The sequence below is a fragment of the Amycolatopsis coloradensis genome, assembly GCF_037997115.1.
GTDB lineage: Bacteria > Actinomycetota > Actinomycetes > Mycobacteriales > Pseudonocardiaceae > Amycolatopsis > Amycolatopsis coloradensis_A.
Map to the genome: position 1 here is coordinate 5,584,411 of NZ_CP150484.1, position 57,671 is coordinate 5,642,081.

Below are 57,671 nucleotides of genomic sequence, written 5' to 3' on the forward strand. Positions count from 1 at the left end.
GGGTTCCAACCCGAAACGCCACTCACGACCTCCCCGTAAAATCGCCTATCCGGGCACCAATCGGACATTGGGTCAGCGAAGAGTGTCCTTGGTGGACACTCAGGGGCACAGTCGGCTCCTGTCGGCCAGGGCAACCGAGCGCGTGACCTGCGGCAACCCTCACCGCTTACGATCACGACCCCTTCACAAAAGTCACATAAAGCTACCAAATCGGGCGCGCCAATCGCGGAAAGTGTCCCTTGTGGAGGACGCGCGTCGGGGCTTGGCAGAGCCGGTGCGCGAGTGGCGGTTTCGCGTGCTCGGATGGACGACACACGTGTTGGGATGGACGAAATGCGTGTGCGCGCGGACGACTCGCGAAGGAACGGCGCGCCGTCCCGTCAGTCACGCGAGGCGCCGGCCAGCGCGGCGCGAGGTCAGTGGTCGTCGTAGTGGTCACCGTGCGCGGCGTGGCGGTGGCCGTCGTGCAGGTAGTCGACGTGGTCGCCGTGCGGCACCGCGACGTGGCCACAGCCCTCGCCGTGAGCGTGGTCGTGACCCTTGTGCGGGATGTGGTCGCCGGTTTCACACTCGTCGAAGTGCCCGTCGTGAGCGCGGTGCAGGTGACCGTCGTGCACGTAGTCGACGTGGTCGCCGTGGGGTACGGCGACGTGGCCGCATCCTTCACCGTGAGTGTGCGTATGGCCGGCGTGTTCGGTGTGCGCGGCGGTCATCACCGGGTCCTTCCTGATCGGAAATGCCTGATCAGGCGGACCGTAGCACCGGACTACCGGCCCAGCAGCGCTCTCACCCGACCGGGTGCCCACGACCCGTTCGCCACGATCAGGCGATGCGGCGGCGGTGCCCGGCCCAGAACGGCTCCCGGAGCGCCCGCTTGTCGACCTTGCCGATCGCCGTCAGCGGCAGCGCGTCGGCGAAGTCCACATCGGACGGTACGAAATGCTCGCGCCCGAAGAACACCCTGGCCTGAATCCGGACCTCTTCGGCGGTCAACGCTCCTGAAACGGCGGGCACCACCACGGCGTGGACCCGCTCGCCCTCACCGCCGTCGCCAGGCACACCGAACACGGCCACGGAGCGGATCAGCGGATGCCGCGCGAGCGCGTTCTCGACCACGGTCGAATACACCTTGGTGCCGTGCTCGCCGGTGATGATGACGTCGTTCGCCCGGTCCAGCAGGTAGAGGTACCCCTCGTGATCGAACCGCCCGAGATCACCGGTCCGCAGCCAGCCGTCCCCGATCGGCGCCGCCCCGTGGTAACCGACCATCATGGACAGTCCACGCACCAGGACCTCCCCGTCGTCGATCCTGGCCTCCATGCCCGGCACGATCCGGCCCACGGACTCGAGCCGCTCCGGCCGCCCGGCGAGCTCCGCCGCGGAGATGCTCGCGATCATCGGCGCCTCGGTGAGCCCGTATCCCTGCCCGACCACGGGCCCGAACACTTCGAGCGCCTGAGCCAGCCGTCTCGGCGGAAGCGGGGCGGCACCCAGTGAAAGCTGCCGCACACAGCTGACATCGCTCGACGTCATGGCCGGATGGTCGAGCACCTCGGCCAGGCGCGCGGGAGTGAGGGACAACGCGGTGATCCGGTGTTCCACGATCGCGTCGAGCACCGTACCCGCGTCGAAGCCCCGCAGCAGGACGACACTCTCCCGCCGCAGGATCACCCCCAGCACGGTGGCGTTGCCGGTCATATGCGCCATCCCGTCGTAGATCCCGCTGTGCCGGATGAGTTTCGGCGCTCCGGTGGTACCCCCGGTCGGAAAGATGACGGTGACCGAACCCGGCAGCCCCGCCGGGTCGGTACCGTCGCGGTCCATCAGTTCGTCGAGCGTGATCACCCGCGCGACCTCGGCGGGCCAGTCCGCCGGCTGCTCGGTCACCAGGGTCGTGACACCGGCCGCCTCTACCGCGGCGAGGCGATCCGGCGAACTCGCCGACGCCGCCACGAGCAGCACCGTCGAACCCCGTAGCTGTGCGGCGATCTGCAGGAGGACGGTTTCCGGCCGGTTGCCGGCGTCGATGGCGACCACCCCGCCCTCCGGCAGTCCCGCGTACATCCGGCGCACCAGGTCGAGTGCCTGCCCGTAGCCGGTCTCCACGCCGTCCTGGACGAACAGCACCTCGTCGCCTCCCGAGCGCAGCGCGGCCAGCACACGGGTCAAGAACAGACTCTCCACCGGCCGGACCCTAACCCAGGGTCAAGACCCCGAGCAGCAGCCACCGGCCGGAGCGGCACCCTCGTAGGCGTCGTGCCAGTTCCACCACTCGTACGGCGGCGTCTGCGGATAGCCCTCCGGCGAATCCTCCCACTCCTCCTGCCGTCCCAGCGCGGTGATGTCGAGGTAGCTCCAGGTGCTCCCCATCGCCTCGTCGCCGCGATCGTTGACGAAGTACGTCCGGAACACCTGGTCGCCTTCACGGATGAAGGCGTTGGTGCCGTGCCATTCGCCGACCCCGAAGTCGACGTCGAAGTCGCCGGCGATCGTGTACCACGGCATCGTCCAGCCCATCCGCGCCTTCATCCGCGCGATATCCGGTTGCCCGCCCCGGGAAACGAAGGCCAGGCTGGTGTCACGGGCGTTCAGATGCGCGACGTGCGCGACCTGGTCGGCGACCAGCGAGCAGCCTTTGCAGGCGTGGTCGGGGAACCCTTCCACACCGGGATCGAAGAAGGCCCGGTAGACGATCAGCTGACGGCGTCCCTCGAACAGGTCGAGCAGGTTCACCGCGCCGGACGGCCCTTCGAACTCGTACGGCTTCTCGACCGCGAGCCACGGCATCCGGCGCCGCTCGGCCGCGAGCGCGTCGCGGGCTCGGGTCAGTTCCTTCTCCTTCACCAGCAACCGAAGGCGCGCTTCTTCCCATTCGGCCGCGGACACCGTGTTCATCGCACCGGCTCCGCGGGCAGGACGCTCTGCCGGTTCGGCTGTCCCTCGCCGGTGGTGATCAGGTCCCGCAGGCTCGTACCGACGCAGAAGGTCCGCGCCTTGTGGCAGATGTCGAAGGTGAACGTGGTGCCGACCCACTCGGTCTCGTCGCGGGTGAAGTCGAAGTGGTTCTCCAGGACCAGCCAGGAGACCTTGCGGCCGGGCACGGATTCGGTGATCCGGATCCGGCAGCGGTGGACCTCTTCGTAGTGGTACTCGAACTCGTCGCCGGAGTGCACGACCTCTTCCGACCACCACCCGCGGACGTCGTCGAACGCGTCGAAGACCTGCTGCGGCGTCTGGTCCACGGTGAAACTCGTCGTGAAGCTCATGATGTTCCCTCCAGATGGTCTTTGAGCGCCGCGAGCGGCCCGTCCCAATCACGGGCGAGCGCGGCGAGGAACTGCTGAGCGACCTGCATCGGCGCCGACTGCAGCCGGTAGCGGACGCGACGCCGCTCCCCCTGCTCCGGGATCACCAGCCCGGCGTCGGTGAGCAGGGTGAGGTGCTTGGCGATGGCCTGCCGCGTGATCGGCAGGCGGTCGGCAAGGTCGGTCGCCGTGGCCGGGCCGCCCGAGGCGAGGACGGCGAGAATGCTCCGCCTGCTCGGGTCGGCCAAGGCGACGAAGACCTGTTCGGCGATCGTTTCGATGTCAGGCGGCATCGAGGTATTCGATCAGTTCGCCCAGCTCGGCCGCCCACCCCGTCGTGTTCCCTTCGAAAGCGACACGGTGGACGTCGTCCGGAAGCTGGGAGAAACCGGACTCGACGACGGTGAGCCGGGTGCCTTCGCCGTTCGGCACCAGGGTGAACTCGACGTAGGTGCGGCGAGGGTCTTCGTCGGGGAGACCGTAGATGTTCCAGGTGAAGCCGAAGATCTCCGGTTCTTCGACGCGCTCGACGCGCATGTTCGCCTTGTGCCCCTCGTCCCATTTCATCTCGGCGTCGCCACCGGGGCGCAGGTCGATGCTGGCCTGGTTCCCGAACCAGGTGCCCAGCCCTTCGGCCGTGGTCAGCGCGGCCCAGACCTTCGCGGGCGGGTGGGCGATGTCGACGGTGCGTTCGATCCGGTCGGGGAATCCCACGACGGCCTCCTCAAGTAGCAATCAATCGGTTGCTATAACTTTGTATAGCAACCGACCGATTGCGTCAAGGGCTGGTTTCAGGAAGCCGTGTACAGCGAGCCGATGAATTCGAGCAACAGCCGTTCGCGCAACGGACCGGGTGCCGTGGCCAGCAGCGCGTTGATCTCCGCCATCCGGGTGGGCAATCCGGCCGCGCCGCCGAGACCCGCGGCCGCCAGCAGTCCGGCGAACTGCTCCGGCGTCAACGTCGCCGGGTCCAGCGCCGCGACGAACTCGGCCACTTGCGGGTCGACGACGACCGGCCCCGTTTCGCGGGCGGCCACGACCGACGCGGCGAGATCGGCTAGGAAGCCCTTCTCGCTCCCGCGGTTCGCGGCCGTCACGGTCAGGTGCAGGTTCGCGGGCGACGACTCGTGGGCGAACTGCGGCTGGACGTACCAGCCGCGCTCCCGCATCTCGTCCGCGACGGTGAACAAGTCGAAACCCGCGCCGTCCTCCACGGTGAAGGCCAGCAGGGTCGACACTGGATCGCCGAGGACCCGCAACCCGTCCAGTGCCTCGATCCCGGCCCGGATCTCGACGGCCGCCTCACGGGCCGCCGAAGCCAGCCTCGCGTAACCCTCGTCGCCGACGTGACGCACGACGGCCCAGGCCGCGGCGAGCGGGCCGCCGGATCGCGTGCTCTGCAGCGTGGTGTTCAGCATCGTGTAGCCGGGCCAGTCCGCGCTGGCGAAGTACTGCGGCCGGCGCAGGTCCGCGTTGGCGTGCAACAGAACCGACACGCCTTTCGGGCAGTAGGCGTACTTGTGCAGATCGACCGAGACGCTGGTGACACCGGGGACGTCGAAACCGAACGGGCCGAGCCCCAAGTACGGCAGCACCCAGCCACCGATGCAGGCGTCGACGTGGAAGCGGACGCCGTCGAGCAGCACGGCGATCTCGGGGATCGGGTCGAGGACGCCGTGGGCGTAGGACGGCGCGCTCGCGACGACGAGCACCGTGCTGTCGTCGACCGCGGCGGCCATCGCCTCCGGGACTGCGCGGAAGGTCACCGGATCGACCGGCACCGAAACCACGCGGACGCCGAAGAAATGCGCCGCCTTGTGGAACGCCGCGTGCGCGGTCGTGGGCAGCACGATATTCGGCGTGGACAGGTCGGGACGCGCGTCGCGGGCGGCCAGGACGGCGAGCATGCACGACTCCGTGCCGCCCGAGGTCACCGAACCGGCCGTCTCCGCCGTACCGCCCAGCAGCCGCGCCGCGGCGCCGACGAGGTCGTTCTCCATCCGCAGCAGACTCGGGAACGCCGTCGGGTCGAGGCCGTTCGCCGACGACGCCAGCGCGTGCGCGGCCGCGCCGAGTTCATCCACTTCGGACAGACCGCTGTCGTAGACATACGCGAGCGTCCGGCCTCCGTGCGTCGGCAAGTCCCCCGCGCGCAGCTCCCGCAGCTCCCGCAGGACGTCCTCGGCGGTCACGCGCGGCGCTCCAGCACCGACCTGCGCAGCAGCGGGATGCCCAGCACGATCAGCACGGCCGGAAGGATCGACGCGCCGAGCAGGATCGCCGTGAGCGCGCTGTCCGGCTGCGCGACCTTGGCGTCGAGGCTGGACTGGTAGCCGCCGAACTGCAGCACCAGTCCCCAGATCCCCGGGCCGAGCGCGAGTCCCAGCGTTTCGGACGCGGTCCAGACCCCGGCCGCCACCCCGGCCCTGGTCTCCCCGGTCCGCTCCTCTTCGTCGCTGATCAGGTCCGGCAGGATCGCCAGCGGGAATACCGAGATCCCCGCGTAGCCGACGCCGCAGAAAGCGACGAACACCATCGTGACAGGGAACGGGAACACCTTCGCGCCGAGAAGCCCGAACAGACCGACGCCGAACGCGGCGGTGGCGAGCCGGAACCCGACCAGTTTCCCGACACTCGCCCCGAGTTTGGGCCACAGCGGCATGGTCAGCAGCGCCGGGCCGACAAAACCGACGAACAGGACCGTGGAGTAGCCGGAGCTGCCGAGGATCCGTTCGGCGAAGAACGGGATCGCGGCCAGCACCGTGCCGATTCCGAGCGCCTGGACGAAGTAGACCCCGAGCAGCCAGCGGAACGGCCGCCACTGCGCGAGCGTCCGGAGCAGTTCACGCGGGCTCACCGTGTTCGGCCGCAGTGCGCCGACCGGCGCGTCCTTCAGCCCGAAGTACACGCCGAGGGTCGCCAGCAGGATGATCACGGCGATGAACACGCCCATGACGCGGTAACCGGTGACGCCGCCGACGAGTTCGGTGATCGCCGGGGCCCCGCCGCCGCAGATCAGGATGGCGACCGCGAGGAAGCCGATCCGGATGCTGGTCAGCTTCGTGCGTTCCTCGGCGTTGTCGGTCAGTTCGGCGGGCAACGCGTTGAACGGCACCTGGAAGAACGCGTACGCGGTGGCGCACAACAGGAACACGACGACGACGTAGATCGCGTCGGGCACGGGGCCGCCGAAGCCGGGGTGGGCGAACAGGGCTGCGAAGAGGATCGACACGCCGATACCGCCGAAGAGCAGGAACCGGCGGCGGCTGCCGGTGCGGACCATGTCCGCGTCCGACAGCCTTCCCGCGATCGGGTTGAAGAGCACGTCCCACGCCTTGGGAATGAACACGATCGCGCCGGCCACGCCCGCGGCGACGCCCATCGTGTCGGTGAGGTACTTCAGAAGGAGCAGGCCGGGAACCGTGCCGAAGGGGCCGGTGACGAACGAGCCGAGCGAGTAGCGGTACCTCGTCCGTGCTGGCAGGGCTGCCATGATCCTCCTCGAGGCGGTTCTCCCGATGAAGGCCTCAGTATTGGATCTTGGCCACCACCGGGTAGTGGTCGGAGGGAATCGTGCCACCGTCGTAATACACGAGCTGTACCGGGCCGACAGCGGCGAGTGGACGGCCGCCCGCGCGTACGGCTCCGACGTAGTCCAGCGAGTCGCGGTAGGTCGCCGGAACGGACTTCGCCGCGTTCGGGTTCGTCGCCGCGTCGAAGGTGTACGCGCCTTCGCCCGTCGTGCGGAGGATGCCGCCAAGGAAGGCTTCGCCCTGCTGGACCTGCGTGCGGCCGAGGGAATCCTTGCGCGCCTGTCCCGCCCAGTACTCGATGTTCAGGTCGCCCGCGATGACGACCGGCTCGTGGGCGGGGGCGTATTTCGTGACCAGGTCACGGATCTCGCCCAGCTGCGCCATCCGGATCTCGTGCGCCTTCGGCAGCGTCTCCGGTCCCTCATCCGCCTGCATGTGGGTGCCCGCGATCCACACCGGCTTCCCGTTGACGACCAGGCGGGCGAGCGCGGCCCCCTTGTTTGACAGGTAGTCCGCCGTGCCCGAGTAGGAATTGCGGAAGACCAGCTGGTGCTGCTCGGTCACCGGCGCCTTGCTGAGCACGGTGACCCCGCCGTTGACCACTACGGGGGAATTCGAGCAGTTCCCGTTCACCGTGGTCCAGCCGGGCGACGTGGAACAGTACTGGCCGACGAGCGGGGTCTGGTGCGGCCAGACGTCCTTCAGCCGGTTCCGCAGTTCCTCCGCCTGGGCGCTGAAAGCCTCGTCCAGGACGACGACGTCGGCGCCGTTCGCGCGGATGACGTCCTCCGCCGCGCGAGCCCTGGCCTGTTTGTCCGAAGTGTTCGGACTGGCGATCCAGGGCAGCTGCCAGATGTTGAACGCCATGACCTTCACCGAGACCGCCGCCCGGGCGGGCACGGCGGTTCCGGCGAACATCGCGGCGGCGATGGCGAGTACGGCGATTTTCCGCACGAAAGACCCTTCCGGTGTCAGGAGACGACGAACGTCCGCGAAGTCCCGCTGAACGCGGAGATCGCCCCGTTCCAGCCGTTCTTCCAATTGCCGAAGTGGACCACGCGATATTTGCCGATCGGGGCGTTCGCGGGGATCTTCCAGTGGACGACGGCTTTCGATTCGGCGACGAACGTCCGCGCCCAGTGGTACTTCGTGTCCCAGTCGCCGTCGTCGGCGTGTCGGACCCAGCTGCCGTCGACCAGCCGCTGGATCTCCAGGAACGTGCCGCCGCGCCGGAGGTCGTTCTTCGGATGCCCGGTGACGAACTCGACGACGACCTGTTCGCCGCGCGCGTAGGTGCTCTTCGCGTCGGTCAGGACGTCACCGAAGCTCTTGAACGCGGGCGGGCTGTCGAAGACGACGCCGGGCTGGAAGTTGATCAGCTTGCCGCGCAGATCCCGCGGCGTCGGGCCGTGCGCGACCGATGTCCCCGTCTTCATCGCCGCCGCGAGTTTCGCGAATTCCTGCTGGTACGCGGGAAGCGTGTAACGGCCGTAGAGGGTCGACGCGCCTTCGTACTGCTGCGAGTCGTACTCCTCGGGCGTGGTGACGTACTGGCTGTAGGCGTTGGCGTAGCCCTGGATGAGCACGTTCTCCAGCGGGACACCGAGTTCGGCGGCGACGGTCCGGCGCAGGCGCAGCCCGGCGACGATGGTCAGCTCGGCCGGTACCGCCACGAGGTGCAGCTGCCCGATCCGGACGAGTTGCAGCGGCAGGACCTCCGGCGTCCACGGATACGGCTTCATCGCGCCGAACGGCACCGCGATCACCTTCGGCGCGTGCGCGTCGGCCAGTGCCTGCGGGATCGGCGCGTCGATCCCGCCGAGCCAGTCGATGAACGGGTTCTTGACCCCTTCCGGGAGCGGCAGGCCGGGGCCGTCCTCGCGACTGCCCGCCAGCATCGACACCCCGATCGCGGCCGTACAGGTGCGCTGCGGCCGCCCGTTCGGGGTGTACTTCGCGTCGACGGCCACGTCGGACATGTCCACGTAGCACATCCGGTGGTCGACGCCGCCCGTCACGGCCTCGGCCGCGGCGTCGAAGGCGCTCTTCGCCGCGCGGAACTGGAGGTCGCCGATGGTGCGGGTGTTCTCGAACTCGGTTTCGGGGGTGCCGGGTTCGAGGTTCAGGTTCGGGCTCATGTCACCGGTGTTGGTCTGCGGGAAGGCGGCGACGAACCGCGGGTTCCCGTCGAGGTACCGCACGCCGGCGTGGTCGTGTTCCCATTCGTAGGCGGCGTACCCCTTGTTGTCGCCGCTGATCAGGTGGTTGCCGTTGCTCATCGACGTCCCGTGCGTGGCGAACCAGCTGATCGCGCCGACGTCGACGCCGTTCTGGCTGAAGCGCAGGACCGTGACGGCCGGGTCGATCGCCTGCGGGAAATGGTCCTTGTCCGCCTGCGGGTTCAGGTCGAAGGCCTTGCGCGAGCGGTTGACGCTGGCCTTGGTGAGCTCGGCCCGGCCGAGCCGGATCGACCCGGGCGCGAGGTTCGCGTGCGCCCGGCCGATCGCCTCGAAGATCCCGTCGACGTGCGCGTCGTACACCTGCTGCTGGAAGCCCAGGATCGCCAGATCGTAGGCGGCGTAATGGGAATCCCCGCCGCACGCGGAGTGGGTGTGCGTGGCGTTGAGGAGGACGTTCTGCTCGGTGTACAGGTCGCCGTACGCGGCCTGGAGTTTGCGCAGCACGCCCTGGTGGACGGACTGGAACAGCGCGCCGAGGTCGGCGGTGACGAAGGCGATCCGCTTGGCGCCGTCATCGACCACGAAGGCGCGCGCCCGGGTGCGGAGGTGGATACCGGCGGTCTGCTGCTGCGGCATCGAGTAGCCCATCATGCCGTTCTCGGCGGCCGGTCCGGTGACGTCGGAAAGGCCGACGCCGACACGGAAACCCTTCGCCGACGCCGCTTGCGCCTGCTGGGCGCCGAGCATGCTCGCCGCGATGGGCAACGCCGCCGCACCCGCGAGAACCCGCCTCCGGCTCACCGTCATGAGTCGCACCTCCCGGCCACGAACATGAACCGACTTCATGTTCGTGGCCGGGACGCTACGTGATGGGCCTCACTGTCGCAACCCCACGAAAGGCGTGGGGCCGAAGGGGCCCTTCCCCTCGCCTGATGCGGCGAAGGGCGCTTTCACCACGTCGCATGCGGGGAAAGCGCCCTTCAGCCGAACGGAGAGGGACACCAGATTCCTGGTGTCCGCCTGTCACACCGCGGGTATCGCGGTGAAGATGATCACCGGTGACCACGCCGCNGGACGGTTAGAACCGTCCTCACCACTCACGAGACAGAGCGGCTACGCGAGGGTTTCCGCGACCTTCGTGAGCGTCGCGGCATCCCCCCGCAGCAGCAGCGTGGTCACGACGGTCTCGTCCCACGCGGCGAGTTCGTCACGGATCTTTTCCGCCGGCCCGATCAGCGAGGTGTCCTCGACCAGCGACGTCGGGATCGCCGCGGTCGCCTCGTCCTTGCGGCCTGCCAGGTACAGCTCCTGCACCTTGTCGGCGACGTCCTCGTACCCCATCCGGGCGAAGACGTCGTGGTGGAAGTTGACCGATTTCGCACCCATGCCGCCGATGTACAGCGCGAGCGACGGCTTGATCCAGCTCGCGGCCTCCTCGACGTCGTCGTGGACGAGCACCGGAACGGACGCGGCGACCTCGAAGTCGTCGAAACCGTGCCGGGCACCGGGACGCGAGAAGCCCTCCTGCAGCGCTGCCCGATAGAAGGCGTCGCTCTTGGGCGAGAAGAACAACGGGAGCCAGCCGTCGCAGATCTCCGCCGACAGCGCCACGTTCTTCGGCCCCTCCGCGGCGAGGAAGATCGGGATCTCCTTGCGGAACGGGTGCACTGTGGACTTCAGCGGTTTGCCGAGCCCCGTGCCGCCCCGCAGCGGCAACTGGAAGTGCTGCCCGTCGTGGGTCACCGGCGCCTCGCGCGCGACGACCTTCCGCACGATGTCGACGTACTCGCGGGTGCGGGCGAGCGGCTTCGGATAGGGCTGCCCGTACCAGCCTTCGACCACCTGCGGCCCGGACGCGCCGAGCCCGAGCACGAACCGGCCGCCGGACAGGTGGTCCAACGTCAGCGCGTGCATGGCCGTCGCGGTCGGGGTACGCGCCGACATCTGGACGATGTTGGTGCCGAGCTTGATCCGGCTGGTCGACGCGCCCCACCAGGCGAGCGGGGTGAACGCGTCCGAGCCGTAGCCCTCGGCGGTCCACACGGAATCGAAGCCGAGTTCTTCGGCCCGCAAGACCGCGTCCAGCGCGCCCTCCGGCGGGCCGGACGACCAGTAACCGAGGTGGTAACCCAGCTTCATCGAGGCTCCTAGTCAGACGTTCGGTGAGTAGTGCTCGGGTTTGCCCCGCTCCGAAAGCGGCGGAAGGTTCCTCGCGGGAGTCTCGACCAACGGCGCGTCCGGGGCCAGTTCACCACGTTCCCGGCGCCAGCCCGCCCTGGCACGCGGGTGATAGCGGCGGTCTCGCGGAACCAGCTTGAACGCCGCGTTGATCAGCTTCCCCACCCGGCGATGGCGTCGCTCGTCGCGTTCGGTCCAGGTGTAGCCGAGCCGCTCGCGGATCGGCGGGTCGTACAGGCCGACCGTCAGCCAGACGAAGTTCCGCGCCACCTGCCCGCGGACGAGGTGCCAGGCGAAGTCCGGCAGCCACGGGAGAAAATTCGGCTTCGGGAGGTCCTTGATGTCGAGGACATCGCGCGTGGCCTTGTTGTCCTCCAGCACGTCCTCGCACATGCGCTTCCAGTACAGCTGGAAGTCCTCCCACGATTCCGGCACCGGGCGCATGCTCATGCCGTACATCTCGTACCACTGGACGTGCTCGTCGAACAGCTTCCGCTTCTCGGCCTCGCCGATCCCGCCGCAGAAGTTGTCGGCGATGAGGATCGCGCTCACGAAGAACGTCGAATGCGCCCAGTAGAACGTGTCCGGGTTGAGCGCGTGATAGCGCCGCCCGTGTTTGTCGACGCCCTTGATCCGATCGTGGTAGCCCCGCACCTCCAGCGCGGTCTGCCGGGCCCGTGGACCGTCGTAGATCACTCCCCCGATCGGGTACAGCGAGCGGAACAGACGCTGCCAGCGCTCCTCGAAGAACCGCGAGTGCTCCTCGACGCCCGCGCCCAGCTCGGGGTGCATGTTCTGCATGGATCCGGCCCACAGCGCGATGAGCAGCCCACGCCAGTCGCCGAAGTACTTCCAGGTCAGCGAATCCGGACCGAGCGGCCGCGGCTGTGTCATCCCCGGTCTCCTCACTGAGCTGGTTAAATTGACCACAACTGTTGTCAGGTTAAAGTTGACAACGGCCGTAGTCAACAAGAGGAGCCGATCATGGCCGGCCGCAGCTGGGCAGGCACGACCCTGGACGACCGCAAGGCCGCACGGCGAGGACAACTCGTCGACGCGGGCCTCGACCTGCTCGGTACCCAGGGCAGCGCCGGGGTGAGCGTCCGCGCGGTGTGCCGTCACGCCAAGCTGACGGAGCGGTATTTCTACGAGAGCTTCGCCGACCGCGAGGAACTCGTCGTCGCGGTCTATGAGCACATCGGCGAGCAGGCGCGGCAGGCCCTCGTCGACGCGGTCAGCGACACGGCCGAACCCGCCGAGCGGGCGAAGGCCGCGGTCCGCGCCTTCGTCGAATTGATGCTCGACGATCCGCGCAAAGGCCGCGTGCTCCTGCTCGCGCCGATCACCGATCCCGCGCTGACCACGCGCGGCATCGCGCTCCTCCCCTCGTTCGCCGAGCTGGTCAGCGGGCAGCTGTCCCACGGGGACGCGGCCGAACGGCAGATGACCTCGATCGGGCTGGTCGGCGCGCTGAGCAACGTGTTCATCGCCTACCTCGACGGCTCGCTCAAGGTGAGCCGCGAGCGCCTGATCGACCACTGCGTCCGCCTCGTGCTCGGGGCCGACCGTCAACCCTGACCGCGTTCGGCGACCAGCTGCAGGGCGATGTCGATGATCATGTCCTCCTGCCCGCCCACGTACTTCGCGGCGCCGACTCGGTAGAGGATTTCGTGCGCCGGGACGTCGTAGCGCTCGGCGGCGCGTTCGGCGTGCAGGAGGAAACTCGAGTACACCCCGGCGAAGCCCTGCACGATCGACGACCGGTCCATCACCGGCAACCGGGTGATGTAGGGCTTCACGACGTTCTCGGCCGCGTCCATCAGCACGTCCTTGTCGACGCCGGTGCGGATCCCGAGGCGCTCGAACGTCGCCGCGAGAACCTCGGTCGGCGAGTTGCCCGCGCCCGCGCCGAGCGCCACGAGCGAACCGTCGATCTGCCGGGCGCCGGCCCGGTAGGCGAGCACCGAGTTCGCGACACCGAAACTCAGGTTCTGGTGTCCGTGGTAACCGACCTGCGCCTCGTCGCCGAATTCCGCCACCAGCGCGGCGACACGTTCACCGGCGTCCTCCAGGATCAACGCCCCGGCGGAATCGACGACATAGACGCACTGACACCCGGCGTCGACCATGATCCGGCCCTGTTTCGCCAGCGCCTCGGGCGTGGACATATGGGACAGCATCAGGAAACCGACGGTCTCCAGCCCGAGTTCCCTTGCCGCGCCGAAATGCTGGACAGAGACGTCGGCCTCGGTGCAATGGGTCGCGATCCGGACCGCGCCCGCGCCGAGGTCGGCCGCCACCCGCAAGTCGCCGACGGTGCCGAGGCCCGGCAGAAGCAGAACGGCGATCTTCGCGTGCCGTGCCTCGTTGACCGCCGCGGCGATCAGCTTCCGTTCGTCCACAAGGGAAAAGCCGTAGTTGAACGTCGAGCCACCGAGCCCGTCGCCGTGGCTGACCTCGATCAGCGAGACCCCGGCGTCGTCCAGCGCCCGGACGGTGTCGCGCACGTTCTTCTCGGTGAACTGGTGCGCCATCGCGTGGCTGCCGTCGCGCAGGCTGGTGTCGACCAACCGGACCTCACGGTTCACGTCGTCCCAGCTCATGCCGCCACCTCCTGAGTGGCCAGAAGGTCACCGACACGGGCGGCCGCGGCCGTCATGATGTCGAGGTTCCCGGCGTATTTCGGCAGGAAGTCCCCGTTCCCGGCGACCTCCAGGAACACCGCGACCCGCGCCTGCCCGCTCCACCCCGGGCGGGGTGGGTCGTATTGGGGATCCGCCTTGAGCGTGTAACCGGGCACGTAACCCTGGACCGTCTCGACCATCCGGTGGATGGATTCGCTCACCGCGTCGAAGTCCGCGTCCGGGTCGATCGCGCAGAACACCGTGTCGCGCATGATCATCGGCGGTTCGACCGGATTGATGATGATGATCGCCTTGCCGCGGCTCGCTCCCCCGACGAGTTCGATCCCGCGCGCCGTCGTCGCGGTGAACTCGTCGATGTTCGCCCGGGTTCCCGGTCCGGCCGAGCGCGACGAGACGGACGCGACGATCTCGGCGTAGGGCACCGGTGTCACCCGGGACACCGCGTGCACGATCGGGATGGTGGCCTGGCCGCCGCAGGTGATGAGGTTGACATTCGGCACGTCCAGCCGTTCGGGCAAGCCCACGGCGGGGCAGGTGAACGGGCCGACCGCGGCCGGGGTCAGGTCGATCGCACGGATCCCGGCGGTGGCGTACCGCGGCGCGTTCGCCAGGTGCGCCTTCGCCGAGGTCGCTTCGAAGACCAGGTCCGGCAGCTCGTCGCGCGACAGCAACCAGTCGACGCCGCCGGCGGAGGTCTCCAGTCCCAATTCCGCGGCCTTGGCCAGCCCGTCCGACTCCGGGTCCACGCCGACCATGTACCGCACCTCGACGTGCTCGCTGCGCCTCAGCTTCGCGAGCAGGTCGGTGCCGATGTTCCCGGGACCGACGATCGCGGCCACCGCTTTCCGTTGCGCCATGCCAGGTGACGCTCCCCGAGCGGATAGGGCACACTCAACCCATGCGTGCCGCTGGGCGGAACGACGACCCGGAACGAACCGGAGCGGACGGCCTCGTCGCCGCCCGGATCTCCGCGCTGCTCTCGGCTTTCCGTCCCGGTGACGACGCGCTCGGCGTTTCCGAGCTGGCGCGGCGGACCGGCCTGGCGAAATCGACCGTCCACCGGCTCACCGGGCACCTGGTCGCGACCGGCCTCCTCGAACGCGAGGGCGCGACGTTGCGGCTCGGGCTGAAACTGTTCGAGATAGGCCAGCTGGCGGTACGGCGCCGGGGACTCGTCGAGGCGGCGCGTCCGTATCTGGCCGATCTCCGCGAAGCGACCCGCAACACCGTGCATCTGGCGGTCCTGGAAGGCACCGAGGTCGTCTATCTCGACATCCTGCGGGGGCCCGACGCGCCGTCACTGCCGTCCCGGATCGGCGGCCGTTTTCCCGCGCACGCCACCGGCGTCGGCAAGGCGATTCTCGCGTTCTCGCCGGAATCCGTGGTGACACAAGTGATCGACGCCGGATTGCCGCGCGTCAGCGTACGGACGATCACCGCCGCGGGCCTGCTGCGCCGTCAGCTCGCCAAGATCCACGGTGAGGGAATAGCGTTCGAACGGGAGGAATCCGGCGTCGGCGTCGTCTGCGCGGCGAGCCCGCTGCTCGACGCGCAAGGGGTGGCGGTGGCGGCGTTGTCGATCTCCGGCTGGGCGAACCGCATGCACACCAACCGGGTCGCACCCGCGGTGCGGACCGCCGCTTTGGCTCTTTCCCGGTCTCTGTAGAGGTTCTACGCGACGAGCCCTCGCCGGACCAGTTCCGGACGCACACCCTCACCGAACCAGTACGCCTCCTCCAGATGCGGGTAGCCGGAGAGGACGAACTCCTCGATGCCGTGCGCGTGGTACTCCTCGATGAGGTCGGCGACCTCCCCATGACTGCCGACGAGCGCGGTGCCCGCGCCACCGCGCACGAGGCCGATCCCGGCCCAGAGATTGGGGTACACCTCCAAACCGCGGACGCCGCCGCCGGTCTTCCCGCCGTGCAGCGCGGCCATCCGCTGCTGGCCCACGGATTCGCCGGCGGACAACTGTTCCTGGGTGTGGGCGATCCGCTCCGGGTCGATCGCCTCCAGCAGTTTGCCCGCCTCCGCCCAGGCTTCGGCCGACGTGTCACGGGAAAGGGTGTGCAGCCGGATACCGAAGCGGAGCTTCCGGCCCTGCTCCTCGGCGAACTCGCGGACCTTGGCGATCTTCTCGGCGACCTGCGCGGGCGGCTCGCCCCACGTGAGGTAGACGTCGGCGTGCCTCGCCGCGACCGGCAGCGCCGCCGCGGAGGATCCACCGAAATAGATCGGCGGAACCGGATCCGGCGCCGCGCGCGTGGTCGCGCCCTCGACCTTGAGGTGCTCGCCGTCGAAGTCGAACGGCTTGCCGCTCCACACACCGCGAACGATCTCGAGGAACTCACCGGTGCGGGCGTAACGCTGGTCGTGATCGTGCCAGTCACCGAAACGGCGCTGTTCGACCGTATCGCCGCCGGTGACGACGTTGAGCAGCACCCGTCCTTGCGAGATCCGCTGGAACGTCCCGGCCATCTGCGCGGCCAGTGTCGGGGAGATCGTCCCGGGCCGGAACGCGACGAGGAACTTGAGGCTTCTCGTCTCGCGGATCAGCGCGGCCGTCGTCAGCCACGCGTCCTCGCACCAGGTCCCGGTCGGTGTCAGCACGCCTTCGAAGCCGTTCGCCTCGGCGGCGCCGGCGACCTGCGCGAGGTAGCCGAGGCTCGGCTCGCGGGCGGCGGACGCCCCGGCGGCGCGGCTGGCGTGGAAGTGCTCCACGATCGTCCGGCCGTCACCGGTGGTGGGGAGGAACCAATGCAGCTTGAGCGTCACGGTTCCGAGCTTCGGCTTCCCGCACCGGCCTGGTCAATCCGCGAGCCTCGCGTCCCGCGATCTGGACACCTTCCGCATTTGTTCCTCTGAATGCGCCTCAGCCGCCGAACATCAGCCGCCATTCTTCCAGCGACTTCGGCCGGAACACGAAGTTCGTGTCCTTCACCCGCGACAGGTTCGCCGACGGCTCCGCCGAGTACTGGTGGCCCGGGTAGACGACCGGATCGCCGTCCAGCCCCGCCAGCCACTGGAGGCTCCGGTAGATCGCCTCCGCGTCGCCACCGGGGAAGTCGGTCCGGCCGCAGCCTTCGAGGAACAGTGTGTCGCCAGAGACGAGCTTTCCGTCGACCAGGAAACACTGGCTGCCCGGAGTGTGCCCCGGCGTGTGCAGCAGCCGGATCGGCACCGCACCGACCTCGAGGACGTCGTCGTGATCGTGCGAGCGAAGATCGGTTCCGGAGACGCCGGTGATCCGGCGGACCCACTCGGCCTCCGCACCGTTGACGTGGATCGGCACCTGGACTCGTTCCAGCAGTTCCGCGATCCCCGGCAGCGAGAAGCCCATCATCTCGCCGCCGACGTGGTCGGGGTGGTGATGTGTGGCGAGGACGCCGGTCAGCCGCATGCCGTCGGCTTCGAGCAGGTCCAGCAGATCTCCGACGGCGTACGCCGGGTCGACGATGACGGCGTCGTTCGTCTCCCGGTCGCCGATCAGATAGGCGAAGTTGACCATCTGCGTAGCGACGGGATCCCCCACCGCGAAGTCACGGCCCGCGAGCAATTGCCGGAAGTACAGCCTGTCAGCCATGCGGACACCTTACGGCGCTACTCCCCCGTGGTTCCGTCGGCCAGCTCCCGCAGGATGTCCAGCTGCCCGACGTGCCGGGCGGTCTCCTGGACGACGTGCGCGAGCACCCAGCGGACGGTGAACTTCCCCGACTTGCGCGCGCGATCGCCCGGCGAGAGCCCGGCCAGCGACGACTCCGCCAAGGCCCACTCGGCGCGGTACGCCTCGACGACCGACCGCGGGTCGTCGTCCTCGGTCAGCTCCCAGCTCGGATCCGGTGAGCCTTCCCACAGCGAAGGCAGGTCCGCTCCGCCCGCCTCGATCGAGAGCCACCAGCGCTCCACCGCGGTCAGATGCTTGAGCAGCCCCAGCGCGCTCATCCGCGGGGACGACGGCAGCGGTGTCGCGGCCGCCTGGTCCCTGGTCAGCCCGGCGACCTTGTTCACCGCCGTCGCGCGGAGGAAACGCAGGAAGTCCCACTGGATCCCGGCTTCGTCCTCGGCGATCCCCGCCGGCCAGGCGCGCTCCACCGGCTCGGCCGCGCTCGAACTCGTGTTCGACATGCCACTCACCCTACACATCCGGCGATCTCGCGTGCTTGAAGGCGGAACTCGCGTGCTTGGGCGGCGATCACGTGAGATCTCCGGGTGGGCGCCGCAGGGCTAGGCTCGTGGTTCATGTGGTGGGGTCTGGTTTGCGCGTTCTTCGCGGCCTGTGCGTACGGCGTCGCTTCGGTGATGCAGGCGATCGCCGCGAAAGCGACATCGGGCGCGGAAGATCGCGTCGATCCCCGCCTGCTCGTGCGGGTGCTGCGGCAGTGGAAGTTCGTCGCGGGTCTCGCGCTCGACGTCATCGGGTTCGTCGCCCAGGTCGCCGCGCTGCGGGTACTGCCGCTGTTCGTGGTCCAGGCGGCACTGGCCGGAAGTCTCGCCGTGACGGCGGTGGCCGCGCGGACGCTCGGGGTCCGGCTGGGGCGTCGCGAGTGGACGGCGGTCGCGGTCGTCTGCGCCGGGCTCGCGTTGCTCGGGATGTCGGCGGAAAGCGAGGGCTCGGCGTCGACCGGGCTGGGTTTCCGGCTCGTGCTGATCGGTGCGGTCGTGGTGCTCGGCACGGCCGGGATGTTCGCCGGTCGCGCGGCGCGCCGGATCCGGACACCGGCGCTCGGGTTGATCGCCGGCCTGTGCTTCGGCGTGGTCGCCCTTTCCGGGCGCGCGCTCACCAGCCTCGCCCCGCTGGATCTGCTGACCGACCCGGCGACGTACACGCTGGGTGTGGCGGGTGCGCTGGCGATGTTGTTCTACGCCACCGCGTTGCAGCGCGGCAGCGTCACGACGTCGACCGCGATGATGGTGATCGGCGAGACCGTCTTCCCGTCCCTGATCGGGGTGCTCGTACTGGGCGACACCACGCGACCGGGGTTCGCGGCCGTGGCGGCGGCCGGGTTCGTGCTCGCGGTTTCGGCGGCGCTCGCGCTGGCCCGCTTCGGCGAGCCCGCGCCGATCGAGCCGGTCAGCGCGCAGCTCGGCTGACCCCGCGCCGGGACACCAGCAGCCAGGCCAGGTACAGCCCGCCGATCGCCCCGGTGACGAGACCGACGGGCAGGCCCGCCAAGAACTGCTGGGTGATCAGATCACTGGTCACCAGCAGGAGCATGCCCATCAGCGCGGCCGCGGCGAGGCCCGGCCCCGAAGACCGCGTGAGCCGCTTCGCCAGCTGAGGCGCGGCGAGTGCCAGGAACGCGATCGGGCCGGCGGCCGCCGTCGCGATCGAACACAGCCCGACGCTGACCCCGAGGAGCACGACCCGGCTCCGCTGCACCGGCACGCCGAGCCCCTTGGCCGAGTCGTCCCCCATCTCCAGCAGAGAAAGCCTTCTGCCATAGACGAAAGCGGGCGGAAGCAGGACGGCGATGGCGATCGCGACCGGGCCGACATGCTCCCAGCCGCGCCCGTTGAGCCCGCCGACCAGCCACGCCTGCGCCGCCAGGCCGTCCTGCCAGGAGGCCCTCGTGATCAGGTAGGAGTTGAACGCGAGCAGCATCGCGTTCACACCGATACCGACGAGGATCAGGCGGAACGTGTGCACGCCGCCTTTCAGCGCGAGCAACGCGATCAGGCCCGCGGTCACGACGCCGCCGACCAGCGCACCCAGCGAAACCTGCAGCATGCCGCCGTGCACCACGATGATCGTCAGCAACGCGCCGGCGGCCGCGCCCTCGGTGAAGCCGATGAAGTCGGGGCTGCCCAAGGGATTCCCGGACAGGCTCTGCAGGATCGCGCCGCTGACCGCGAGCGCGCCGCCGACCAGCAGCGCGGTCAGCAACCGGGGCAGGCGCAGGGTGGTCACGATGAACTCGGTGCTCCGGTCGCCGAAGCCGAACAGCGTCTGGATGACCTCACCGACGGACAACGGGTAGTCGCCGGTGGTCATGCTGACAGCGCCGAGGAAGAACACCGCGATGGCCAGCAGCGCGACGACGATCGCGGCCCGCGGGGTGACGCGAAGGGAAAGTCCGCCGCCCGGGGTGCGCAGGACGCGGGTGCTCATCCGTGGGTGCTCCTTGATCGCGGTCACAGCCTGGCCAGCTTCCTGCGGCGGCAGAGCGCGATGAACACCGGCGCGCCGAGGAACGCGACGACGATGCCCGCCTGCAGTTCCTCCGGCGGGTTCAGCACGCGGCCGACGACGTCGGCGCCGATCAGCGCGATCGGCGCGAGCAGCATCGAATACGGCAGGACCCAGCGCTGGTCCGGGCCGACCAGCATGCGCGCGGCGTGCGGCACGGCGAGCCCGAGGAACAGTACGGGTCCGATCGCCGCGGTCCCCGCGCCGCAGAGCAGCATCACCACGACCGCGCCCAGCACCCGGGTGCGGCCCACGTGGGCGCCGAGCGCCTTGCCGGTCTGGTCGCCGAGCGCGAGGACGTTGAGCGGCCGGGCGAGCAGCAGCGCGATGATCACGCCGACCGCGACGAACGGCGAGATCTGCAGGAACACGTCCCATTTGCGGCCGCTGAGCGAGCCGACGTTCCAGAAGCGGAACTGGTTGAACGTCTCGGGCATCAGCAGCAGGATCCCGACGATGTAGGCCTGGAGTACCGCCATCACGGCCGAACCGGCGAGCACGAGCCGGTCCGGCGTGGCGCTGCGTCCTGCCGAGCCGAGGACGTAGACCACGACCGACGCGATCGCGGCGCCGGCGAAAGCGAACCAGATGTAGCCGAGCACGCTGGTGACCCCGACGAACGCGATCCCCGAGACGACCGCGGCCGAAGCACCGGTGTTGACGCCGAGCAGGCCGGGATCGGCCAGCGGGTTCCGGGTGAGCGCCTGCATCACCGCGCCCGCGAGGCCGAGCGCCGCACCGACGACCACGCCCAGCAGAGTCCGCGGGATACGGAGATCGTGGATGATCACCGCCTCGGTCGAGCCGTCGTTGTGCCACAGCACCGACCAGGTGGAGGTGAACGGGATGCTCTTCGACCCCACCCAGATACTGAGCAGGAACATCAGCGCCAGCAGGGCGAGCCCGACCACCAGGCCGCCGGCACGGAACGTCCGTGCCGCCGCGCTGGGCGGGGACGCCGCAGCGGGCGGGCGTTCGGTGACGACCACGGAACCTCCTTCGAGTGAGGCAAGGCTAACCGAACGCCGGAGTTCACCTCAACGAGCTACCTACTTAGACTAGCCTTACCTTCCCCACCACGAACGGAGGCGCCGGTGACCGCAACGGCCACCACCAGCCGGAGTGTCCTGCGGCAGGCGATTTCCGGGCAGCGACGGCGGGTCACTCTCGCCTCCGTGCTCGCCGCCGGGCACCAGGGCGGTGAAGCCCTCGTCCCGGTGATCATCGGCGTGGTGATCGATCAGGCGGTCGACGGCGGCTCGGTGGGCACGCTCGTGTTCTGGCTCGCCGTGCTCGGCGTGATCTTCGCGGGACTGTCCTACAGCTACCGGTTCGCCGCGCGCGCCGCCGAAGGCGCGTCCCTGCGCGCGGCGCACGACCTCCGCATCGCGATCAGCCGCCGGGTCCTGCATCCCGGTGGCGGCGCCGACAAGGGCAAGCTGGCGGGTGAACTGGTCAACATCGGCACCAGCGACGCGCAACGCGTCGGCGTGGTCAACGCGGCACTGCCGTTCGGGATCGCCGCGCTCGCCGGGGTGCTGGTCAGCGCCATCGCGCTGCTGCGGATCTCCCTTCCGCTGGGGCTCCTCGTGCTCTTGGGCACGCCGCCGCTGCTGTATCTCGCGCATCTCATCGGCAAGCCGCTGGAGCGCCGCAGCGAAGCCGAACAGGAACGGTCCGCGCACGCCTCGGGCGTCGCCACGGACCTGGTGTCCGGCCTGCGGGTGCTCAAAGGCATCGGCGCCGAACCCGCCGCGGTCGCCCGTTATCGCGACACGAGCCAGAACTCGCTCAAGGCGACCTTGCGCGCCGCACGGGCGAAGGCCTGGCACGACGGCGCGGTGCTCGCGCTGACCGGCGTCTTCATCGCGGTCGTCGCCCTCGTCGGCGGGCACCTCGCCTCGTCGGGATCGATCAGCGTCGGCGACCTCGTCGCCGCGGTGGGGCTCGCCCAGTTCCTGCTCACGCCGTTCCTGATCTTCTCGTGGGTCAACGGCGAACTGGCGCAGGGCCGCGCGTCGGCGGCCCGGGTCGCCGACCTGCTGACCACGCCGGTCGCGGTGGACTCGGGCGACGGCGAACTCCCGTCGCCCGCCACCGGGAACGTCCGGTTCACCGATGTCTCGTACGGCAGCCTTCGCGGCGTCGACCTCGACATCCCGGCCGGGCAGCTGATCGGCGTCGTCGCCGCGGATCCGGCCGCCGCGACCGATCTGCTCGACTGCCTCGGCCGCGCGGGAGATCCGGCCGAGGGCAAGGTCCACGTCGACGGCGTCGATCTGTCCACTGTGGACCCTGAACGAGTGCGGGAGGTCGTCTTGGTCGCCGCGCACGACGCGGACCTGTTCGAAGGAACGCTGGCGGAAAACGTCCACGCGGACGGCCGGTCCGCCGACGAGGCACTGGCCGCGTCGGCCGCGGACGAGGTCGCGGCGGCGCTGCCCGACGGCACCGCGACCGCGGTCACCGAACGCGGACGCTCCCTCTCCGGCGGCCAGCGGCAGCGTGTCGCGCTCGCCCGCGCGCTCGCCGCGGACGCGCCGGTGCTCGTCGTCCACGACCCAACGACGGCGGTCGACACGGTGACCGAAGCGAAGATCGCCACCGGGCTCGCCCGGCTACGACGAGGACGGACCACGATCCTGGTGACCACGAGTCCTGCCCTGCTCGCCGTGGCCGACCGCGTCGTCGTCCTGGACGGCGGCCGGATCACCGGCGAGGGCGGCCACGCCGAACTCGCCCGCGATCGCGCCGACTACCGCGCGGCGGTGCTGTCATGACCCGTGAACTCCTCCCCACCGCCGACGGCAAGCGGATCCGCGCCGTCCTCGGCGAACTGCTCCGCACCTCGAAGGCCCGCGCCGTCGGCGCGCTGGCGATGCTCGTCGGCGCGACCGCGATCGGGCTGCTCACCGCCCGGCTGCTCGGCCACATCGTCGACCTGGTCATCGAAAAACGGCCCGCGACCGAGCTGACCACCCCCGTGGTGGCACTGGTCCTGGTCGCCGTCGCACAGGCCATCGCGACGGCGTTGGGAGTCTCGCTCACCGCCAAGCTCGGCGAAACACTGCTCGCGGAACTCCGCGAACGGTTCGTCGACCGGGCGCTGGGGCTCCCGCTGGAACAGGTCGAACGCGCGGGCTCCGGCGACCTCACCGCCCGCGTCACCAACGACGTCACGGTGGTCGCGAGGGCGGTCCGCGAAGCCCTGCCCGAACTGGGCCGTTCGGTGCTGACGATCGTGCTGACCCTCGGCGCGCTCGCCGTCCTCGACTGGCGGTTCCTCCTGGCCGCGCTGCTCGCGACACCGATCCAGCTGCACACCGTGCGCTGGTACGTCCGCAACGCCGTCCCGTTGTACGCGAAACAGCGGATCGCGACGGGTTCGCAGCAGCAGCAACTACTCGACACGATCGGCGGCGCGAAGACCGTCCGCGCGTTCCGGCTCGCCGACGCCCACGTGGAGCGCGTCCGGCAGCGGTCCGAGGGCGCGATGGACCTGATGCTGCGCGGTGTCCGGCTGATGACGAAGTTCTTCGCCCGGCTCAACCTCGCCGAGTTCGTCGGTCTCTCGGCGGTGCTCGCGGCCGGTTTCCTGCTGGTGGGCGCCGACGCCGTGACCGTCGGCGCGGCGACCGCGGCGGCGTTGTACTTCCACAGCCTCTTCGGTCCGATCAACACCGCGCTGGCGCTCGTCGACGACGCGCAGGCGGCCGCCGCGAGCCTCGCCCGGCTGATCGGGGTCGCCGATCTGCCCGCGCCGCGCGAACCCGAACGGCCGGCGAAACCCGTCGACGCCTCGGTGAAGGCGGCGGGCATCTCCCATTCCTATGTGGACGGTCATCCGGTGTTGCGGGACGTCGATCTCAGCCTCTCCCCCGGTGAGCGGGTCGCGCTGGTCGGCGCGAGCGGGGCGGGCAAGACCACGCTGGCCAAGCTGATCGCCGGGATCCACACTCCGGCCTCGGGGACCATCTCCGTCGGCGGGGTCCCGCTCGACGAGCTCGGGCCGTCCGCCACGCGGCAGGCGGTCGCGCTGATCAGCCAGGAGGTGCACGTCTTCGCCGGTTCGCTGGCGGACGACCTCCGGCTCGCCCGTCCCGGCGCTTCCGACGCGGAGTTGCTGGCGGCGCTGGAAAAAGTCGGCGCGCGCGGCTGGGCGGAGGCGCTGAGCGAAGGCCTCGCGACCGTGGTCGGCGAGGGCGGGCATCAGCTGACCGTCACCCAGTCGCAGCAGCTGGCGCTGGCGAGGCTGGTGCTCGCCGATCCGCCGATCGCGATCCTCGACGAGGCGACCGCCGAAGCCGGGAGCGCGGGCGCGAAGACCCTCGAAGCCGCCGCGGCCGCCGCGCTGGAGGGCCGGACCGGACTGGTCGTCGCGCACCGGCTGACGCAGGCCGCGGCGTCGGACCGCGTCGTCGTGCTCGACGCGGGCGTGATCGTCGAAAGCGGGACGCACGACGAACTCGTGGCCTCCGGCGGTCAATACGCAACGCTTTGGGCGGCTTGGTCGGACAACCGTTCACGGACGTGACCCGGGACGCACCGTCACCGGTTGCAATCGGGCGGTCGGCGTCTTAGGTTAGCCAAACCTGATCCTCGATTAATCCGGCATTCCGCCGGACAGCCGATCACGAAGGACGGACGATGGCCCGAATCCCCACCCTCTCCGCCGTGCGCGGGCGCCTGAAGACCGCCGGCCTGCTGGCGTCCACCCTGGTGCTGGCCGCCTCGCTCACCGCGTGCGGAGGAGGCGGCGAGTCGGCCACCCCGGCCGCGCAGAACTCCGCCGGCTCCGCGGTCGACGCGAACGCGTTCCCGACCACGATCGAGCACAAGTACGGCAGCACCACCATCACGCAGGAGCCCAAGCGCGTCGTCACGGTCGGCCTGACCGAGCAGGACGCGCTGCTCGCGCTCGGCGTGGTCCCGGTCGGTGTCACCGAATGGCTCGGCAAGTTCCCCGGCACCATCGGCCCGTGGGCGACCGACAAGCTCGGCGGCGCCGCGCTGCCCGAGGTCCTCAAGGACGTGGACGGACCACAGTACGAGAAGATCGCCGCGCTCAAGCCGGATCTGATCATCGCGCTGTACTCCGGGCTCACCAAGGAGCAGTACGACAAGCTGAGCCAGATCGGCGTCCCGGTCGTCGCGCAGCCGAAGGAGTACAACGACTACGGCATCCCGTGGAACGAGGCGACCAAGAAGGTCGGCCAGGCCGTCGGCCGCGCCACCAAGGCGAACGAACTGGTCAAGGGTGTCGAGGACAAGTTCGCCCAGGCCCGCAAGGAGCACCCGGAGTTCGCGGGCAAGTCGGCGCTGATGGCCTCGACCTACGAGGGCTACTTCGTCTACGGCAGCCAGGACGGGCGTTCGCACATCCTCGAATCGCTCGGCTTCAAGCTGCCCGCCGACCTCGACGCCGTCATCGGTGACAAGTTCGGCAAGAGCCTCAGCGCCGAGCGGACCGACCTGCTCGACCGCGACGCGCTCGTGTGGCTCATCGACACCCCGGCCAAGGCGCAGGAGATCCTCGGCAAGGACGCGCTCTACACGGGCCTGAAGGTGGCGAAGGAGAAGCGCGAGGTCTTCATCGAGAACGAAGGCACCTATGGCAGCGCGGTCTCCTTCGTGACCGTGCTGAGCCTGCCGTACGTGATCGACAGGATCGTCCCGCAGCTCGCCGCCGCGGTCGACGGTGACCCGAAGACCGAGGTCAAGCCGGCCAACTGAGCCAGTGCGTCCGTGAAGGCCTCCTTCCCTACCCTCAAAGTAGGGAAGGAGGCCTTCGCTACCTTCAGGGCCGCCCACGGTCGCGAGCAGGCCGAGTCGGTCGTGAATGGCGTTTCGGGTCAGAGCGGACAGACATGTGCCTACCCATTGCTGTCGCGCCGCTGGCGCGAGACCCCCGTTCCCCAGCCGCACCCCGAATCGCCGCTCACGACCCGCAGCACCGGCGCCCACTCAGTGCGGGAACCCCCAGGAGTCGTGCAGCGGAACGGTGATCTGCTTCAGCCACGTCTTGGTGGTGAAGTCGCGAGCCTTGATGACCACCGAGAACGGCGAGACCTCCACCTGCAGCCCCTGGTTGAACGCGCCGCCGAGGGACACTTCCCCGCCCTTGCCGTCGTCCGTCCAGCCGGTCTGCACGGCGGCGGTGTTGACGACCGTGAACCCTTCCAGGTTGCCGGTACCAGGCACCACGCGGCGGACCACCCAGTCCGACAGGTTCAGATCCCAGTGCGTGTGCCCGGAGAAGAGGAACACGTCCCGGTGGCGGCCGAGGATCGACAGCAGCCTGTCGGGCTGGAGGTAATCGGACCGGTAGAGCTTGTTGTGCGTACCCGAAACGGTGTTGGGCAACGGATGATGCGTCAGCACCATCACCGGGCTGCGCCGGTTCGACCAGTACCGCAGGCGTTGTTCGAGCCAGGTGAACTGGCGGTCGCTCATCCAGACCTCGTCCCACAGCTTGGGGTCGTGGTACTTCGCGTACCGCTCGGTGCCGAGGCAGAGCACCGGAACGCCGCCGAACGACGTCTCGTTGTAGACGGTGTTGCGGCCCGCGAACCGGTAGAAACCGCGGAAGAGGGAATCCTCGGTCGTCCCGTTGGGCCAGGTCTCCTGGGCGAGCGTGTCGGGATCCCGCCACTTCGGGACGTAGAACTCGTGGTTGCCGATCGCCCACGCGACCTCGCGCGGATGCGGGTGCTTGTCGAACGTCGCGCGAAGCTGGGCGTACTCGAAGTCGTAACCGCGCGGGGTGAGGTCGCCCGCGATGCCGAGCCCGGCGCTGCCCGGGTTGATCGCGTGCAGGTCGTCGAGCGCCTTGCCGAAGTCGGTGAGGTCGCCCTGGATGTCGCTGAGGACGTTGAAGCGGACGACCGGCCCATGCGGGCCCCACTTCCCCTGTGTCCGCGGTTGCGCCTCCGCCTGACCCGGCAGCATCGCTGCCCCTGCCGCCGCACCACCGGCGGTCACCATGAACGCTCTTCGATCCATAACCCGAACGCTACTCACGTTTTATGGCCGGATTCTGAACAACGCAAGTCCGTGAAGACCTCCTTGAGCGACCAGGGAGGTCTTCACGAAACGGAGCGGGTCAGGACTCCATGGCCTTGACGAGCGAAGCGGGCCGCAGGTCCGTCCAGTTGGTCTCCACGTACTCCAGGCACTCTGGACGCGAAGCGGGGCCGAACTTCGTGGTCCAGCCCGCCGGGACCTCGACGAACTCGGGCCACAGGCTGTGCTGGCCTTCGTCGTTGACCAGCACCAGGTACGTGCCGTCGGGGTTCTCGAACGGGTTCGTCATTCCTTGTTCTCCTTCTTCGTGGCCGGTGAATCAGCCCGGCGGATGAGCGCGTCCAGCGCGAGGAACCAGCCTTCCGCGAGTTCCCGCACCGAGTCTTCGGTGAGCACGGCCTCCGGCCAGGACCAGTGTGCGCCCAGTTCGGGACCACCGGGGCGGTCCTCGGCCAGGACGTTGACCGTCAGCGCGTGCGAGACCGGCATCCCGTCGTCGGCGCCGAGTTCGGCCGCCTCGGCCTCCGCGGCGTACGACCAGTCGGTCGCCTCGGGGACACCGATCCGGCCCAGGTAGTTGAACTCGATCTGCGGCTTCGGGAACTTCGCGAGCTCAGGGCCGGTGCGCGGATCGAGGTATCGGAGCAGACCGTGCCCGATACCGCCGTCCGGCAGCCCGTCGAGGTGGGCCCGGACCCGTTCGAGCGCCTCGCCGGCGGCGGTTCCGCCGTCGAACGCGTCGTCCAGGTCGAGGTCGCCCAGGTCCAGGCACACGGGGACGACGCTGGTGAACCAGCCGACCGTCCGCGAAAGGTCCGCACCGGCGACCAGGTCCTCCTCGCGGCCGTGTCCCTCGACGTCGACCAGCACCGCCTGTCCCCCGTCCCGGCGCCACCTGGCGACGGCGAGGGCGAGACCGGTGAGCAGGACGTCGTTGATCGTCGCCCGGAACGCCGACGGAACCCGGGACAGCAGCGGGGCCGTCCGCTCGGCGGGCAACGTCAGCGACACCTTCTTCACGGTCGCCGCCACGTCCCGCGCGGGGTCGAGCGGCCGGTCCAGCGGGAAGGGATCCCCGCCGCCCAGTACCGACTTCCAGTAGTCCAGCTCGCCCGCACGGTCCTGTGTGGACAGCGCCCGCGACCATCGCCGGAACGAAGTGTCCACAGGGGACAGTTCCGGTGTCCCGCCGAGCGCGACCGCGTCCCAGGCGGAAGCGAGGTCCGGCAACAAGATCCGCCACGACACACCGTCGACGGCGAGGTGATGGATCATCAGCAGCAACCGTCCGGGCGCCGACGGCCCCGCGTCGAACCACGTCGCGCTCAGCATCACGCCGGCGTCCGGGTCCAGCCGGGCACGGGCCGGCTCCGCGTGCCGCTCGATCAGCGCGAACAGATCACCGTCCCCGACGTCGACGCGCTCGATGTGCACGTCGGCGGATTCGGCAACCCGGAGCGCCCAGCCGTCCACCGACCGGTCGAGCCGCGCGCGCAGCATGTCGTGCCGCGCGACGACCGCGCCGAGCACGGTCTTCAGCTGGTCACCGGTCATCCCGGACGGCGTCCACAGCAACGCCGCCTGGTGGTAACCGTCGATCGGACCGCCGAGTTCGCGGAGCGCGTGCATGATCGGCGTGAGCGCGACCGTGCCGTCGTCCTCGATGCTCTCGGCGACCTCGGCCAGCGCCTCGACCGTCCGGCGCGCGAACACGTCGTGCGGGGTGATCTTCAGCCCGGCGGCACGAGCCCGGCTGACCAGCCGCATCGCGACGATGCTGTCCCCGCCGAGGGCGAAGAAGTCATCGTCGGCGCCGAGTTCCGGCACATCGAGCACCTCAGCGAAGAGCGCGCACAGCGCCTTCTCCCGTGCGGTCTCGGGCGCCCGGCCACCTGCCAGCTCCCTGTAGTCCGGCGCGGGCAGCGCCCGGCGGTCCAGCTTTCCGTTGGACAGCACGGGAAGCGCGTCGAGCGAGACGAACGCCGCCGGCACCATGTAGTCCGGCAGCGTCTCGGCCACGAACCGCCGCAGCTCCTCACCGTCCGCGGTCGAAACGACATACGCCACCAGTTGCTTGACCCGCGGGCGGTCCTCACGCACGAGGACGACAGCCTGCGCGACGTCCTCGTGCCGTTCGAGCACGGCCTCGACCTCACCGGGTTCGACCCGGAAGCCGCGGATCTTCGCCTGGTCGTCGGCGCGCCCGCCGAAGTCCAGCCGCCCGTCCGCGGTCCAGCGGGCGAGGTCGCCGGTGCGGTACATCCGGGCCCCCGCCGGGCCGAACGGATCCGCCACGAACCGTTCCGACGTCAGCGCCGCCCGCCCGAGATAACCCCGGGCGAGCCCGGAACCGGCGAGGTACAGCTCCCCGGTGACTCCGGGCGGCACCGGCCGCAGCGTCGCGTCCAGCACGTAGGCGCGGGTGTTCGCGACCGGCCTGCCGACCAGCGGCTTCTCGCTGTGGCCGATCCTCGCGACTAGTGCGTCCACTGTGGACTCGGTGGGCCCGTAAAGGTTGAAGGCCTCGGTTCCGTCCAAACCGGCCAACCGGCGCCACAGGCTCTCCGGCACCGCCTCGCCGCCGACACCGATCACGGCGAGCGGACACCGGTCGCCGTCGAGCAGCCCCGCGTCCGCCATCTGCGCGAAGAACGACGGCGTGACCTCGATGAAGTCGAAGCCGTCCCGCTCGATCATCGCGGCCAGGAGTTCGGGATCGCGCCGGGTCTCCTCGTCCACGATGTGCACGGCGTGCCCGTCGAGCAGCCACAGCTGCGGCTGCCAGGAGGCGTCGAAGGAGAACGACCACGCGTGTCCCACCCGCAGGTGCGGTTTGCCGGTGGCCTCGACCGCGGGCCGGTGCAAGGTGGCGCGGTGGCTGTGGAACAGGTTCACCACGCCGCGATGCGGGACGACGACCCCCTTGGGCGTCCCGGTCGAGCCGGACGTGTAGATCACGTACGCCGGGTGTTCCGGGTCGAGCGGGCGGACCCGGTCTCGATCGGTCAGGTCATGGGCCTGCCGATCCTCGGTGACGAGCGCGCACAGCGCCAGCGTCTCGATCTCGGTCCGCGGCAACGACTCCAGCAGTTCGGGCTCGGTCAAGATCAGCTTGGGTCGCGCGTCCGCGAGCATCGCGGCCAGCCGCTCGGCCGGGTAGTCCGGATCGAGCGGCAGATACGCCGCCCCCGCCTTGTGGACCGCGAGGATCGCCAACAGCACGTCCGCCGAACGCGGCAACGCCAACGCGACGAAGTCCTCGGCCCCCACGCCGTGGGCGACCAGGGCCCTGGCGAGCCGGTTCGCGCGCTCGTTGAGTTCGGTGAAGGTCAAGGCGACCTCGCCCGACACCACCGCCGTCGCGTCGGGCGAACGCCGCACCTGGTCCTCGAACAGACCGGCCACAGTGGACGGTTCCACGGCGAGCGCCGTTCCGTTCCACCCCCGCACGATCAGGTCGAGGTCGGCCTCGGCCAGGATGTCGACCCTGCCGACCGGTACGTCCACATCGGACACCATCGCGGCGAGTACGCGTTCCATCGCCGGGAGAAGCCGCTCCGGCAGACCGGCCTCGAACAGATCGGAGCGATACTCGGCGGTGAGCTTAAGCCGGGTGCCGGGTTCCACCGCCCAGGTGAGCGGATAGTGCGTGGAATCCTCGTGGCGCACGATCTCCCCACGCAACCCGGCTCCGGTCTCGTCCTCGTCCGCACCGGGGTAGCTCTCGAACACCATCAGCGTGTCGAACAGCTCTCCCAGCCCGGCGCCGCGCTGGATGTCGGCGAGCCCGAAGTGCTGGTGCGCCAGCAAGCCGGACTGCTCGTCCTGGACCCGGGCGAGCAGGTCGCCCAGCTTTTCGGCCGGGTCGAGCCCGATCCGCACCGGGATCGTGGTGATGAACAGGCCGATCATCCGCTCGACCCCGGCCAGTTCGGGCGGGCGCCCGGCGACCGTCGCGCCGAACACGACGTCGGAGCGGCCGGTCAGCCTGCCGAGCACGATGCTCCACGCGGTCTGGACGAGCGTGTTCAGTGTCAGACCGCGCGAGCGGGCGACCGCCGACAGTGCCTCGGTCACCTGTTCCGGCAGCTCCAGCGACAACCGCTCCGGCAGGGCCGGGATCCGCTGGGGGTCGTGCGGGACGAGATGCGTCGGCTCGGTCAGGCCGTCGAGCGCCTGCCGCCACGCGACTTCCGCCGCCTCTCGGTCCTGGTCCCCGAGCCAGCCGAGATGGTCGCGGAACTGACGTGCGGGCGCCAGGTCGGCGCCGGCGTACAGCTGGGACAGCTCGGCGAACAGCTGCGGCACCGACCAGCCGTCGAGCAGCACGTGCTGGTGGGTGAACACCAGCCGGTGCCGTCCGTCCGGCAGGGCCAGGAGCAGGAACCGCAGCAGCGGCGCGGTGGCCGGGTCGAAACGGCGCCGGTCGTGGGTCAGCTCGGCCTCGGCATCCTCCGTCGAGGCCACGAACCGCCAGGGAACGGTGACCGAACGCGCCACCAGCGCGACCGGACGGCCGGACGCGAGATAGCGGTGGCCGGTGCGCAGGACGGCGTGCCGGTCCAGGAGCGACTGGGCGGCGTCACGCAGCCGTGCCGGATCGAGCGGACCGTCGAGATCGAACGACACCTGGACGGTGTAGACGTCGGGTCCGTCGCCGTCCATCGTCGCGTGGAAGAGCAGCCCGGCCTGCAACGGCGTCAGCGGCCACACCTCGGCCGTGTCCGGCGCGACGTCGAGGATCTCCGCGCGTTCGCCCGCGTCGAGCTCCACCAACGCCTTCCTGGACGCGGGCGCGTCGAGCCGCACCGAGCTGACCTCGGCCAGGGCCGCGACGGTCCGGTGCCGGAAGACGTCACGCGGGCTCAGCAGCAGCCCGGCACTCCGCACGCGGCCGACCAGCTGCATCGCGACGATGCTGTCCCCGCCGAGGCGGAAGAAGTCGTCGTGGATGCCCACCTTGTCCAGCCCGAGCACACCGGCGACGAGCGACGCGAGCAGTTCCTCGCGTGGTGTGCGCGGAGCGTCACCGGTCACCACGTCGGCGAAGTCCGGCGCGGGCAGTGCCTTGCGGTCGAGCTTCCCGTTGGGTGTCAACGGGAACGCGTCCAGCACGACGAACGCGGACGGCACCATGTACGCCGGCAGAGCGGCCTCGGCCAGCCGCCGGGCCTCTTCGACGTCCGCCTCCCCCGCCAGGTAGGCCACGAGCCTGCCCTCGCGCAGAACCACCCGTGCGGAGAGCACGGACTCGATCTCGCCCAGCTCGATCCGGAAGCCGCGCAGCTTGACCTGGTCGTCGGCGCGGCCGAGGTACTCGAGCGCGCCGTCGGCGCGCCACCGCGCGAGGTCGCCCGTGCGGTACATCCGCTCCCCGGCCGCGAACGGGTTCGCCACGAACCGCTCGGCGGTCAGCCCCGCCCGGCCGAGATAGCCGCGCGCGAGCTGCGCGCCCGCCAGGTACAGCTCCCCCGCCACGCCCGGCGGCACCGGCCGGAGCCGGGCGTCGAGCACGTGTACCTGGGTGTTCCACACCGGACGTCCAATGGGGACAGCGCCTTCACCGTCATCGACGACCTCCCAAGAGGTCACGTCCACCGAGGCTTCGGTCGGGCCGTAGAGGTTGTGCAGCGGGACGTCCACGCGAGCGGCCAGTTCCGGCGGCAGCGCCTCGCCACTGCACAGGACGCGGCGGACGCCGTGCCACGCCGGCTCTTCGGCGAGGAACGCCTCCAGCATCGACGGGACGAAGTGCAGGGTCGTGATCCGCTGGTCCCGGATCAGTGCTTCGAGATACGCCGGATCGCGGTGGCCGTCCGGTTTGGCGACCACCAGCGTCGCGCCGGTGATCAGCGGCCAGAAGAACTCCCATACCGACACGTCGAAACTCGACGGCGTTTTCTGCAACACCCGATCATCAGCGGTGAGGCCGTACTCGTCCTGCATCCACAGCAATCGGTTCACGATGCCTGAGTGCGGCACCACCACACCCTTGGGGCGACCGGTCGAGCCGGACGTGTAGATCACGTACGCCGGAGCCGACGGATCCACGACCCGCCCCGGACTCTCACCGGGATACCCGTCCAGCGCGGGCAGCTCGTCCAGAACGACCGCAGGAGCGGCATCTTCCAGCATGAACGTGATGCGATCTGCCGGATAGTCCGTGTCGAGCGGCAGATACGCCGCGCCCGCCTTGTGCACGGCATACAGCGCGACCACGAGATCGAGCGACCGTGGCAGCGACACCGCCACCACAGACTCCGCACCTGCACCCTGCTCGACCAGCCACCGAGCCAGCTGATTCGCGCGTGCGTCCAACTCGGCATACGAAAGCTCGGCGCCCTCGAACACCACAGCGGGCGCGTCCGGCGTCCGCGCCACTTGGGCCTCGAACAACTCCGGCAGAGTGGTCGCGGAGACGTCGTGCGCGGTGTCGTTCCAGCGCAGGAGCCGAGTGTGCTCGTCTTCGCCGAGGACGTCGAGCTCGCCGACGGGGATCGCGGGATCGGCGGCGACCTGGTCCAGGACGGCGACCAGGCGACGCGCGAACGACTCGGCCGTGGCGTGGTCGAACAGATCGGCGCTGTACTCGATCGCGCCCGAGATCCCGTCGCCGTTCTCCAGGAACCCGAACTCGAGGTCGAACTTGGCGACGCCCTGCGCGAACTCCTCCCGATCCACGCGGAGGCCGGGCAGCTTCAGCCCGTCCTCGGCTTCGGGCAGGTAAACCACCATGACCTGGAACAACGGGTGCCTGGCCAGCGAACGTTCCGGGTTGACCGCGTCGACCAGGCGCTCGAACGGCAGGTCCTGGTGCTCGAAGGCGGCGAGGTCGGTCGCGCGCACCCGCGAGAGCAGGTCGCCGAACGCCGGGTCACCGGACAGGTCGGTGCGCAGCACGAGCGAGTTGACGAAGAAGCCGATCAGCGGCTCCAGCCGCTCGTCGGCGCGGCCCGAGCTCGGTGCGCCGAGCGGGATGTCGTCCCCGGCGCCGAGCCGGTGCAGCAGTGCCGCGACCGCGGCCTGCGCCAGCATGAACATGCTGACGTCGTGCCGCCGGGCGACCGCGCGCAGCCGCTCGGTGAGCCCGCTGTCGATCGGGAAGGTGACGAGACCGCCGCGGTGGCTCGACTCGGCAGGCCGTGGCCGGTCCGTGGGCAGGGCCAGTTCGTCCGGCAGGCCGGCCAGCGCTTCCCGCCAGAAGCCGAGCTGTGCGGGGGCCGTCGAGTCGAGCACCTTCCGTTGCCACAACGCATAGTCCGCGTATTGGACAGGCAGTTCCGTCCACTGTGGAGCGGTCCCGGCCAGGCGAGCGGCGTAAGCCTCGGCGAGATCCGCCATCAACGGTCCCTGCGACCACTCGTCCGTCGCCACGTGATGGATCACCAGCAGCAGGACGTGTTCCCGCGGCGACACGGCGAAGACCGTTGCCCGGATCGGGAGTTCCTCGTGGAGCGCGAACCCTCGACCGGCCTCGGCGGCCAGCTGCGCCGGAAGATCTCCCGCTTCCTCGAAACGGACCTCCGGGCGTGCGTCGGCCAGGATCCGCTGCACCGCGACGCCCTTCTCCTCGGCGAACACGGTCCGGAGTGGTTCGTGCCGATCGACGAGGTCGCCGATCGCCGCGCGCAGCGCGTCCGCGTCCAGCTCGCCGTGCAGACGCCAGGTGAGCGGGATGTTGTAGGTGGGCGTGACCCCTTCGAGCCGGTACAGGAACCACAACCGTTGCTGCGCGGGCGAAAGCGGCAGCACGTCCGGCCGGTTCCCGGCGCTCAGGGCCGGCTGCGCGGACGGGCCGTCGAGCCGTTCGGCCAGCGCGGCGACGGTGGGGGCGTCGAAGACGTCGCGCACCGAAACCGTGGCGTCCATGCTCGCCGAGATCCGGCTGACCAGGCGCATCACCAGCAGCGAATGCCCGCCGAGGCTGAAGAAACCGTCGTCGATCCCGACCCGCTCGACACCGAGCACGTCGGCGAACAGAGCGCACAGGGCCTCTTCCTGCGCGCTCCGTGGCTCGCGACCTTCGGTGGTCGCGAACTCCGGCGCGGGCAGGGCCTTGCGGTCGAGTTTGCCGTTCGGAGTCAACGGGATCTCGTCGAGGACGACGAACGCCGACGGCACCATGTGCTCCGGCAGCTTCGCCGCCACAGCCTCACGGAGCCCGTCCGCGGAGCCGACAACGTACGCGACCAATCGGTCTTCGCGAGCGACGACCACAGCGCGTGTGACGGAGTCGAACGCGGTCAGAGCGGCTTCGACCTCACCGAGTTCGACCCGGAAGCCGCGGATCTTGACCTGGTCGTCGACACGGCCCAGGAACTCGAGCACGCCGCCGTCCGACCAGCGCGCGAGATCGCCGGTGCGGTACATGCGCTCACCCGGGCCACCGAACGGGTCGGCGACGAACCGCTCGGCGGTCAGCCCCGGCCTGGCCAGGTATCCGCGAGCGAGCTGCACGCCGGCGAGGTAGAGCTCACCGGGGACACCCGGCGGGACCGGGTTCAGCCGCGCGTCCAGCACGTACGTCCGCGTGTTCCACACCGGACGCCCGATCGGGACCGACGGCGTCATCTCGACGCCCGCCCGCCACGCCGTCACGTCGACGGACGCCTCGGTCGGACCGTAGAGGTTGTACAGCGGGACATCCACCCTGGCCGCCAGCTCCGACGGCAACGTCTCGCCACTGCAGATCACGCGCCGCAGACCCGTACACGTCGCGGTCTCCAGGAACAGCGCGAGCATCGACGGCACGAAGTGGACGGTGGTGATCCCGGCGGTGCGGATCAGCTCCGCGAGATACGCCGGGTCCTTGTGTCCCTCGGGCTTGGCGACCACCAGCGTCGCGCCGTTGATCAGCGGCCAGAAGAACTCCCACACCGACACATCGAAACTCGACGGCGTCTTCTGCAACACCCGATCATCAGTGGTGAGGCCGTACTCGTCCTGCATCCACAGCAGGCGATTCACGATGCCGGAATGCGGCACCACCACACCCTTCGGACGCCCCGTCGAGCCGGACGTGTAGATCACATACGCCGGAGACGACGGATCCACGACCCGCCCCAGACTCTCACCGGAGTAACCATCCAGAAGGGGCAACTCGTCGAGAACGACCGCAGGAGCGGCGTCTTCGAGCATAAAAGCGATGCGGTCAGCGGGATAGTCACGGTCGACCGGCAAGTAGGCGCCACCGGCCTTGTGCACGGCGTAGAGAGCGATGACCAGGTCGAGCGACCGCGGCAATGACACCGCCACCACGGACTCCGCGCCGACACCCTGCTCGACCAGCCACCGCGCCAGCCGATTCGCCCGCGCGTTGAACTCCGCATACGACAACTCGGCGCCCTCGAACACCACAGCGGGTGCGCCCGGAGTCCGCGCCACCTGCTCCTCGAACAACTCCGGCAACGTCGCGACCGGGACTTCACGAGCCGTGCGGTTCCACTCGGTCACCCGCGCGAATTCGTCGCCGACGAGGACGTCGAGCGCCGCGACCGGCCGCTTCGGCTCGGCCGTGACCTGCTCCAGCAAGGACGTCAGCCGGGTCAGCAACCGTTCGGCCGTCGTCGCGTCGGCGAGGTCCTCGGCGTACTCCAGCATCAGCGTGGCGGTGGTCCCGTCGTCGACCATCGTGAAGTGCAGGTCGAACTTCGCCATGCCGGTGTCCATCTCGAACCACTCGGCGGGCAGCCCGAGCACGTCGCGTGCGTCGCTCTGCCGGTGGTAGCCCACCATCACCTGGAACAGCGGGTTGCGGCCCGGCACCCGTGGCGGGTTCAGCTCTTCGACCACGCGCTCGAACGGCAGATCGCCGTGCGAGAACGCGGCGAGGTCCGCTTCGCGCACCCTGTCGAGCAGGGCGGCGAACGTCGGCTCGCCGGAAAGATCGGACCGCAGCACCAGCGTGTTCACGAAGAACCCGACGAGGTCGTCGAGTGCCGCGTCGGTGCGTCCGGCGATCGGGGCGCCCAGCGGGATGTCGTCTCCGGCGCCGGTCCGGTGCAGCAGCGCGGCCACCGCCGCCTGAAGCACCATGAACGGGCTCGCTCCCGCCTTCGCCGCCAGGTCGCGCACAGCGGCCGACAGTTCCTCGGAGAGCGGGGACTTGACCTTTCCGCCCTTGCCCGTCGGCCGGAGCGGACGGGGGCGGTCCAGTGGCAAGGTCAGCTCGTCCGGCGCCCCGCGCAAGGATTCGGCCCAGAAGGCGACCTGAGCGGCTCCGCGCTGGTTGAGGAAGTCCCTCTGCCACAACGCGAAGTCGGCGTACTGCACCGGGAGATCCGTCCATACGGGAGCCTCGCCCGCCTGCCGGGCCCGATAGGCCGAGGTCAGATCGCCCAGGAACGGCCGGTCGGACCATTCGTCGGTCGCGCTGTGGTGCAGGACCAGCGAGATCACCTGGTCGCCGTTGCCGAGGCCCAGCACCCGCAGCCGGACCGGGATCTCCGTCGCCAGGTCGAACGGCGTCCGCGAGAGCTCGGCGATCCGCGCGGCCAGACCGTCCTCGTCACACTCCTCGACGGCGAACGGGATCTCCGGCGCGTCGAGAACGCGCTGGTAGGGCTCCCCGTCGTGCTCGGCGAGCACGGTCCGCAGGACCTCGTGCCTGCCGAGCACGTCGCCGAGCGCGGCACGCAGCGCTTCGATGTCCAGGGCGCCGCGCAGGCGGAAGGTCAGCGGGAAGTTGTAGGCGACCGCGTTCGCTTCCATCCGGTCCACGAGCCACAGGCTGCGCTGGGCCGCCGAAAGCGGGATCCGTCCGGGACGTTCGGCGCGGACCACCGGCGGCCGCGCGGGTTCGCCGGTGCCCGCGCGTGCGGCCAGCTCGGCCACCGTCGGCGCCTCGAACAGGTCACGGATGGCCAGTTCGGCGCCGAGTTCGGTCCTGGCCCGGCTGATGAGCCGCGTGGCGAGCAGGGAATGGCCGCCGAGATCGAAGAAGTTGTCCTCGACGCCGACCCCCTCCACACCGAGGACCTCGCCGAAGAGCGCGCACAGCGTCTCCTCCTCGGCGGTCTCGGCCGGGCGGCTTTCGGCGAGCCGCACCGTCTGCTCGGCGTCCGGGAGCGCCCGCGTGTTGAGTTTGCCGTTGTCGGTCAGGGGCAGGGCGCCCAACGTGACGAAGGCGGCCGGGACCATGTAGTCCGGCAGTTCCGTCTTGAGCCTGTCCCGCAGGCGCTGCACCAGTTCGCCGCCGCCGCGGGCCGCCGTCGGACTCGTGGCGTACTTGGCCAGGTTCGTGCCGAGCGAGACCGGCTGATGCACCCCGGTGACCAGCGCCGTCGTCAGTCCCTTGTGGACGAACACGGCCTCGAACGTGCCCTCGGCCGACCAGGTGCAGTACACCCGGAACCCGAGCCGGTCGCCGAGTTCGTGCACGTCCTCGGGCTCCACACCACGGGAAGCGCGGAACAACGCGAGGACGTCGACGAGCGGCGCGCCGGCGTCCAGCGCACGCGTCGCCTCGACCTCCGGAGCCTGCCGGGCGTCCGGGATCCGGCTCACCCGCAGCGTTTCCACGCCGGAGAGACGGTCCTTCAGCGCGGCCAGGGAGCCCACTTCGTCCCAGGACACGCGGGGCGCCTGAGCGACCGACACCGTCTCTGCGGGTTCCTTCATGAGGACCGCGTCGTAGCGGTACCGGCTCAGCTCATTGTGCAACCGGGCCCGTTTGATCCGGACCTGCGCGGCGACGTCCGGAAGCCGCCGCGCGAGCGCGGTGAAGTAGTCCGGGTCGATCAGCAGTTCCTTCTCCAGCGCGGCACCGCGTTCGATCGCGCGCCGCACCTGGGCGACGTCGGACGTCGCGTCGGCGCGGGTGAGCTGGATCGCGGTGTGGAAGGCACGGGCGAGCCGCAGGTTCCGGACGTCGCCGACGAACAGCGCGCCGCCGGGAGCCAGCAGGCCGATCGCCGTCGTGATGACATCGGTCAGGTAGTCGACGCTCGGGAAGTACTGGATGACGGAGTTGATCACGATCGTGTCGAACCGGCCGGCGGGCAGGCCGTCGAACACGTGCGCGGGCTGGGCGCGCAAATTCACCTTGGCCGCCAGCGCAGGATCCTGTTCCAGCTCACGGTTCAGCTTCGCGATCACCGGCGCGGCGAGGTCGGTGCCCCAGTACTCCCGGACCAGCGGCGCGATCTGCCCCATCAGCAGACCGGTGCCGACGCCGATCTCCAGCACCCGTTCCGGCTTCAGCTCGCCGATGCGGTCGACGGTCGCGCGCCGCCATTCCCGCATGTGCTCCAGCGGGATCGGATCGCCGTCGTAGCTGGAATCCCAGCCCGCGAAGTCCTCGGTGAACAGGGCCGTCGGGATCTCGGTGTACTCGTCGGAATAGATCTGCTGCCATTCGCCGACCTGGTCGGCTTCGGCCTCGGCCCGCGCGTCCCCACTCAGTTCGGCCGGGACGACGTATCCGATGAGCCGTTGCAGACCGGGCGCCGATGGGTCCGGCCGAGCGATGACGGCGGCCTGCGCGACCTCCGGGTACCGGCTGAGCGCGGTCTCGATCTCGCCGAGTTCGACGCGGTAGCCGCGGATCTTGACCTGGTCGTCGGTACGGCCGAGGAAGTCGAGATTGCCGTCCGGGCGGCGGCGCACCAGGTCACCGGTGCGGTACATGCGCCCGCCACCGGGCACGAACGGGTCGGCGACGAACCGTTCGGCGGTCAGCCCCGGACGGCCGAGGTAACCGCGGGCCAGCCCCTCGCCCGCGATGTAGAGCTCACCCGCGACACCGTCGCGGACCGGGCGGAGCCAGGCGTCGACGATGTAGGCGCGCGTGTTCCAGATCGGCTTGCCGACGGTCGGAGTGTCGCTGTCGGTCGTGCCGCCGCCGAGCGTGTTGATCGTGTACTCGGTGGGTCCGTACAGGTTGTAGCCGTAGGTCCCGTCGGTGTCTCGCAGCCGGTTCCACACCGACTCGGACACCGCTTCGCCGCCGAGCAGGACGAGGGCCGGCCGGTGCCCTTCCAGCAGCCCTTCCTCGATCAGCAGGTGGGCGTACGTCGGCGTCACGTTGACGACGTCGACCTCGTGCTCGTCGCAGTACGCCACGAGCGCCCGCGCGTCCCGGCGCAGTTCCTCGTCGCAGACGTGGACCTCGTGCCCTTCCACGAGCCACAGCAGTTCTTCCCAGGACATGTCGAAGGCGAACGACACGGTGTGGGCGATCCGCAGCCGCCTTCCGCCCGCCGACGCGATGGCCGGGGCGAAGATGGCGCCCTGGTGGTTGAGCTGCATGTTCGTCAGGCCGCGGTACGGCGTGACGACACCCTTGGGCTTTCCTGTCGAGCCCGACGTGTAGATGACGTAGGCCGGGTGTTCCATGCGGTCCGCGCGGCCGCGCGCGAACAGCGGGCGTTCGGCGTCGGAGATCGGGCCGTCGCCGAACGCCCTGTCTTCTTGGTCGTCGACGAGGATCCGCGGCGTGGTGCCGGGCAGTGTCGCCGAGACCTCCTTTGTGGACACCAGGCAGAGCGGCCGGGCGTCCTCCAGCATCACCGTGAGCCGGTCGACCGGGTAGTCGAGTTCCAGCGGCAGGTACGCCGCGCCGGTCCGGAGCACGGCGAACAGCGCGACGACCATGTCGATCGATCGCGGCAGGCCGAGCGCGATCACCTGTTCCGGCGCCGCCCCCTTCGCCAACAGCAGACGGGCCATCCGGTTGATGCGCGCGTCGAGTTCGGCGTAGGTCAACTGCTCCTCGCCGAACACCAGGGCTGTCGTGTCCGGGGTCCGCTCGGCCTGGACGGCCAGCAGGTCGGCGATCGTGTCCTCGACGACGGGATGCTCGGCCTCGGCCCAGCCCGCCTCCAGCGCGGCACGGTCCTCGGCGGACACCGTCGCGAGCGCGGCGACCGGTTTCGCCGGGTCGTCGACGATCTGCGCGACCAGTGACGTGAACCGGTCCAGCACCGACGCGGCCTCGGCGGCGTCGATCACGTCGTCCCGGTACGACACCGTGATCCGGATTTCCTCGCCCGGCGTGACCACCAGCGTCAGCGGGTAGTGCGTGGCGTCGATGTTCAGCAGGCCGGTGATGCCGTGCCGGTGGCGCAGACCGTCGCGCCGTTCGTCGCCGTCGGCGTTGCGCAGCACGAAAAGCGTGTCGAACAGGACCCGGTGCCCGGCCTCCCGCTGCAGGACGCCGAGGCTCATGAACTCGTACGGAGTCAGGTCCATGCGCTCGGACTGCAAGCGCCGCACCAGGTCCAGGACGGATTCGCCCGCGTCGAGCCGCACCCTGGTGGGCACGGTGTTGAGGAACAGGCCGATGGTGTTCTCGATTTCGGGTACGGCGGCGGGCCTGCCCGCGACCGCGGCGCCGAAGACGACGTCGGTCCGCCCGGTCATGGTCGAGAGGACCAGGCCCCAGGCGGCGTTGAGCACGGAGTTCACGGTCAGGCCGTGCCTCCGGGCCTGTTCACGCAGTCCACGGCCGAGGTCGGCGGGCAGCACCGTGTCCAGGTTGACCGGGGTGGACGGCACCAGATCCCGGCCTTCCGGGCCGATGACCGTCGGCTCCGCGAGACCGGACAGCGCCTCGCGCCACGCGTTCGTGGCCGCCTCGATATCCTGCCGGTCCAGCCAGCGCAGGAAGTCCGCATAGGACCCGGCGGCGGGCAGCCCGCGGTCGTCGCCGCCGAGGTCGTAAAGCGCGAACAGCTGCTCAATGAACAGCCAAGCGGACCAGCCGTCCCAGAGCAGCAGGTGCCGGTTCAGCACCACACGGTCGCGTCCATCGCCGAGCCGCACCAGTTTCAGCCGGAACAGCGGCGGGCCACCGAGGTCGAACCGCGTCACGCGGTCCTCCGCCATCAGCTCGTCGAGCCTGGCCTGCTGTTCGTCTTCTGGCAAGACGGAAAGGTCCACTTCGGACACCGGAGGTTCGACCTCGGCCGCCACGAACTGCACCGGCCCGCGCAGCCCCTCACTGGTGAACCCGGCGCCGAGACTCGGGATCCGGCGCAGCAGGGTGGCCACCGCCGCCCGCAGCCTGTCGGCGTCCAGGCGGTGATCGAAGTCGATCGCCTCCTGGATCGTGTAGATGTCGACCCGGTCGGAGTTGTAGCTGGAGTGGAAGAACAGGCCTTCCTGCAGCGGCGACAACGGCCAGACGTCGGCGACCGGCACCGGGCTGCCCCGCTCGACGCGGGTGATCTCCTCCTGCGTCAGCGACAAGAGTTCGAGGTCGGACGGCGTGAGGCCCACCGGCGCGTGCGTGTCCACGGCCGCGAGATCGGCCAGGGCGGAAGCCCAGCGATCGGCGAGCGCCGCGCCCGCACCCGCGAACGTCGCCGTCAGCCTCGGCCCGTCCGCGGTCTCCTCGCAGGCCACCCCGATCCGCAGGGCGTGGTCTCCGGACGGTGGTACGGCCGCGTGCCCGGCCACCTGCCACTCCCCCGGACCGGCCGGGATCCGGCCGTCGTAGCGCAGGGCGATCCGCGGCTTCGGGAGCCCGGCCAGCAACGGGCCGGTCTGGACGTCGAGGTAGCGCAGCGGGCCGTAGCCCTCGGGCGTCGTGCGGACGGTCTCCTTGACGGCCTTGAGCATCGCGAGCGGCTCGCCGGTGGCGGTGATCCGCACCGGGCGGACCGACGTCAGCGCGCCGACCGTGTCCGAGGTGTCCACCCTGCCGTGGAGATCGACGACGAGGTCGCCGTCGACGGCGATTTTCAGCGCGGTCAGGAGGACGTCGGTCACGTCGCCGTGCACGGCCGACGGGAGCGCTCCGACGAGCGTCCGGGTGTCCTCGATGGACAGGGTGATGCGACGTTCGGCGACGTCGCCGGAAATCTCGGTGGAGCCGGGCGCCAAGGTCCCGGCCCAGTGCTCGATCTCGCCGAGCAGCGCGGGATCCTGCGCTTCGTCGGTGATCCGGCGGGCGATCGCCCGCAGCGACGTCCGCACCGGGGTGAACACCGGCGGGCGGCCGTCGGCCACGGCCCGCCACGCGATCGCGAGGTCGGCCGCCACCGTCGCCCAGCTCCGCGCGTCCAGCAGGACCGGATGGGCGACCAGGAGCAGCCTGCCCGGCTCGTCGTACCAGACGGCCTGCAGCAGGTCGTCCGGCAATCGGTCAGCGGCGTCCCGGTACTCGTCCGCCAAGGACCCGGTCGCGTGACGAAGCAGATCCGCCGCCTGAACCGTCCCTTGTGGACGCACTTCGAGCGACCACAACACCGAAGCGACCCGTGACAGTTCAAGCCGCAGGCCGTCGTGGTGGTCGAGCACCGGTTGCAGAGCGGCGGCGAGCGTCTCGACGTCGGCCCCGGAGGGCACGGTCAGCAGCACGGACTCCGGCTGGACCGCGTCGCCGAGTTCCCGCAGCCTGAGCACTTCGGGAAGGAGAGGCACGGCGCCGACACCGTCGGCGACGGCCGTCGGCTCGGCAGGTGCGGCGGAGGCGGCGAGCGCGCCGGGCGTCCGGAGGTCGAACACGTCCTTGGGACTCAGTTCGAACCCGGCCCGCCGGGCACGGCTCGACACGGCGATCGACGAAATGCTGTCGCCACCCAGCAGGAAGAAGTCCCCGTCGGCGCCGACGGCGTCCAGGCCGAGCACGTCCGCGAAGATCCGCGCGAGAGTGCGTTCCCGGTCGTTCCCGGCCGCGGCGGTGGGCCTGGTGGCCTCGGGGGCGGGCAGGGCGCGGACGTCGAGCTTTCCGCTGGGGGTCAAGGGGAATTCGTCGAGGACGACGAACGCCTGCGGGACCATCGGCGCCGGCAGCGCCTCGCTGACGGCGGCACGCAGCCGCTCCTGGTCCACATCGCCGACGACGTAACCGACGAGTGCGCCGTCCTTCGCGACGACCGTGGCGGCCGTGACCTCCGGCAGCGTGACGAGGGCGGCTTCGATCTCGCCGAGTTCGATCCGGTTGCCGCGGATCTTCACCTGCCGGTCGGTGCGGCCGAGGTACTCGATCTCGCCGTCGGCGCGGCGCCGCACCAGGTCACCGGTGCGGTACAGCCGTTGCCCAGGCTCACCGAACGGGTCGGCGACGAAGCGTTCGGCGGTCAGGCCGGGCCGTCCGTGGTAACCGCGGGCCAGCTGGACACCGGCGAGATACAGCTCGCCCGCCACGTCGTCGGGCACCGGGCGGAGACAGCCGTCGAGGACGTGCACCCGCGTGTTCCACACCGGACGACCGATGGGCACAGTAGTGCCCTCGGCCCCTGTGCTCGCGAAGAAGGTGACGTCCACGGCCGCTTCGGTGGGGCCGTAGAGGTTGTGCAGCGGAACGCCGGTGAGCGAACGCCAGCGGGCGGCGGTCTCGCCGCTCAGCGCCTCACCGCTGGAGAACACCCGGCGCAACGATCCCAGGTCGCCGGTGGCCTCCTCGTGGGCGAGGAACGCGGTGAGCATGGACGGGACGAAGTGCAGGGTGGTGATCTTCCGCTCCCGGATCACCCGCGCGAGATACGCGGGGTCGCGGTGGCCGTCCGGTTCGGCCAGGACCACCGCGGCGCCTTCGCAGAGCGCCCAGAAGAACTCCCATACCGACACGTCGAAACTCGACGGCGTCTTCTGCAGCACGCGATCCGAGGCCGTGAGCCGGTACTCGTGCTGCATCCACGCGAGCCGGTTGACGATCGCGCGATGCGTGACGGCCACGCCCTTCGGCCGCCCTGTCGATCCGGAGGTGTAGATCAGGTAGGCGGTGTTGTCCGGTCCGGCGGCCGCGCCCGGCACGTCGTCGACGGGCTCACCGATGACGGGAACCTGCGTCAGCCCGGCGACGACCGGGATCCGCGCGGCCGTCCCGGGTTCGGACAGCACGAGGCGCGCACCTGAGTCGGCGAGCATGTACTCGAGCCGGTCCGCCGGGTAGTCGAGGTCGATCGGCAGGTAGGCGGCGCCGGCCTTGAGGACCCCGAGCAGGGCGACCATCAGCTCGGCCGACCTCGGCACGGCGACGGCGACGACCTCTTCGGGACCGGCCCCGAGGGAACGCAGCCTGCGAGCCAGATTCTCCGCGCGGGCGTCGAGGTCCGCATAGGACAGTTCGGTGTCCCTGAACACGACCGCCGTCGCGGACGGCGTCTTGGCGACCTGCTCGGCGAAGGCCTCGGCCAGCGTTCGCTCGGGCACCGGATACGAAGTCGCGTTGAGTTCGACCAGACGGCCGCGTTCGGCGGACGACAGGAGGTCGAGGGCGGCGACCGGCAGTTCGGGGTTCGCGGTCAGCGTCTCCAGCAGGCGGGCGAACCGTTCGGCGAGCTGCCCGGCCGTGACCGCGTCGATCCGCGCGGCGTCGAACTTGAGGCTGAACTCCAGGTCTTCACCCGGTGTCACGATCAGCGCGACCGGGAAGTGCACCGCGTCGGTGACCTCGACGCCGGTGAGGCGGACGGTTCCGGACGCGCGTTCGCCGTCACGCGGGAAGTTCTCGACGACCACGAGGGTGTCGAACAGTTCTTCCCGCCCCGCACCGGCGACGCGCTGCAGTTCGCCGAGGCCGAGATGCTGGTGGTCCAGCAACGCCGCCTGCTCGTCCCGCAGCCGCCGCAGGACGGCGGTGACGGTCTCGGATCCCGACCAGCGCAGCCGCACCGGCACCGTGTTGATGTAGAGACCGACCGCCGACTCGATACCGGCGGCACCGCTGTCACGGCCGGAAACCGTGCTGCCGAACAGCACGTCGTCCCGGCCGGTGAGCCCGCCGAGCAAAAGTCCCCACGCGCCGTGCAGCACGGCCCCGAGGGTGAGCCCCTGCGCACGAGCCATGGCCGACAACGCCTTCGTCGCCTGCTCACCGAGGCTCAGCTGCAACCGCGACGGCTGTCTCGCCGCCCCGGCCCGTGCCTCGACCAGCCGGGTGGGTTCGTCCACTCCGGACAGTGCCGTGCGCCAGGCCGCGCGCGAAGCCTCGTGATCACGGGACGCGAGCCGCCGCAGGTGGTCGGCGCGAGTGTCCGGCTCCGGGAGCGTGGCGTCCGCCCCCTCGTGACCCGCCAGCAGTTCACGGAGCAGCACCACGACCGACCAGCCGTCGGCGATGATGTGATGGAACGTCAGCGCCAGTTTGGCGTGCCGCTCGTCGAGCCGGGTGAAGGTGGCCCGCAGCAGCGGCGGCCGGGCGAAGTCGAACCGGCGCGCGCGATCGGCCTCGAAGGCCTCCGCGGCGTCTTCGGCGGCCACCTCACGCCACGGCAGTTCGGCGTGCCGGGTCACCGTCTGGACGACCTGGCCGCCGTCGAGCTGCCGGAAGCCGGACCGCAGCGACGAATACCGGTCCAGTAGCGCCTGCGCCGACCGGCGCAGCGCGTCGGCGTCGACGTCACCCTCGAGGTCCAGAACCTCCTGCACCGTGTAGATGTCCGCGGCCTGGCCGCCTTCGAACTCCGCGTGGAAGAAGAACCCTTCCTGCAACGGTGTCACGGGCAGGACGTCGGCGTACTCGGCGAGCGACGCGCGCTCGGCGTCGGTCAGCTCCAGCAACGGCCGCTCGTCCGCAGTGGACTCGGCGGGCACGACGTCCGCACAGGCGGCCAGCGCCTCGGGAGTCCGGTGCTGGAACACCTGACGCGGCGTGATGGCGAGACCGTGGTCCGCCGCGCCGAGCACCAGCCGGATGGACAGGATGCTGTCGCCACCAAGTGAGAAGAAGTCGTCATCGGCGCCGAGCGAAGCCAGGCCGAGGACCCGCGCGGCGACATCGCACAGGATCCGCTCGCGTTCGGTGCGCGGCGCGCGACCGGTGGCGGCGGCGCCGAAATCCGGCAGGGGCAACGCTGTGCGGTCGAGTTTGCCGTTCGGCATGATCGGCAGCCGGTCGAGGTCCACGAACGCCGACGGCACCATGTAGTGCGGCAGCGCCGATTCCGCGTGGGCCCGCAGGTCCTTGAGCAGCGTCGGCGATCCGTCCGCCCCCGGGACGACGTACGCCACCAGCCGCCGGTCCCCCGCCTTGACCTCGCGTGGCACGACGGCGATCCGTTCGACCCCGGTGAACGTGGCGAGCGCGGACTCGATCTCCCCTGGTTCGATCCGGAACCCGCGGATCTTGACCTGGTGATCGGTGCGGCCGAGGAAGTCGAGGTTCCCGTCCGCCCGCCAGCGGACCCGGTCGCCGGTGCGGTACATCCGCTCGCCGCCGCCGGTGAACGGGTCGGCGACGAAGCGTTCCGCCGACAGTCCCGGACGTCCCGCGTAGCCCCGCGCGAGACCGCGTCCGCCGACGTACAACTCCCCTTCGACGCCGACCGGGACCGGCCGCAGCGCGGTGTCGAGGACATAGCAGCGGGTGTTCGGATCCGGAACGCCGATCGGGATCGGGCCGGTCCAGCCGGGCTCAGCCGCCCACAGCGTCGAGTTCACCGTCGCCTCGGTCAGCCCGTACGCGGCGACGACCCGCAGGTCTTCGGCCCAGCGCGCGATCAGCTCCGGCGGGACGGTCTCGGTGCCGACGATCAGCACCGCGCCCTTCGGCAGTTCGCAGTCCGGCGGCAGCGCCGCGACCAGCGACGGTGGCAGGATCATGTGCGTCGCCGCGTTGTCCGCGATGTAACCGGTCAGTTCGACGCCCGCGACCCGGCGATGCGACGGGACCACGATCAGCGTCCCGCCGACGCACAGCGACATGACCAGATCCCAGACCGTCACGTCGAAGCCGGTGGAGGCGAACTGCACCACCCGGCTGTCCTCGCCGATGCCGATCCGTTCGGTCGCCGTGCTGATCAGACTGCCGATGCCGTCATGGGACAGGACCACGCCCTTCGGCTTGCCCGTCGAGCCCGAGGTGTAGATGACGTACGCGGCCTGGCTCAGCGCGATCCCGCTGACGTCCACAGTGGACGAGTCGAGCGCCGCGAGTTCCGCGGTGATCTCGGGGTCGTCGAGAAGGATCCGCTCGGCGTCCACACCGGACGGCAGCTGCGCGGATTCCTCCACAGTAGACACCACGAGCTGCGCGTCCGCGTGCGAAAGCATGTAGGCGAGGCGATCTTCGGGGTGGTCGAGGTCGAGCGGGAGGTACGCGGCCCCGGCCTTCATCACGCCGAGCAGCGCGACGACGAGATCGGCAGAACGCGGCATCGCCACGCCGACGACGTCCTCGTCACCGACACCGCGTCGCCGCAGCAGCCGGGCGAGCCGGTTGGCGGCGGCGTCGACCTCGGCGTAGGTCATCCGGACGTCCTCGCAGACGACGGCCTCCGCATCCGGCTTTCGCGCCACGACCCGGGCGAACGCCTCAGGCCACGAAACCTCCGGTGACTCCGCGACCGCCGTCCCGAGCGCCAGAACCCGGTCCCGTTCCTCGGCGGTGAGCAGGTCGATCGCGGCCAGCGGCGAGTCGGGTCCCGCCACGACGGCGTCCAGCACCGCGGCGAACCGGCGGCGATGGTCGGCGAGTTCGTCGTCGGAAGACACGGCCTGGTCTGCGTCGAAGTCGAAGCGGAGCCCGCGCCCCTCACCGGCGTCGTACACGGCGATGGCGACGTCGCTGATCGGCCCTAGTTCGAGGTTGTGCACGGTCGCGCTCGCGTCGCCGAACGCGAGTTCGCCGTCCACGGCCATGTAGTTCACGCTCAGCCCGACGAGTTCGTGCACCCCGCCGCTCGCGCCGAGCTCGCGCGCGAGGTCCTCCCCGCGGTACCGGCTGTGTTCCAGCAGCGCGGAGACCTTCTCCGCGACCTGGGCGACGAGCTGCGCCGGCGTCGTCTCAGGGCGCACCGTCAGGCGCAACGGCAGGACGTTGGAGACCATGCCCGGCTGCTCACGCAGGGCGCGGGTGGTCCGCGCGGTGACCGGCAGCCCGACGACGAGGTCTTCGGCGCCGGTCACCCGGTGGGCGTACGCCGCCACCGCGGCGATCGCGACGCGGGACAGCCTCGTTCCGGCGTCGAGCGCGAACTTGCGCAGGCGACCGGTCTTCGCCGCGGGCAGCTCCCACGAATGCCGCCGCAGTCGGACCTGACCGGACGACGCGCGGCCGAGCAGCCGCACCGGATTGGGCCTGCCCGCGAGTTCACCGAGCCAGTAGTCGCGGTCGGCCTTCGCGTCGTAGTCCGCCTCGGCCGGCCCGGAGAGCGGCCAGGAGACCTCCTCGGCGGTGCCCGAATAGAGGGCAGCCGCGCGACGGGTCAGGACGGCCTGCCCGTGCGCGTCCATCACCAGATGGTGGTAGCGCTGGAACCAGCGGACCCGGTCCGCGGCCAGGACGAGCAGTGCGTGCGCGGTGAGCGGCCCGCGGCCGGGGTCGGTCACCACGCCGAGCTCGGCCCGCGCCCACTCGTCCGCGGCCCGCTCCGGATCCGGCTCGCCGGTGAAGTCGAGCACCGCGACCTCACCGGGCGCGACCGGCCGCTGGACCGGCGTGTCGCCGTCCAGCTCGACCGTGACGTGCAGGCATTCCGCCTCCGCGACCGCCCGCCGGACGGCGTCACCCAGCCGAGCGATGTCAACGTCGCCGCGAAGCTCGGCGACCCAGCCGATCGTGTAGACCGGATCGGCCGGGTCGAGCTGCTGCGCGAGCCAGATCCCCTGCTGTGCCGGGGACAGGGGAAAGCCGCGGTTCATCGGGTCGCCTCCACCGTTCAGAGCTTTCGGGATCGTCCGTGCCTCAGGCGGGCCCGGTCCCGCTCACCGCGTACTCGGGCTGGGACGCGCCCGCGGCCCGCCGATCCACAATGGACTGGAGGATCTCCCCGACCCGGACGGCGGTGTTGGACAGCAGCGAAGACGTGATGCCGTGCGTGTGCTCGGTGCCGCCCTGCAGGTAGATCCCGCCGTCCAGCGGCGGCTCGGTGACGATCCGGTAGTCACGCTCGACCCGGAGCCTGCCCTCGTCGTCGCGCGCGCAGGCGGAGCCGAGCTCACCGAGCAACGGTGTCGGGTCCGCTGGGCTGTACCCGGTGGCGTACACGACGAAGTCGGCGTCGAGCCGGGTCCGCTTCCCGGTCTCCAGCGCTTCGACGGTGACCCGCACTTCGGCCCCGGTGTCGGTGACCTCGGTGGGGCGGGAGACGTTGATGATCTTCAGCCGCTCGATCCCCTGCACCTTCTCGCGGTAGACGCGCCGGTACAGCTCGTCGATGAGTTCGATGTCCACGGCCGAATAGTTGGTCGCCCCGTGGTAGCGCATCAGCCGGTCCTTGACCTCAGCCGGCGCTTCGTAGAACCGCCCGACCGCCTCGGGGTCGAAGATCCGGTTGGCGAACGCGCTGTCGTCGGCCGGGCTGTAGCCGTACCGCGCGAACACCGCGCACACCTCGGCCCGCGGGAAGCGGTCGTGCAGCAGCGCGCTCACCTCGGCCGCGCTCTGGCCGGCACCGACGACGACGAACCGGCGCGGCTTCTCGGCGGCCATGCCCTCCAGCCGGTGCAGGAGTTCGCTGTTGTGCCAGATCCGTGTGCCCGGCGTCACACCTTCGGGGAGGTTCGGCCGCAGGCCGGTGCCCATCACCAGATTGCGGGCGCGCAGGTTCACCAGTTCACCGTCGGTCCGCGCGTGAACGTCGAAGAACACGATCTCGTCACCCTCGAAGACGGGAGTCACGGAAAGTACTTCCGTGCCGTAGGAGACCAGGTCGTCGACCTTCTCGGCCGCCCATTCGAAGTAGTCGTGAAACTCGATCCGCAACGGGAACAGGTTCTTGTGGTTGATGAAATCGACCAACCGGTCCTTGCTGTGCAAATACGACAGGAAGCTGAACGAACTCGTCGGGTTCCGCATCGTCGCCAGGTCCTTGAGGAAGGACACCTGCATGGTCGCGTTGTCGATCAACATCCCGCGGTGCCAGCCGAAACGCACCTGGCGCTCGAGGAAGTGGGCGGTGACGGTCTCCGCCCCCGGCGCGGCGTTGTGCTCGGTGACGGCGATGGCGAGCGCGAGGTTCGAGGGACCGAACCCGACCCCGACCACGTCGTAGACCGGAACCCGTTCACCGACCACTGCTCGTGCCATCTTGAACCCCTAGCGCGGCTCAGCCGCATCTCGGTACTTCGTTACAAAGACCAGGGAACCCTAACCTAAGTTAGGTGAGGCTCAACTAGTACTTTCAGTGGTGATGTTCATCCCTCGACCAGGAGGAGGCCGGTCCCATGCGGGTCGCCATGTTCGGATACCAGACCTGGGGACACCGCACCCTGCGGGCGTTGATCGACGCGGGCCACGATGTCGCCCTCGTCGTCACCCACCCGAAGAGTGACCACGCCTACGAGAAGATCTGGTCCGATTCCGTCGCGGACCTCGCCGAGGAGAACGGCATCCGCGCGCTGCTGCGGCAGCGTCCCGACGACCCGGAACTGCTGGCGGAGCTGAAGGAAGCCGATCTCGACCTGATCGTCGCCAACAACTGGCGCACCTGGCTGCCACCCGAGATCTTCGAGATGCCGCGGTACGGCACCCTGAACGTCCACGACTCGCTGCTGCCCGCCTACGCCGGCTTCTCGCCGCTGATCTGGGCACTCATCAACGGCGAGAAGGAAGTGGGCCTCACCGCCCACCTGATGGACGCCGACCTCGACGCCGGCGACATCGTGCTGCAGCGCGCCGTGCCGGTCGGCCCGAAGGACACGACGACCGATCTGTTCCACCGGACGGTCGAGCTCATCGCGCCGATCACCACCGAGGCGATCGAGCTCCTCGCGAGCGGCGACTACACGCCGGTCAAACAGGACAGGTCGAAGGCCAGCTTCTTCCACAAGCGCGCCCTTGAGGACAGCCTCATCGACTGGTCCTGGCCCGCCGAGGAGATCGAGCGGCTGGTGCGCGCCCAGTCCGACCCGTACCCCAACGCCTTCACCTACCACCGCGGGAAACAGCTGCGCGTGATCCGTTCGTCGGTGTCGGTGGGTCACTACGGCGGCACCCCCGGCCGGATCTTCATCCGTGAGGGTGACGGCGTCGTGATCGTCGCCGGGCCGGAGTCGCGCCGGGGCCGGTCGCACGGTCTCGTCATCGAGCGGGTCCGGACCGAGGACGGCACCGAACTGACCGCGAACGAGTACTTCCGCACCATGGGCGGATATCTCACCTCGCGCCCTTAAGGTGGCCCACGGTTCGACAGCCGCCCTGAAGGGAAAGTCATGCCGGAGAAGATGACCGACGACCAGCGCCGCGCCTTCCTCGCCGAAGGCACCCGCACCGCCGTCTTCGCGACGGTCCGCCCGGACGGCAGGCCGCACGCGGTCCCGATCTGGTTCGCCCTCGACGGGGACGACATTCTGGTCAACCTGGGCGCGGACACCGTCAAAGGCAAGGCGCTCAAGGAGAATCCCCGCGTCTCGGTGGTCGTCGACGACCCGGTGCCGCCCTATTCGTTCGTGAGCGTCGAAGGGGTCGCGGAGATCGTCTCGGATCCGGACGGCATCCGCGCGGGTTCGGAGTCGATCGCCCGGCGGTACCTCGGTGAAGCCGGGCAGGAGGCCATCGACGGCTGGCTGGCGTACGCGACGTCTCCGGGCAAGGTGATCGTGCGGGTGCGGCCGGAGCATTTCGTGGCGATCGCGAAGGTCGGCGGCTGAGAGGCTTCGGTCTCCGCACCGGTTTCCCTTGCCCGCCCGAGTCCGTGAAGGCCTCCTTGCCTACCTTCAGGGTAGATCGGAAGAGCACNGCGGCTGCGCGTGAAGGCCCCCTTCCCTCGGCTCAGCCGAGGAAACTCGACCTTCACACCTTCCCCGTACATGGAGGCCCTCTCCCGTGCGCTTAGGTACAGGAAGGGGGCTTCATGTACGGGGGAAGGCGAGACCCTGCACCGAACCGGCGGTCTCGCGTGACTGGATGGACGACACGGCCCGGACTTCGCCGAGAGTCGTCCATCCCCACAAGCGTGTCGTCCGTCCGGCGTGATCGGACGGCCCACTCACGAAACCCGATGTACCGCCGAGCGGGAGCCCTCTGGCCGCCGCCACCGTTCGGCGCCAGGATGGCCCCGTGGCCGAGATCGTTTTCGACGAGAACACCCGTTCCTGGCTCATCGGCACGGCATCCACGAGTTACGCGCTCAGGCTGACCGAGGACGACACGCCCTCCCACGTCTACTGGGGTCCCGCACTCACCGCAGACCAGGTCACCGAAATCCTGCCCCGGACCAAAGAACGCTGGGACGCCTTCAACGATCCCAACGAGGGACTCGACGAACTCGCCGCCGACGGCGGCACCCGGTACTGGACCCCCGCCCTCCAGGTCCGGTTCGCCGACGGGACCCGGCCCCTCGAATGGCGCTACCTCGGCCATGACATCGACGGCGGACAGTTGCGCGTCCGGTTCCGCGATCGCCACTACCCCCTCCGGATCACGCTCGGCTACCGCGTCCCGGCAGGCACCGACGTCATCGAGCGCTGGACCGAACTCGGCCACGACGGCACGGACGGCCCGATCGAGATCATCCGGGCCGACTCGGCGACCTGGGTCGTGCCGGTCCGGCCGGACTACCGGATCAGCCACGTCACCGGCCGCTGGGCAGCCGAAAGCCAACTGCTCCGCGAGCCCGTCCCCCACGGCGAAACGACGTTCGGCAGCAGGCGCGGCATCACGAGCCATCACGCCAATCCGTGGGTGATGCTCGACGACGGCGAAACTACAGAGCGGCACGGCGAGGTCTACAGCGCCGTGCTCGCGTGGAGCGGTTCGTGGCGGATCACCACCACCCGATCGTCCACCGGCCGCCTCACCGTGACCGGCGGTTTCGGCCAAGACGGCGTCATCCCCCGGCTCGCGCCCGGCGACACGCTCACCACGCCGGTTTTCGCCGGGCTGTACACCGGCGGCGGATTCGGTGCCGCGAGCCGCGCCTGGCACGCGTACACGATCGACCATGTCCTCCCGCATCCCGGCGAGCTTCGGCCGGTGCTCTACAACTCCTGGGAGGCAACGGGATTCGGCGTCAACGACGCGGGACAACGCGCGCTCGCGAAAAGGGCGGCATCGCTCGGCGTGGAACTGTTCGTGGTGGACGACGGCTGGTTCGGTGCCCGGAGCGGCGACCACGCCGGCCTCGGCGACTGGCAGGTCAACCGGGACAAGTTCCCCGACGGCCTCGAACCGCTCGTCGGCGAAGTGCACCGCCTCGGCATGAAGTTCGGGCTCTGGGTCGAACCCGAAATGGTCAATCCGGACAGCGATCTCCACCGGGCCCACCCCGACTGGGTCCTCCATCATCCACATCGGACTCGGTCGGAGCTCCGGCGGCAACTGGTCCTCAACTTCGCCCGCCCGGACGTCGCCGAGTGGGCGTTCGGCACGCTCGACTCCCTCGTCGGCGCACACGGGATCGACTTCCTGAAATGGGACATGAACCGCCCGTTCAGCGAGGCGGGCTGGCCGGCCGACAGCGATCCGGACAGGCTTTGGGTGGAGCACACCCGCTCGGTCTACGCGATCATGGACCGCCTGCGCGCCCGCCATCCCGGGCTGCGGATCGAGGCGTGCAGCGGCGGTGGCGGCCGGATCGATCTCGGGATCATGGCCAGGGCGGACCAGGTCTGGACTTCCGACAACACCGACGCGCTCGACCGGCTCGTCATCCAGCACGGCTACGGCCAGGTGTACCCGGCGCGGGCGATGTCGGCGTGGGTCACCGACGATCCCAACTTCGTCACCGGGCGATCCACGCCGCTGCGCTTCCGGTTCCACGTCGCGATGGCCGGGGTGCTCGGCATCGGCGGCGACATCGTGAGGTGGTCCGAGGAGGAGCTGGCCCACGCGCGCGAACAGATCGCGCTGTACAAGGAGATCCGGCCCATCGTCCAGCACGGCAGGCTCCATCGTCTCGTGCCGCCTGCCACCGATGGCGTCTCCGCGCTGCAGTACGTGGCGGCCGACGGTGGACGCGCGGTGGTGTTCGTGTTCCGGCAAGCGGCACATTTCCACACTCACGAAAGATCGGTCCGGCTCGACGGACTCGACCCCTCCGCCCGCTACCGCGACGAGGACACCGGAAAGGTGTGGCACGGTGTCTCGCTCCTGGCACACGGCCTGTTCCCGGGTTTGCCGGAGGGCGACTTCGCCAGCGTCGTGATCCGGCTGAAGAAGCTCTGAGCTGCCAGATAGATCAGATGTATCACCCCTTTTCGGCGCATTTGAGCCACAGAAGCCGCTTGACATCACTCTAGACATCCGATCGAATGCCGTCGTATATGAGACGCCGTGCATCGCCGCGAGAAGGGTGACTGGGGCATGAGAAGGTCCTTCGCGTTGGGAGCCGCACTACTCCTCGCCGCGAGCCTCACCGGATGCACCGTCGGCGGCGGGACGAACGCCTCCGGCGGCGAGATCACCTTCCTGACGTTCGAGACGCCGAACCTCCCACCGTCCTATTGGGACTCCGCCATCAAACGCGTCACCGACCGCGATCCCGGCCTGAGCGTGAAGAAACTGGTCGCCCCGTCGACCGACCGCACCGGCTACGCCAAGCAGCTGTTGCAGTCCGGCCAGTTCCCCGACGTCGCGATCGCCGTGGACTCCGCCGGTTTCGCCGAATCGGGCAACCTCTACGCGTGGACACCCGAGGAGCTCAAGGACTTCCAGTTCCCGGCGGCCAACCCGATCAAGGGCGGACACCATCAGCTGCCCGCCAACACCCAGACCATCCCGCCGATCTACTACAACAAGAAGCTCTTCGCCGACGCCGGGATCACGTCGACGCCGAAGACGTGGAACGAACTCCTCGCCGCGTCGGAGAAACTGAAGGCGAAGGGCATCACCCCGTTCACCATCGGCGGCGGCAAGGAAGGGTTCCCGTCCGCGATGCTGCTGGACGGCTTGGTCAGCGTCGACGTCTACGGCAGGACACCGGACTGGCTGTCCCAGCGCCGGGCCGACCAGATCAAGTTCACGGATCCGGCCTTCCAGCAGGCATTCGGCAAGTTCGCCGACCTGGTGGCCAAGGGCTACCTCGACAAGACCCAGGTCGCGCGGGACTACTCGGCGACCGAGGCGGCGTTCCTCAACGGTGAAGGCGCCATGTATCCGATGGGCAACTGGTTCGCCGCCAGTGCCGACGCCAAGAAGCCGCCGTTCGAGATCGGCGTCTTCAATTTCCCCTCCGAGGACGGGAAACTTGTCGTGCCCGCCTACACCGGCGGCGGCATCGTCGTCAACGCCAAATCGCGGAACCTCGACGCGGCAAGGAAGTTCGCGCTCGCGTTCCAACTCGACAAGGAGCAGATCGACGCCTCGGTCAAGGCCGATGGCCTGTTCCCCGCGATCAAGGGATACACGCCGCCCTCCGACGTCGGCCCGGTTTTCAAGGCGGGCTACGACCTGTACCGGGAAGCCGTCGCGAAGAACGCGATCGTGAACGCCTTCAGCTGGGAAACCGCGGACGACGGGCTCCTGCCGGGGATGAAGGACAAGGTCTACCAGGCCGCGCAGGACGTCATCACCGGCCGCAAAACGGTGGCCGACGCGTGCGCGTTCCTGGACACCGAATGGGCGAAGGCACGCTGACACCACGATGGGGAGAAAACCGATCCTGCCGCGGGTGTGGCATTTCGCCTCGTTCGGCGCGCCCGGAGTCGTCATCTACCTCTGCTTCGTCATGGCGCCGATCCTCATCAGCTTCGGCTACAGCCTGACGAACCACAATCCGTTCAACCCGCCCGCGGAATTCGTGGGCCTCGAGAACTACCGGTCGCTGTTCCAGGACGAACAGTTCCTGACCGCGCTGCGCGTCACGACGATCCTGACCGTGATCGTCGTGGTCGTCCCGAACGTGCTGGGGCTCGGCGTCGCGTTGCTGCTCGACCGGAAAGGCTGGCTGTACAACGTTTTGCGGAGCGTGTTCTTCACGCCCGTGATCCTCAGCTCCGTCGTGGTGAGCATCATCTGGACGAAACTGCTCGACGACCGGGGCCCGGTCAACGACGCGCTCCGCGCCCTCGGCGTCGAGCACCCGCCGGGCTGGCTTTCGGATCCTGATCTCGCGCTGTACTCGGTCGCGTCGATCGTGTGCTGGCAGATGCTGGGATTCTGCGTGGTCGTGTATCTCGCGGGCCTGCAAGGTGTCCCGGCCGAACTGCTGGAGGCCGCGGAGATCGACGGCGCCGGACCGGTCCGCCGGTTCCGCGCGGTGACCTGGCCGCTGCTCGCGCCGTCGCTGACGATCAACACCGTCGTCCTGCTGATCTCGGCGTTCAAGACCTACGACTACGTCAAGGTGGTCACCAACGGCGGGCCGGGTTCGGGGACCACGGCCACCATCGCGTTCGACGTCCTCGCCACCGGCCTCGACGCGAACCACGTCGGCTACGCGTCCGCGATGGCCGTGGTGATGCTGGTGATCGTGGCGGCCCTGACCACGATCGTGCTGCGGTTCCTGCGGCGGCGGGAGGTGGACCTGTGACCACGAAACTCCGGCCCGCCGCGGCGATCCTGGCGAGCGCGCTCTTCGCCGTGCCGCTGTACTACGTGCTCGTCAACGTCTTCAAACCCGGCGACCAGATCGCCCAGGAGCCGGCGTCGGTCCCGCTGCCACCGACGCTGACCAACATCCACGCCGTCCTCACGCGGCCCGACGGCCTGTTCTGGGTGAGCCTGGCGAACAGCCTGCTCGTCACCCTGCTGTCGATCATCGTGCTGACCGTGCTCTCGGCCATGCTCGGGCACTACCTGGCACGTTCCGGCAAGCGATGGACCAAGGTGCTCGCGCTGATCCTGTTGGCCG

35 protein-coding genes (1 of these 35 running past the window's edge) are annotated in these 57,671 nt (G+C 69.8%); 12 read left to right on the forward strand and 23 right to left on the reverse strand.

The window, feature by feature from the left end:
* Positions 1-416 precede the first annotated feature (416 nt).
* The 12 genes from LCL61_RS26240 to LCL61_RS26295 all read right to left on the reverse strand — a co-directional run bounded on the left by LCL61_RS26240 (position 417) and on the right by LCL61_RS26295 (position 12,090).
* Positions 417-713: a hypothetical protein gene (locus LCL61_RS26240; RefSeq protein ID WP_340682173.1), complete on the reverse strand. Its 297-nt coding sequence runs from the start codon at positions 711-713 to the stop codon at positions 417-419.
* Between the two features lie 109 nt (positions 714-822).
* Positions 823-2,184 (reverse strand): class I adenylate-forming enzyme family protein, encoded by a 1,362-nt coding sequence (locus tag LCL61_RS26245; protein WP_340682174.1) that lies wholly within the window; start codon positions 2,182-2,184, stop codon positions 823-825.
* A gap of 21 nt (positions 2,185-2,205) precedes the next feature.
* Positions 2,206-2,895: a DUF899 domain-containing protein gene (locus tag LCL61_RS26250; protein ID WP_340682175.1), complete on the reverse strand. Its 690-nt coding sequence runs from the start codon at positions 2,893-2,895 to the stop codon at positions 2,206-2,208.
* Positions 2,892-3,266: a hypothetical protein gene (locus LCL61_RS26255; protein WP_340682176.1), complete on the reverse strand. Its 375-nt coding sequence runs from the start codon at positions 3,264-3,266 to the stop codon at positions 2,892-2,894. The genes LCL61_RS26250 and LCL61_RS26255 overlap by 4 nt, the downstream gene beginning before the upstream one ends.
* Positions 3,263-3,598, reverse strand: coding sequence for a metalloregulator ArsR/SmtB family transcription factor (locus tag LCL61_RS26260; RefSeq protein WP_340682177.1), 336 nt, complete (start codon positions 3,596-3,598; stop codon positions 3,263-3,265). The genes LCL61_RS26255 and LCL61_RS26260 overlap by 4 nt, the downstream gene beginning before the upstream one ends.
* Positions 3,588-4,019: an SRPBCC domain-containing protein gene (locus LCL61_RS26265; protein ID WP_340682178.1), complete on the reverse strand. Its 432-nt coding sequence runs from the start codon at positions 4,017-4,019 to the stop codon at positions 3,588-3,590. Before LCL61_RS26265 ends, LCL61_RS26260 begins: the two co-directional genes overlap by 11 nt.
* A 77-nt stretch (positions 4,020-4,096) precedes the next feature.
* The gene (locus LCL61_RS26270; protein ID WP_340682179.1) at positions 4,097-5,497 is read right to left on the reverse strand and encodes a pyridoxal phosphate-dependent decarboxylase family protein; all 1,401 of its coding nucleotides are present in this window, start codon (positions 5,495-5,497) and stop codon (positions 4,097-4,099) included.
* Positions 5,494-6,798 carry an MFS transporter gene (locus LCL61_RS26275; protein WP_340682180.1) on the reverse strand — a complete coding sequence of 435 codons (1,305 nt, stop codon included), beginning with the start codon at positions 6,796-6,798 and terminating at the stop codon, positions 5,494-5,496. Before LCL61_RS26275 ends, LCL61_RS26270 begins: the two co-directional genes overlap by 4 nt.
* Before the next feature lie 34 nt (positions 6,799-6,832).
* Positions 6,833-7,792, reverse strand: coding sequence for a sphingomyelin phosphodiesterase (locus tag LCL61_RS26280; protein ID WP_340682181.1), 960 nt, complete (start codon positions 7,790-7,792; stop codon positions 6,833-6,835).
* A gap of 17 nt (positions 7,793-7,809) precedes the next feature.
* Positions 7,810-9,825 carry a neutral/alkaline ceramidase gene (locus tag LCL61_RS26285; protein WP_340682182.1) on the reverse strand — a complete coding sequence of 672 codons (2,016 nt, stop codon included), beginning with the start codon at positions 9,823-9,825 and terminating at the stop codon, positions 7,810-7,812.
* Positions 9,826-10,131: 306 nt separating this feature from the next.
* Entirely contained in the window at positions 10,132-11,157 is a 1,026-nt protein-coding gene (locus tag LCL61_RS26290) for an LLM class F420-dependent oxidoreductase (protein ID WP_340682183.1), read from the reverse strand.
* 12 nt (positions 11,158-11,169) lie between these two features.
* The gene (locus tag LCL61_RS26295) at positions 11,170-12,090 is read right to left on the reverse strand and encodes an oxygenase MpaB family protein (protein WP_340682184.1); all 921 of its coding nucleotides are present in this window, start codon (positions 12,088-12,090) and stop codon (positions 11,170-11,172) included.
* Between the two features lie 90 nt (positions 12,091-12,180).
* Between LCL61_RS26295 and LCL61_RS26300 the strand changes: the two genes are divergently transcribed.
* A complete protein-coding gene (locus LCL61_RS26300; protein WP_125678355.1) occupies positions 12,181-12,774 on the forward strand; it encodes a TetR/AcrR family transcriptional regulator in 594 nt (197 codons plus the stop codon).
* Here LCL61_RS26300 and dmpG read toward each other — a convergent pair.
* A complete protein-coding gene (dmpG, locus tag LCL61_RS26305) occupies positions 12,765-13,799 on the reverse strand; it encodes a 4-hydroxy-2-oxovalerate aldolase (RefSeq protein ID WP_340682185.1) in 1,035 nt (344 codons plus the stop codon). The genes LCL61_RS26300 and dmpG overlap by 10 nt on opposite strands.
* On the reverse strand, positions 13,796-14,698 hold the full coding sequence (locus LCL61_RS26310; RefSeq protein WP_063273523.1) for an acetaldehyde dehydrogenase (acetylating): 903 nt from the start codon (positions 14,696-14,698) through the stop codon (positions 13,796-13,798). Before LCL61_RS26310 ends, dmpG begins: the two co-directional genes overlap by 4 nt.
* A gap of 41 nt (positions 14,699-14,739) precedes the next feature.
* Between LCL61_RS26310 and LCL61_RS26315 the strand changes: the two genes are divergently transcribed.
* Positions 14,740-15,507, forward strand: coding sequence for an IclR family transcriptional regulator (locus LCL61_RS26315; RefSeq protein ID WP_340682186.1), 768 nt, complete (start codon positions 14,740-14,742; stop codon positions 15,505-15,507).
* Between the two features lie 5 nt (positions 15,508-15,512).
* Here LCL61_RS26315 and LCL61_RS26320 read toward each other — a convergent pair whose 3' ends face one another.
* The 3 genes from LCL61_RS26320 to LCL61_RS26330 form a co-directional block, all read right to left on the reverse strand.
* Entirely contained in the window at positions 15,513-16,616 is a 1,104-nt protein-coding gene (locus tag LCL61_RS26320) for an LLM class flavin-dependent oxidoreductase (protein WP_340682187.1), read from the reverse strand.
* Positions 16,617-16,713: 97 nt separating this feature from the next.
* A complete protein-coding gene (locus LCL61_RS26325; protein ID WP_340682188.1) occupies positions 16,714-17,424 on the reverse strand; it encodes an MBL fold metallo-hydrolase in 711 nt (236 codons plus the stop codon).
* A gap of 17 nt (positions 17,425-17,441) precedes the next feature.
* Positions 17,442-17,966, reverse strand: coding sequence for a DinB family protein (locus LCL61_RS26330; protein ID WP_340682189.1), 525 nt, complete (start codon positions 17,964-17,966; stop codon positions 17,442-17,444).
* 114 nt (positions 17,967-18,080) lie between these two features.
* Between LCL61_RS26330 and LCL61_RS26335 the strand changes: the two genes are divergently transcribed.
* On the forward strand, positions 18,081-18,932 hold the full coding sequence (locus LCL61_RS26335) for a hypothetical protein (protein ID WP_340682190.1): 852 nt from the start codon (positions 18,081-18,083) through the stop codon (positions 18,930-18,932).
* On the opposite strand, the gene LCL61_RS26340 is transcribed toward LCL61_RS26335, so the two are convergent.
* Both LCL61_RS26340 and LCL61_RS26345 read right to left on the reverse strand, forming a co-directional pair.
* Positions 18,913-19,950 carry a FecCD family ABC transporter permease gene (locus LCL61_RS26340; RefSeq protein ID WP_340682191.1) on the reverse strand — a complete coding sequence of 346 codons (1,038 nt, stop codon included), beginning with the start codon at positions 19,948-19,950 and terminating at the stop codon, positions 18,913-18,915. The two genes, LCL61_RS26335 and LCL61_RS26340, sit on opposite strands and share 20 nt — an antisense overlap.
* A 23-nt stretch (positions 19,951-19,973) precedes the next feature.
* A complete protein-coding gene (locus LCL61_RS26345; protein ID WP_340682192.1) occupies positions 19,974-21,017 on the reverse strand; it encodes a FecCD family ABC transporter permease in 1,044 nt (347 codons plus the stop codon).
* A gap of 105 nt (positions 21,018-21,122) precedes the next feature.
* On the opposite strand from LCL61_RS26345, the gene LCL61_RS26350 reads away from it, so the two are divergent.
* The 3 genes from LCL61_RS26350 (at position 21,123) to LCL61_RS26360 (ending at position 25,761) form a co-directional block, all read left to right on the forward strand.
* On the forward strand, positions 21,123-22,808 hold the full coding sequence (locus tag LCL61_RS26350) for an ABC transporter ATP-binding protein (RefSeq protein ID WP_340682193.1): 1,686 nt from the start codon (positions 21,123-21,125) through the stop codon (positions 22,806-22,808).
* A complete protein-coding gene (locus tag LCL61_RS26355; RefSeq protein ID WP_340682194.1) occupies positions 22,805-24,562 on the forward strand; it encodes an ABC transporter ATP-binding protein in 1,758 nt (585 codons plus the stop codon). The genes LCL61_RS26350 and LCL61_RS26355 overlap by 4 nt, the downstream gene beginning before the upstream one ends.
* Before the next feature lie 113 nt (positions 24,563-24,675).
* Positions 24,676-25,761 (forward strand): iron-siderophore ABC transporter substrate-binding protein, encoded by a 1,086-nt coding sequence (locus LCL61_RS26360; protein WP_340682195.1) that lies wholly within the window; start codon positions 24,676-24,678, stop codon positions 25,759-25,761.
* 231 nt (positions 25,762-25,992) lie between these two features.
* On the opposite strand, the gene LCL61_RS26365 is transcribed toward LCL61_RS26360, so the two are convergent.
* The 4 genes from LCL61_RS26365 to LCL61_RS26380 form a co-directional block, all read right to left on the reverse strand.
* Positions 25,993-27,030: a metallophosphoesterase family protein gene (locus LCL61_RS26365; RefSeq protein ID WP_340682196.1), complete on the reverse strand. Its 1,038-nt coding sequence runs from the start codon at positions 27,028-27,030 to the stop codon at positions 25,993-25,995.
* Positions 27,031-27,130: 100 nt separating this feature from the next.
* Positions 27,131-27,340 carry an MbtH family protein gene (locus tag LCL61_RS26370; protein WP_007029404.1) on the reverse strand — a complete coding sequence of 70 codons (210 nt, stop codon included), beginning with the start codon at positions 27,338-27,340 and terminating at the stop codon, positions 27,131-27,133.
* Positions 27,337-49,581, reverse strand: a complete 22,245-nt coding sequence (locus LCL61_RS26375) for a non-ribosomal peptide synthase/polyketide synthase (protein WP_340682197.1) — start codon at positions 49,579-49,581, stop codon at positions 27,337-27,339. The genes LCL61_RS26370 and LCL61_RS26375 overlap by 4 nt, the downstream gene beginning before the upstream one ends.
* 43 nt (positions 49,582-49,624) lie before the next feature.
* Positions 49,625-50,968 (reverse strand): lysine N(6)-hydroxylase/L-ornithine N(5)-oxygenase family protein, encoded by a 1,344-nt coding sequence (locus LCL61_RS26380; RefSeq protein ID WP_340682198.1) that lies wholly within the window; start codon positions 50,966-50,968, stop codon positions 49,625-49,627.
* A gap of 137 nt (positions 50,969-51,105) precedes the next feature.
* On the opposite strand from LCL61_RS26380, the gene LCL61_RS26385 reads away from it, so the two are divergent.
* The 6 genes from LCL61_RS26385 to LCL61_RS26410 all read left to right on the forward strand — a co-directional run.
* On the forward strand, positions 51,106-52,053 hold the full coding sequence (locus tag LCL61_RS26385) for a methionyl-tRNA formyltransferase (protein ID WP_340682199.1): 948 nt from the start codon (positions 51,106-51,108) through the stop codon (positions 52,051-52,053).
* 39 nt (positions 52,054-52,092) lie between these two features.
* Complete coding sequence (locus LCL61_RS26390; protein ID WP_340682200.1) at positions 52,093-52,530, forward strand: PPOX class F420-dependent oxidoreductase; 438 nt, start codon at positions 52,093-52,095, stop codon at positions 52,528-52,530.
* 409 nt (positions 52,531-52,939) lie between these two features.
* Positions 52,940-55,045 carry an alpha-galactosidase gene (locus LCL61_RS26395; protein ID WP_340682201.1) on the forward strand — a complete coding sequence of 702 codons (2,106 nt, stop codon included), beginning with the start codon at positions 52,940-52,942 and terminating at the stop codon, positions 55,043-55,045.
* A gap of 138 nt (positions 55,046-55,183) precedes the next feature.
* Positions 55,184-56,455, forward strand: coding sequence for an extracellular solute-binding protein (locus tag LCL61_RS26400; RefSeq protein ID WP_340682202.1), 1,272 nt, complete (start codon positions 55,184-55,186; stop codon positions 56,453-56,455).
* A gap of 7 nt (positions 56,456-56,462) precedes the next feature.
* Complete coding sequence (locus LCL61_RS26405) at positions 56,463-57,350, forward strand: sugar ABC transporter permease (protein ID WP_340682203.1); 888 nt, start codon at positions 56,463-56,465, stop codon at positions 57,348-57,350.
* Positions 57,347-57,671, forward strand: partial view of a carbohydrate ABC transporter permease gene (locus tag LCL61_RS26410; protein WP_340682204.1) — the start only. The gene runs 494 nt beyond the window's last position; only the first 325 of its 819 coding nucleotides appear in the window; it begins with the start codon at positions 57,347-57,349; its stop codon lies off the right edge, out of view. Before LCL61_RS26405 ends, LCL61_RS26410 begins: the two co-directional genes overlap by 4 nt.

Coding starts and splice junctions, on each gene's coding strand:
- LCL61_RS26340 (WP_340682191.1), bottom strand. CDS start 19,950: ATGAGCACCCGCGTCCTGCGCACCCCGGGCGGCGGACTTTCCCTTCGC.
- LCL61_RS26275 (WP_340682180.1), bottom strand. CDS start 6,798: ATGGCAGCCCTGCCAGCACGGACGAGGTACCGCTACTCGCTCGGCTCG.
- LCL61_RS26400 (WP_340682202.1), top strand. CDS start 55,184: ATGAGAAGGTCCTTCGCGTTGGGAGCCGCACTACTCCTCGCCGCGAGC.
- LCL61_RS26390 (WP_340682200.1), top strand. CDS start 52,093: ATGCCGGAGAAGATGACCGACGACCAGCGCCGCGCCTTCCTCGCCGAA.
- dmpG (WP_340682185.1), bottom strand. CDS start 13,799: ATGAGCTGGGACGACGTGAACCGTGAGGTCCGGTTGGTCGACACCAGC.
- LCL61_RS26355 (WP_340682194.1), top strand. CDS start 22,805: ATGACCCGTGAACTCCTCCCCACCGCCGACGGCAAGCGGATCCGCGCC.
- LCL61_RS26365 (WP_340682196.1), bottom strand. CDS start 27,030: ATGGATCGAAGAGCGTTCATGGTGACCGCCGGTGGTGCGGCGGCAGGG.
- LCL61_RS26240 (WP_340682173.1), bottom strand. CDS start 713: ATGACCGCCGCGCACACCGAACACGCCGGCCATACGCACACTCACGGT.
- LCL61_RS26375 (WP_340682197.1), bottom strand. CDS start 49,581: ATGAACCGCGGCTTTCCCCTGTCCCCGGCACAGCAGGGGATCTGGCTC.
- LCL61_RS26310 (WP_063273523.1), bottom strand. CDS start 14,698: ATGGCGCAACGGAAAGCGGTGGCCGCGATCGTCGGTCCCGGGAACATC.
- LCL61_RS26360 (WP_340682195.1), top strand. CDS start 24,676: ATGGCCCGAATCCCCACCCTCTCCGCCGTGCGCGGGCGCCTGAAGACC.
- LCL61_RS26260 (WP_340682177.1), bottom strand. CDS start 3,598: ATGCCGCCTGACATCGAAACGATCGCCGAACAGGTCTTCGTCGCCTTG.
- LCL61_RS26335 (WP_340682190.1), top strand. CDS start 18,081: ATGTGGTGGGGTCTGGTTTGCGCGTTCTTCGCGGCCTGTGCGTACGGC.
- LCL61_RS26385 (WP_340682199.1), top strand. CDS start 51,106: ATGCGGGTCGCCATGTTCGGATACCAGACCTGGGGACACCGCACCCTG.
- LCL61_RS26325 (WP_340682188.1), bottom strand. CDS start 17,424: ATGGCTGACAGGCTGTACTTCCGGCAATTGCTCGCGGGCCGTGACTTC.
- LCL61_RS26290 (WP_340682183.1), bottom strand. CDS start 11,157: ATGAAGCTGGGTTACCACCTCGGTTACTGGTCGTCCGGCCCGCCGGAG.
- LCL61_RS26370 (WP_007029404.1), bottom strand. CDS start 27,340: ATGACGAACCCGTTCGAGAACCCCGACGGCACGTACCTGGTGCTGGTC.
- LCL61_RS26300 (WP_125678355.1), top strand. CDS start 12,181: ATGGCCGGCCGCAGCTGGGCAGGCACGACCCTGGACGACCGCAAGGCC.
- LCL61_RS26285 (WP_340682182.1), bottom strand. CDS start 9,825: ATGACGGTGAGCCGGAGGCGGGTTCTCGCGGGTGCGGCGGCGTTGCCC.
- LCL61_RS26250 (WP_340682175.1), bottom strand. CDS start 2,895: ATGAACACGGTGTCCGCGGCCGAATGGGAAGAAGCGCGCCTTCGGTTG.
- LCL61_RS26315 (WP_340682186.1), top strand. CDS start 14,740: ATGCGTGCCGCTGGGCGGAACGACGACCCGGAACGAACCGGAGCGGAC.
- LCL61_RS26380 (WP_340682198.1), bottom strand. CDS start 50,968: ATGGCACGAGCAGTGGTCGGTGAACGGGTTCCGGTCTACGACGTGGTC.
- LCL61_RS26295 (WP_340682184.1), bottom strand. CDS start 12,090: ATGACACAGCCGCGGCCGCTCGGTCCGGATTCGCTGACCTGGAAGTAC.
- LCL61_RS26405 (WP_340682203.1), top strand. CDS start 56,463: ATGGGGAGAAAACCGATCCTGCCGCGGGTGTGGCATTTCGCCTCGTTC.
- LCL61_RS26255 (WP_340682176.1), bottom strand. CDS start 3,266: ATGAGCTTCACGACGAGTTTCACCGTGGACCAGACGCCGCAGCAGGTC.
- LCL61_RS26330 (WP_340682189.1), bottom strand. CDS start 17,966: ATGTCGAACACGAGTTCGAGCGCGGCCGAGCCGGTGGAGCGCGCCTGG.